Below are 48560 nucleotides of genomic sequence, written 5' to 3'. Positions count from 1 at the left end.
CCCTGCTCAACCATCGTGTGGGGTGCGACGATGCGTGTCGAAACCTCCGGCGGCTGATGTCGGGTGGTGACCCGCTTCTGAGGTGGGTACGTTCCGGCGTGATTTTGCTGAGGTTTCGACGACGGTCGGCCTCGCTAGCGCGAGGACGTCCTGCTCAACCATCGTGGGGAACGTCTTGCTCAACCATCGTTTGGGGTGTGAGGACGTCCTGGTCCGTCGGATTGAGCTTGTCGAAATCAACCATCGTGTGGGGTGCGAGGACGACCGGCTCAACCATCGTGTGGGGTTCGTCCTGCTCGACCATCGGCTGTCTACGCCGGGCACAACCAGATCGCGGAGTTGGCCGGGAGCATGACCTCCGCCGACACCGGCCGACCGTGCCACGGCTTCGCCTCGGTCACCACCTGCCCCAGGTTGCCCCGACCGGCGCCGGAGTAGGCCGTGGAGTCGGTGTTGAGCACCTCGGTCCACGTGCCGGCGACCGGCAGCCCGACCCGGTAGTCGTCGCGATCGGAGCCGGAGAAGTTGAACAGACAGGCCAGCACCGAGCCGTCGGCCCCGTAGCGCAGGAAGCTGATCACGTTGTTCGCGGTGTCGTTGGCGTCGATCCACTCGTAGCCGGCGGGCTCGGTGTCCTGACTGAACAGGGCCGGGGTGGCCCGGTAGATGCGGTTCAGGTCGGTGGTCAACGCCGAGATGCCCGAATGCAACTCGCCCTCCCAGCCCGACAACTGCTGCCAGTCCAGGCTGCGGTCGTCGGCCCATTCACCGGTCTGGCCGAACTCCTGACCCATGAACAGCAACTGCTTACCCGGATGCGACCACTGGTAGGCCAGGAACACCCGCACGCCCGCGGCCTTGGTGAACGAGTCGCCGGGCATCCGGCTCCACAGCGTTCCCTTGCCGTGCACCACCTCGTCGTGCGAGAGCGGCAGCACGAAGTTCTCGCTCCACGCGTACATCATCGAGAACGTGATCTCGTGGTGGTGGAAGCTGCGGTGCACCTGATCGCGGCCGAGGTAGCCCAGCGAGTCGTGCATCCAGCCCATGTTCCACTTGAACGAGAAACCCAGACCGCCGAGATCGGTCATCCGGGTCACGCCCGGCCAGGCGGTGGACTCCTCGGCGATCGTCACCACACCGGGGAAGTGTTTGTGGACGGTGGCGTTGGTCTCCTGCAGGAACTGCACCGCCTCCAGGTTCTCGCGGCCGCCGTGAACGTTGGGCCGCCACCCGCCGGCCGGGCGGGAGTAGTCGAGGTAGAGCATCGACGCCACCGCGTCGACCCGCAGACCGTCGACGTGGAACTCGGCGAACCAGTACAGCGCGTTGGCCACCAGGAAGTTGCGGACCTCGAACCGGCCGAAATCGAAGATGTAGGTGCCCCAGTCGAGTTGCTCACCGCGGGTGGGATCGGCGTGCTCGTAGAGCGGGGTCCCGTCGAAACGTGCGAGGGCCCAGTCGTCCTTCGGGAAGTGTGCGGGCACCCAGTCGACGATCACGCCGATACCCAGCGCGTGCAGATGGTCGACGAGGAACCGGAAGTCGTCGGGGCTGCCGAACCGGCTGGTCGGGGCGTAGTACGAGGTCACCTGATAGCCCCACGAGCCGCCGAAGGGATGCTCGGCGACCGGCAGGAACTCGACGTGGGTGAACCCCTTCTCCACCAGATACGTGCCGAGCTGGTCGGCGAGTTCCCGGTAGTCCAGACCCTGCCGCCACGACGCGAGGTGCACTTCGTAGATGCTCATCGGCTCGGCCGCCGGGGTCGACGCCGCGCGTCGGGCGATCCAGTCGTCGTCGGTCCAGGTGTAGGCGGACTCGGTGACCACCGACGCCGTCGCCGGCGGCACATTGGTGTGCTGCGCCATCGGATCGGCCTTCTCCCGGATCACGCCGTCGGCACCATGCACCCGGAACTTGTACTGCGTACCGACGGTGACGTCGGGTACGAACAGCTCCCAGATGCCGCTGCTGCCCAGCGACCGCATCGGCGTGGCACGGCCGGTCCAGCCGAAATCGCCGATCACGCTGACGCCGTGGGCATTCGGCGCCCACACCGTGAACGCCACCCCCGACACCTCGCCGTCGGGGGTGGTGTAGCCGACGCGGCGCGCGCCGAGCATCGTCCACAACTGCTCGTGGCGGCCCTCACCGAACAGGTACAGGTCGGTCTCACCCACGCTCGGCAGGAACCGGTAGCCGTCGGCGACGACGAACTCGCTCGTCGGACCGTCATAGGTGCCGAGATCGTCGACCGGACCATCCGGATAGGTCACCCGATAGCGGTAGTCGATCAGCCCCTCGAACGGCAGGGCCAGCACGAACAGGTCGTCGGTCTGCCGCGTCATCGGATGATCGACGCCGCCCACCACCGCCGACACCGCGAGCGCATCGGGCCGCAGCGTCCGCAGGATGGTGAACCCGGCACCGGTCTCGTGCGCGCCGAGGAAGGCATGCGGATCCGGGTGGGTCAGCGCATCCAGCCGCCGCAGATCGTGCTCGGAGGCGAACGGATCGGCCATACCGCAGGTCGGCGAGGCCGACTCGCCGATCGATTCGTCGTGGCTGGGGTGCTCGGGGGTGTTGGTCACAGGCGTCCTCATCGAATCCGGTAGGAGAGTTCCTCGGCGGTGGCGGGATCCAGGGGCGGCAACGCGAGGATGTGCGCCACCGCCCGCCACGGTTCGAGTCTGATGAAATTGGCCTGACCCCAGGAATACTCCTCACCGGTCACCTCGTCGTGCACCCCGAACCGGTCCTGCCAGTCGAAGCCGAGGGCCGGCATGTCCAGCCACAACGTCGAGGTCTCCGTGCCGTACGGATTGAGGTTGATCACCACGATCACACGGTCGCCGGAGACCGGGTCGATCTTGGAGTAGGCGATCAGCGCGGGATTGTCGAGGTGATGGAAGGTGAGGTTGCGCAGCTGCTGCAACGCCGGATGGCGTCGTCGGATGTGGTTGAGCGCGGTGATCCACGGCTCCAACGACTCCCCGCGACTGGCCGCGGCCTTGTAGTCACGCGGACGCAGCTGGTACTTCTCCGAGTCCAGGTACTCCTCGGTGCCCGCACGCACCGCGCGGTGCTCGTACAACTCGTACCCGCTGTAGACCCCCCACGACGGCGCGAGGGTCGCGGCCAGCGCCGCCCGCAAGGCGAACATGCCCGGACCGCCGTGCTGCAGGCTCTCGTGCAGGATGTCGGGGGTGTTGACGAACAGGTTGGGGCGCGCCTCGTCGGCATGCGCGGCGATCTCGCGACCGAACTCCTCGAGCTCCCACTTCTCGGTCTTCCACGTGAAGTACGTGTACGACTGGGTGAAGCCGAGCCGGGCCAGACCGTAGAGCCGGGCCCGCCGGGTGAACGCCTCCGACAGGAACAGCACGTCCGGGTCGCGTTTCTTGACCTCCGAGATCACCCACATCCACATGTTCGGTGGCTTGGTGTGTGGATTGTCGACCCGAAAGATCTTGACGCCCAACCGAACCCAATGCAGCATCACCTGCAGGACGGCACCGTAGATGCCGTCGCGGTCGTTGTCGAAGTTCAGCGGATAGATGTCCTGGTACTTCTTCGGCGGGTTCTCCGCATATGCGATCGTGCCGTCGGGGAGGACGGTGAACCAGTCGGGATGTTCGACGGCCCACGGATGATCGGGCGCGCATTGCAACGCCAGGTCCAGGGCGATCTCCATGCCGAGTTCGCGGGCACGGCCGACGAAGTACGTGAAGTCCTCCTCGGAGCCGAGCCGGGGATGGATCGCGTCGTGGCCGCCCTGGGCCGAACCGATCGCCCACGGGGAGCCGACGTCGTCGGGTCCGGCGACGAGGGTGTTGTTGGGACCCTTGCGGTTGACCTCGCCGATCGGATGGATCGGTGGCAGATAGACGACGTCGAATCCCATGTCGGCGATGCGCGGCAGATCCTGTGCCGCGGTCAGGAAGGTGCCGTGCACCGGATGGCCGTCGTTGTCCCAGCCGCCGGTCGACCGCGGGAACATCTCGTACCAGGAGCCGTACAGGGCGCGCCGCCGATCCACCCACACGCGGTGATTGCGGCTCTTGGTGACCATCTCACGCACCGGCGACCCGTACAGGATCGTCGCGACGTGCTCGGAGATCGCCCCCGACACCCGCGACTGCAGGCCCAGGTGCTCCGACCGCAACAGTCCGATCGCATCGTCGAGTGCGGTGCGCTCGGCGTCGTCGAGGTGCTCACGTGCGGTGGTGAGCAGGCGGGCGCCGATCTCGAGATCGTTGGCGAGATCGGCGGTGGTCTGGCCGGCCTCGATCTTCTTGGTCACCCCCGAGCGCCAGGTGGTGTACGGATCACTCCACGCCTCGATCCGGAAGGTCCAGTACCCGATCGCGTCCGGCACGAATGCGGCGTCGAACTGGTCCGGCTCCGCCGCCGGGGTCATGCGGATGGTGGACCTGCGGTGTCGGGGGCCGTGCACCCGCAGTGTCACCCCGAGCGCGTCGTGACCTTCCCGCCAGGCGGTGACACTCACCGGAATCATTTCGCCCACAACGGCTTTGGCGGGATAGCTGCCTGCCGAGACCAGTGGTTGGATGTCGTCGATGCCCATCCGGCCGATCACGCACGGCCCCCTTTCTCCCCGACCGTGGCGGTCGGGTGTTCCCTTGGGTCAGGCTCAGCGTAAGGGTACTGCGGTGAGTCTGCTGAGCGCAGACTTCACGACGGATGAGTCGGTGGTCCGCCAGAACGGCGGCAGCGACGCCATCAGGTATCCGCCGTAGCCCGCGGTCGCCAGCCGCGAGTCGAGGATCGCCACCACACCACGGTCGTCGACCGACCGGAGCAACCGGCCGGTGCCCTGCGCGAGCAGCAGGGCGGCGTGATTGGCCGACACCGACAGGAACCCGTTGCCGCCGCGCGCGTCGATCGCCCGCTGCCGGGCGGTGGCCAGCGGATCGTCCGGCCGCGGGAACGGGATGCGGTCGATCAGGACCAGCGACAGCGACGGCCCGGGGACGTCGACGCCCTGCCACAGCGACAGCGTGCCGAACAGGCAGGTGGCCGGATCGTCGGCGAACCGCTTGACCAACGACGACGTGGTGTCGTCCCCCTGGCAGAGGATCGGCACGTTCAGGCGGGGTGTGAGTGCGTCGGTGGCCTCCCGGGCGGCCCGCATCGACGAGAACAATCCCAGGGTGCGTCCGCCCGCCGCGGTGATCAGGCCGGCGATCTCGTCGAGGGTGACCGGCGCCAGTCCGTCCCGGCCGGGGCGGGGGAGATGGCGCGCCACGTACAGGATCGCCGACTTCGGGTAGTCGAAGGGTGATCCCGCATCCAGGCCGGTCCAGCGCACCCGGCCCGAATCCGACGGCGCGATCTGCCCCGTCGCGGTCAGGTCGCGCAGCGGGACCGGGTCGTCGTCGGCGGCCGGGGTGTCGGCGCCCTTGCCGGGGGAGGGGCCGTCGGTGCGGGCGTCGGCGGGCAGTCCCCACGTCGCGGCCAGTGCATCGAAGTTGCCGCCGATGGTCAGCGTGGCGGAGGTCAGGATCACCGTGGCGCCGCTGAACAGGGTGGAGCGCAGCAGCCCGCCCACCGACAGCGGTGCAACGTGCAGCACCGGTCGCGTGGAGGCGGCCGGGCCCCGGCCGATCCGCTCCAGACCGACCCACACCACATCGCGGCGTTTGGACGCATCCGGCTCGTCGAAGGTGCCGAGCAGCCGCACGATCATGTCGTGGGCGTCGTCGATGCCGGTCAGTGCCGCCGAGCGCGCGGCCGCGGTGGACTCGTCGGCGCCGGCCCCGCGCGCCGGTCCGATCGCGGTGCGGGTCTGCCACAGCCGGTCACGCAGCATCGCCAGGATGGCCGCGGCGCCCGACGGCAACGACGTCCACTCGCCGGGCGGCATCGATTCGAGCAGTTCGCCGAGCTGTTCGCCGGCACCGAGCAGTGCGTCGACGGTCTCCTCGTCGACGAGCTTGCCGCAGCGTCGGGACAGGTTGGCCACCGACGCCGCCGACACCTCGTCGGTGGTCACCGCGGTGATCCGGTCGACCAGTTCGTGGGCCTCGTCGATGATCACCACGTCGTGCTCGGGCAGCACGTTGGCCGGGCTCATCGCGTCGATCGCCAGCATCGCGTGGTTGGTCACGATCACGTCCACCTGGGCACTCGCCCGGCGCGACCGTTCGGCGAAGCAGTCATCGGCATAGGTGCAGTGGGCCGCGCCGAGGCATTCCCGCGCCGAGACGCTCACCTGCCGCCACGCGCGGTCGGTGACGCCCGGGGAGAGGTCGTCACGGTCGCCGGTCTCGGTGTCGGACAACCATTCCCGCAGGCGGGTGACCTCACGGCCGGTGCGCGAGAGCTCGAAGGCGTCGAACAACTCGTTGTCGGGTTCTTCGACGGTGCCGGCATGGATCTTGTGCAGGCACAGATAGTTGGCGCGACCCTTGAGGATCGCGAAGGTCGGCTTGCGTCCCAGCGGGCCGGTCAGGGCATCGGCCAGTCGCGGCAGGTCCCGCTCGACGAGCTGACGCTGCAGCGCGATGGTGGCCGTCGACACCACCACGGTGTCGCCGGAGTCGACGGCGTGGCGGATCGCCGGCACCAGATAGGCCAGCGACTTGCCGGTGCCGGTACCGGCCTGGACGGCCAGATGCTCGCCGACGTCGATCGCGTGCGCCACCGCACTCGCCATGCGGACCTGCCCGTCGCGGCGCCGGCCGGACAGGGCGGTGACCGCCCCGTCGAGCAGTTCGGTGACCGGGGGAAGTTGTGACATGGCGGTGGGTCTCAGTCCTCGGGGCCGTCGTGGTGGGGTGCCGGGGCGTCGTGCGAGGAACCGCCGTACGCCAGATCGCCGACGAGATCGATTCCGGCCGAACGCATCTCGTCGAGCGCAGCGGCGGCGGTGGCCGGTGCGACGGCGGCGGTGTGCTCCAGCAGCACCCGGGTGTGGAATCCGGCGCGTGCGGCGTCGAGCGCGGTGGCACGGACACAGTGATCGGTGGCGATACCCACCACGTCGACCCGCTTCACCCCACGCTCGTGCAACCAGTCGGCCAGCACCGTCCCGGTCTCGTGGGCGCCCTCGAATCCCGAGTAGGCCGCCGCGTACTCACCCTTGTCGAACACCGCCGCGACCGTCGAGGTGTCGAGGGCCGGGGCGAATGCGGCGCCGTCGGTGCCGGCGCGGCAGTGCGGTGGCCACGTGTCGACGAAGTCCGGGGTGTCGGAGAAATGCGCACCCGGATCGATGTGGTGATCGCGGGTGGCCACCACCGTCGGGTACTCGGCGAGCAGGGCGTTGACCGACTCCGACACCGCGTGCCCACCACGCACCCCGAGTGCGCCACCCTCACAGAAATCGTTCTGGACGTCGACGATGATCAACGCATCACCGCGCGCGGTCTCGCTCATGGTCTCTCCTGATGGTGACGGGGCCGGGTACGGGCCGGGCGCGCCGTCGGGGCCGGCCGGGCTCGTGCAGCTCCGGGCTCGTGCTGGGCTGGTGTCGGTACGGGGCTGGTGTCGGTACGGGGCTGGTGTCGGTACGGGGCTGATATCGGTACTGGGCTGGTGTCGGGATGTGGGTGGGCTCGGGCGGGCAGGGTGTGGTGCGGGTCGGGGCCGGTGTCGGATGGATCGGCCGGGTCCCGCGCCGGGGTCAGCCGACGACGTGGCGGGTCGGGACCGCCGGGTCGCCGTGCGACAGGCCCAGCCCCTCCCACGGCAGACTCACCAGTCCGCGTGCGAGGTGTTCACGGGCGTCGGTCAGCGTCGGCAGTCCGTCGAGCACATCGCCGCCACGTACCAGCGGGATCTGCAGTTCGCGGGTGATCAATCCATTCGTCTCGGGGACCTTACCGCCACCCTGTGACACGATCTCCTCGACGATGGTGCCGCTGGGCCGGGCGGCCCGGAACGCGGTCTTGCGGCCGCCCCGGGATTCCTTGTGGCTGGAGCGTTTGGACACCGGGATGCCGTCCACCTCGACGAGTTTGTAGACCATCCCCGCGGTCGGTGCGCCGCTGCCGGTGACCAGCGAGGTGCCCACCCCGTAGATGTCGACCGGTTCGGCCCGCAGCGAGGCGATCGCGTACTCGTCGAGGTCGCCGGAGACCACGATCTTGGTCTCGGTGGCACCCAACGAGTCGAGCTGGTCGCGCACCTGCCGGGCCAGCACCCCGAGATCACCGGAGTCGATGCGCACCGCACCGAGTCCGGGGCCGGCCACCTCGATCGCATTGCGGACACCCTGGGTGATGTCGTAGGTGTCCACCAGCAGCGTCGTGTCCACCCCGAGCGCCTCGATCTGGGTGGCGAAGGCCGCCTTCTCGTCGGTGCCGTCCGGGCCGGTGAACCCGAGGGTGAAGGCGTGCGCGGCGGTGCCGGCGCTGGGCACGCCGTAGAGACGTGCGGCCTCCAGATTCGACGTCGAGCCGACCCCGGCGATGTGGGCGGCCCGGGCCGCGGCGACCGCCGCACGCTCGTGGGTGCGGCGCGACCCCATCTCGATCAGGGGGCGACGGCCGGCGGCGGAGACCATCCGGGCGGCGGCCGAGGCGATCGCGCTGTCGTGATTGAGGATCGACAGGATCAGCGTCTCGAGCAGGACCGCCTCGGCGAAGGTCCCGCGGACGGTGAGGATCGGCGATCCCGGGAAGTACAGCTCACCCTCGCGATAGCCGTCGATGTCGCCGGAGAACCGGTAATCCCGCAGCCAGGCGACGGTGTCGGGGTCGAGGAAACGCTCCACCACCGCGATCTCGGCGTCGCCGAACCGGAACCGTGCCAGCTCGTCGAGCACCCGGCCGGTACCGGCGACGACGCCGTACCGGCGGCCGTCGGGCAGCCTCCTCGCGAACACCTCGAAGACGCACTCGCGGTGCGCGATCGGTGCCCGGAGCGCCGCCGCGACCATCGTCAGCTCGTAGTGATCGGTCAGTAGCGCGGTGTTGTACACGTTTGAGATCCCTTACCCTTGGACGTATGGCGCCTGACGTGATTCGTGCGCATGAGGCTACTCCCGGTGGTGCGGCGGTTGCCGAGCCCTCCGTCGCCGACAGTGCGTCGGATCTCGACCGTCCCTGGATGACGATCGTGTGGGACGACCCGGTCAACCTGATGCGCTATGTGACCTTCGTGTTCCAGAAGATCTTCGGTTACTCCGAGGCCAAGGCCAACGAGCTGATGATGCAGGTCCACACCGAGGGCAAGGCCGTGGTGTCCTCCGGCGACCGCGACAAGGTCGAGTCCGATGTCCGAAAACTGCATGCCGCGGGGCTGTGGGCGACAATGCAGCGCGACTGCTGATCGAAGACGAGTGACACGTGCGTACCTGGAAACGACATGGACGGGGATCTCGCCTGCGGATCTGTTCGAGCCTCGACCGCAACGAGGTGGAACTGCTCCTCTCGATGGTGGGGTCGCTGACCGAACTGCTGTCCGAGCGTGCGGCGAGCGCCCCGACCGACGAACTCGCCGAACTGACCGGCATCACCACCGGCCACAGCACCGCCCCGGCCGACCTCACCCTGGGTCGGCTGCTGCCCGACTTCCACCGGCCCGACCAGGAACGCGAACTCGGCGCCGACGTCGTCAACGGTGATCTCAACTCCGCGCTGCGCAGCATCAACGAGCCACGCATCATCGACGCGAAGCTGTCGGCGGCACAGATCCTGGTGGAGTCACTGCCCGACGGCGGCGGCGAGATAGCCCTGACCGAGGAGCAGGCGCTCGCGTGGCTGACCGCCCTCAACGACGTGCGGCTGGCGCTCGGTGCGATGCTCGGGATCTCCGAGGACACGCCCGACCGCTATCCCGACGACCATCCCCATGCCGCACACCTCGACGTCTATCACTGGCTGACGGTGATGCAGGAACTGCTGGTCGAGGCCCTGATGTGACCGATCCGGGAAGCGTGATCGGCCACCCCACACGAGAGGCGCCGCTGTGACCGGACACCCCGACCACCACCGTGCAGCTCCGGGCAACCGGATCACCGACGTCGCCGGGATCACCGTCGGACATCACCATCGGCTCGACGCGGAGGTCGGTGTCGGCGGGGACGGCCCCGACGATCCGCCCGGTTTCGGCTGGGCCACCGGCACCACGGTGGTACGGATCGCCGCACCCACTCCCGACGGTCCGGCACCGACGGTCGCCGTCGACGTCCGCGGCGGAGGTCCGGGCACGCGTGAGACCGATCTGCTCGACCCGTCCAACACGGTGACCACCGCGCACGCGATCGTGCTGTCGGGTGGCAGCGCGTACGGGCTGGCCACCGCCGACGGGGTGATGACCGAACTCGAGGCGCAGGGTGTGGGACTGCCGATGGATCGCCACGGTCATGTGGTGCCGATCGTCCCGGCCGCGGTGATCTTCGATCTGCCGGTGGGGCAGTGGACCCGCCGGCCCGACGCCGACTTCGGGGTGCACGCGGTGCGCTCGGCGTCGGCCGACTTCGAGATCGGCTCGGTGGGTGCCGGTACCGGTGCCCGGGCCGCCGGGCTCAAGGGAGGTCTGGGTACCGCGGGCCGTCTGATCGACTCCGGCCCCGCGGCCGGGATCCGGGTCGGCGCGGTGATCGCGGCCAATCCGGTGGGCGCGGTGATCGATCCCGACACCGGGTTGCCCTGGGGTGCGACGGCCGCGGATCTGCGCCGGTTCGGTCTGGTCCACCCGAATGCCGACGACCTGCGCGACCTGTCGACGATCGCGGCCAAACAGACCGTGCTCAACACCACCATCGGGGTGGTGGCGACCGACGCGGTGCTGGCGCCGGCCTCGGTGAAGCGGGTCGCGATGGCCGCCCACGACGGTCTGGCCCGTGCGATCCATCCGGTGCACTCACCGCTCGACGGCGACACGATCTTCGCCGTCGCCACCGGTGCCCGCGCGGTGGAGCCGAGTCCGCAGATCCCGCCCGGGATGAATCCGGAGGCCGTGGTGCTCGCCGAGATCTGCCGGGTGGCCGCCGAGGTCGCCCGCGAGGCGATCGTCTCGGCCGTCGTGCACGCCCGAGCGGTGGCCGACATCCCCGCATACACCGAGGTGGCGCCGTCGGTGCTGGGCTGAGAGCCGGCTCCGACGACGCCACCGCGGTGTATGGGTGAGGTCGTGTGGGTGAGGACGGTCAGGAGTGACCGCTGGTGCACACCCAGGTGTAGATGTAGCCGCCACCGGCCGCCGACAGCGCATTGGACTGCGCGCGGTAGAGGCTCGGGGCGCGGCCGTAACCCCAGTAGTTCGTCGACGAGGCGACGGCGCCGCAGCCGTTGACGAAGTCGGTGACCACCCGGCAGCCGTAGCCGCACGAGCCAAGCGCGGCCGAACGCGCCTGACCGTAGGACCCGTAGTCCCATGAGCGTCCGTACGCACCGGTGGAGGTGTTGAGCGCGATCGCGCCGTAGTAGTTGGTGTAGGCGTTCGCCGGGGCCGGCTCGATGGCGGCCGGCAGGACCAGTGCGGTCCCCAGCGCGCCCACGGTGGCGGCAGCCGCGGTCAGGCGTGTGCGAAAACTCATGGTGGCTCCTCGGTGATGAGTGGCGGGCGGGTGGTGAGTGGTGGGGCGATCAGGGGATCGGCGGCCGGGGTGAGGGTTCGGGCGAGCGCTCAGGCCGGGTCGCGGGAGACGTCGCCGGACGGCGGCGGGGTGGCGGGGGTCGGGGTGGTGATGTCCGACGGCCTGGTGACCTCGACGGTCTCGTTCCACTTCGAGAGGGAGATGGTCATCGAGGCGTTGGGTGCGGGGGTGAGGACCACCCGGGCGAGCTGGTTGTCGGGGGTGATCCACATCGTCACCGGGACCGGGGTGTTCTGGTCGGCTGCGATGTTCACGCCGGTCAGCGGCGCCAGGTCGGAGGCGGGAACGGTGCCGGCGACCTTGGTGGTGGTGACGCCGTCGATGTTCTCGGTCCCGGCCGCGGTCGGTGCGGTGACCGAGCGCAGCAGATGCGCCAGGCCCTTGTCCGGATTCAGCACCACCGACACGTCGTAGATCGACGACCCGTTGCCGTAGTCGAGGTAGCCGTGATCGTCGATGTTCGCGTACAGGTGGTCGTCGACGTAGACGAACGGTGCGGTGGCCTCCGTGGTGCCGAGCAGGACCGTCGCGGTGCCCTCGGCGGCGGTCTTCGGCTGCGCGACCAGATCGGCGTCGACGGACTTGGCGGTGAGATTCGGGATCTTGCCCTGGACCGCCAGGTTCAGGTGGGCGCCTGTGAGGGCTGCGGTGTTGTCGGCGGCGGCCGACACCAGTGCGGCCGGATCGGTGATGGTCGATGTGGCGGTCGTGGTGGGATCGCCGGACCCGCCGCCGGAGCCGGACGAGCATCCGGTCAGGACGATGGCGGCGGCGATGCCGGCCGAGACCGCCGCGGCGGCAACTCGCTGGGCACGGTGCATCAAAGGACTCCTCATGGTGTGTTTCCCCCGGGCCGGCACTCCCCGTCCGGCTCGATCCCCGGGTTGCTCGGCGAACTGTCGTCGGCGAAACCCGGTGTGGCGAAACACTATCGCGAGATCGTCGGGATTCGCGGAACTGTCTGTCGCATGGATGACGGGCCGTGTCCGGAATATCGGCGGGTCCTGCGGCGTTGGTCGCAGACGATGTCCGACGTCTGCGAGGCGGCCGAACACCGAGGCCGGCGGCCGTGGTGACGGGGCAGTGTGAGAGGCGCGGCGGTGAGAGGCACGGCGGCGAGCGGGGCAGCGGTGAGAGGTGCAGAGGTGAGAGGGCAGGAGCGAGGGTGCTGAGAATCGGTCAGGAGCTGGTGGACGCGATGATTGCGCACGCGCGCGCCGATCACCCCGACGAGGCATGCGGGGTGATCGCCGGGGCCGAGGGTGCCGACGATCCGCAGCGGTTCATCCCGATGGTCAACGCCGAGCGCTCACCGACGTTCTACCGCTTCGATTCCGTCGAACAGCTCAAGGTGTGGCGCGAGATGGACCGTCGCGACGAGGAACCGGTGGTGGTCTACCACTCGCACACCGCCACCGAGGCGTATCCGAGCCGCACCGACATCTCCTACGCCGGCGAACCGAACGCACACTATGTGCTGGTGTCCACCCGTGATCCCGAGGTTGCCGAGGTACGCAGCTACCGGATCGTCGACGGCGTGGTCACCGAAGAACCGATCGAGATCAGGAGCTGAGAATCCATGGCGGTAACCGTGTCCATCCCGACCATCCTGCGCACCCACACCGGTGGTGAGAAGCGGGTCGACGCAACGGGTTCCACGTTGGCCGAACTGATCGACAACCTCGAGTCCGGTGCTCCGGGCATCCGGGATCGGCTCGTGGCCGACGGCAAACTGCACCGGTTCGTCAACATCTACGTCAACGACGAGGACGTCCGGTTCTCCGGCGGTCTCGAGACCACGATCGACGACGGCGACGAGGTGACCATCCTGCCCGCGGTCGCCGGCGGCGCCCCGGATGTCTGCTCCCCGGATGTCCCCGTCCTGGATGTGATCGCGGGTTTCTGAGCGGTGGCACGGTATGAGTCGCTGATCGCCTCGGTCGGCAACACACCCTTGATCGGTCTGCGCCGGCTCTCCCCGCGCTGGGACGACACCGCCGAGGGACCGCATGTCCGGCTGTGGGCCAAACTCGAGGACCGCAACCCCACCGGGTCGATCAAGGACCGTCCGGCGCTGCGGATGATCGAACAGGCCGAACGCGACGGGCTGCTGAGTCCCGGGTCGACGATCCTCGAACCGACCAGCGGCAACACCGGGATCTCGCTGGCGATGGCGGCCAAGCTCAAGGGCTATCACCTGATCTGCGTGATGCCGGAGAACACCTCGGAGGAGCGCCGCTCGCTGCTGCGCATGTACGGCGCCGAGGTCATCTCGTCGCCGGCGGCCGGCGGGTCCAACACCGCGGTGCGGGTGGCCAAGGAACTCGCGGCCGAACATCCCGACTGGGTGATGCTCTACCAGTACGGCAACGAGGCCAACATCGCCGCGCACTACGAGGGCACCGGTCCGGAACTGTTCGCCGACCTGCCCGAGATCACCCACTTCATCGCCGGACTCGGCACCACCGGCACCCTGATGGGGGTGGGCCGCTACCTGCGTGAACGCAACCCCGACATCGAGGTCGTCGCCGCCGAGCCGCGCTACGGCGACGAGGTCTACGGGCTCCGCAACATCGACGAGGGGTTCGTCCCGGAGCTCTACGACCCGTCGGTGCTGACCCGCCGGTTCTCGGTGACCGGCGTCGACGCGATCGCCCGGGTCCGTGAGCTCATCGACGCCGAGGGCATCTTCGCCGGGGTGTCGACCGGGGCCATCCTGCAGGCCGCGCGCGGAGTCGGACGCGGCGCCCTCAAGGCAGGCCGACGCGCCGACATCGGCCTGGTGGTACCCGACGCGGGCTGGAAGTATCTGTCGACCGGGGCGTACGACGGTAGCCTGGAGGATGCCGAGCAGGCCCTCGAAGGTCAGCTCTGGGCCTGACCCACGCGCCCGCGAATACACCGCCGAGCACGAGACCGGGTCGTGGAGATCCGCGGACGACCCGCGAGCCCACCGAGAACCGAGCCCACCGAGAACGAAGAGGACATGACCGTCACGCCGCCGCCCACGACCCTACCGGCCCCGCGGCCGTTGTGGCAGCGGTCGATCATCGTGATGGCGTGCATCGTCGTGCTGCTGGTGGTGATCGAGGCGATCGACGCCGCGACCAGTTTCCGGCTCGACGACAACGGCATCGAACCCCGCCAGGTCGACGGCCTCGACGGCATCGTCTGGGCGCCGCTGCTGCACGCCGACTGGGAACATCTGTGGGCCAACCTGGTCCCCGGGGTGGTGCTGGGCTTCCTGCTGTTGCTCACCCGCCGGTTCCTGATCGTCACCGCGATCGTATGGGTGGTGTCGGGGCTGGGGGTGTGGCTGTTCGCGCCGCCCTACACCGTCACCGTCGGCGCCTCCGGCATCATCTTCGGATGGCTGGCATACCTGCTGGTCCGTGGCCTGTTCAACCGTGACTTCTGGCAGGTCCTCGGCGGTATCGTCCTGTTCCTGATCTACGGCTCGATCCTGTGGGGTGTGTTCCCCGGGGCGGTCGAGGTCTCGTGGCAGGCGCATCTGTTCGGCGCGATCGGAGGTGTGCTGGCCGCCTGGTCCCTGGCCGGCCGCGACCGTAAACGCAAGTCCGCACCCGCTGTCGGCGGGCCCACCCCGGGAGTTCCGTCATAACCGCATCCATCCGCCCCGACGCCCCGATCGGCATCTTCGACTCCGGCGTCGGTGGACTCACCGTGGCCCGCGCCGTCATCGATCTCCTGCCGGACGAGGACATCATCTACATCGGCGACACCGGCAACGGTCCGTACGGTCCGCTGACGATCCCCGAGATCCGCAAACACGCCCTGGCCATCGGCGACGAACTCGCCGAGCGTGAGGTCAAGGCGATCGTCATCGCCTGCAACACCGCGTCGGCGGCCTGCCTGCGTGACGCACGGGAACGGTACGCGCCGATCCCGGTGGTCGAGGTGGTGTTGCCGGCGGTGCGTCGGGCGGTGGTCGCGACCAAGACCGGCCGGATCGGGGTGCTGGGCACCGAGGCCACCGTCTCCTCACGGGCCTACCAGGATTCGTTCGCCGCAGCACGCGACGCCGAGATCACCGCGGTGGCCTGTCCCCGGTTCGTCGACTTCGTCGAGCGCGGCATCACCAGCGGCCGGCAGATCCTCGGACTGGCCCAGGGCTACCTCGAACCCCTCCAGGAGGCCGACGTCGACACGGTGGTGCTCGGCTGCACGCACTACCCGTTGCTGTCGGGGGTGATCCAGCTCGCGATGGGCGATCAGGTGACGTTGGTGTCGAGCGCGGAGGAGACCGCCAAGGATCTGTTCCGGGTGCTCACCGAGGCGGATCTGCTGCATCCGCACTCCAATCGCGACGCCCACCGCGTCTTCCAGGCGACCGGTGACCCGGAGATGTTCGCCAAGCTCTCGCACCGGTTCCTCGGCCCGACGATCGGTGCGGTCGGGCATCTCTGAGCATCGGTCATCGCGGAGTGTCGGTCATCTCTGGGTGTCGGACGCATGGCGTCGCCCGGCGGCGGGCATGGCTGCGTACGACGGTCCCGGCGCCGCGCGCCTGAGACGTCCTTGCTCGGAACCCATGACATCTCCGCACCTGGTGTGTCAGACGACGTTTCACCCGGCGTCAAAGACACAGTGAATGACTTGTGACCCATACGTGGTCGGCGGGAAGCACGCGCATGGCAAGGTAGGGCTTATGCGTGTCACCGTCCTGGGTTGTTCGGGAAGCGTCGGCGGGCCGGGGGTCGCCTGCTCCGGCTACCTGTTCACCGTTCCCGGCGAACAGCCGGTGCTGGTGGACTGCGGCCCCGGTGTGTTCGGTGAACTCCAGCGGGTGGCCGACCCCGATTCGGTGGCGGTGGTACTCAGTCATCTCCACGCCGATCACTGCCTGGACCTGGCCGCGATGCTGGTGTGGCGGCGCTATGCCCCGCCCGGGCGGGCACCGGTGGCCGCCCCGCTCTACGGGCCGTCGGGGGTGGCGGCCCGGATCGGTGCCGCATCGTCGGAGTTCCCCGGCGAGATCGACGACATCGGCGACACCTTCGACGTGCGCGAGTGGAGTGACGGCATCGAGGTGACGCTCGGGGGGATGAGCATCCGGGCGTTCCAGGTGGATCATCCGCCGGAGACCTACGGTCTGCGCATCACCTCCCCGGAGGGCAAGGTGGTGGCCTACTCCGGTGACACAGCGCTGTGCGACGAACTGATCGACCTCGCCGCCGGCGCCGACGTGTTCCTCTGCGAGGCGTCATGGTCGCACGACCCGGCCGCACGGCCCGAGCATCTGCACCTGTCCGGGATCGACGCGGGGGAGGCCGCCACCAAGGCCGACGTCAAGTCGCTCGCGATCACCCATGTGGCGCCGTGGAGTGACGCGGAACTGATCCTTGCCGAGGCGCGCTCACGGTTCCACGGGCCGGTGGAGCTGGTGCGACAGGGTCAGGTGTTCGAACTCTGAACCCGGCTGACTACAGTTGGCACGGTGACCACACGCGCTGACGGCAGGGCCGACGACGAACTGCGACCGATCTCCTTCACCCGCGGATTCACCTCACATCCCGCGGGCTCGGTGCTCGTGGAATTCGGTCAGACCAGGGTGATGTGCACGGCCAGCGTCACCGAGGGTGTGCCGCCGTGGCGCCGCGGCTCCGGTCTGGGCTGGCTGACCGCGGAGTACTCGATGCTCCCCGCCGCCACCCACGAACGGTCCCGGCGCGAGTCGGTCAAGGGCAAGATCGGTGGCCGCACCCATGAGATCAGCCGCCTGATCGGCCGTTCGCTGCGGGCATGCATCGATCTCGGCGCGCTCGGCGAGAACACCATCGCCCTCGACTGCGATGTGCTGCAGGCCGACGGCGGCACCCGCACCGCCGCCATCACCGGCGCCTACGTCGCCCTCGCCGACGCCGTCACCTGGATGGGTGCGGCCGGCAAGCTCAACGACCCGCAGCCGCTGTCGTGCATGATCGCCGCGGTCAGCGTCGGCGTCGTCGACGGCCGGGTGCGGCTGGACCTGCCGTACGAGGAGGACTCGCGTGCCGAGGTCGACATGAACGTCGTCGCCACCGACGCCGGCACCCTGGTGGAGGTGCAGGGCACCGGTGAGGGCGCCACCTTCCCGCGCGCCACCCTCGACAAACTCCTCGACATCGCCGAGGTGGGCACCGCCAAGCTCTTCGAGGCGCAGCGTGCGGTGCTGGCCGACCCGTACCCCGGCGTGCTGCCGACCGCGAACTGAGCGTCGGCACCGATGACGACACAACGCATCCTGGTCGCCAGCCGCAACGCCAAGAAACTCGCCGAGCTGCGGCGGGTGCTCGACGCCGCGGGGATCGTCGGACTCGACGTGGTGGGTCTCGACGCCGTGCCGGAATACCCGGAGGAACCCGAGACCGGGGCGACCTTCGAGGAGAATGCGCTGATCAAGGCGCGCTCCGGTGCCGCCGCGACCGGACTGGTGTGCCTGGCCGACGATTCCGGGCTCGCCGTGGACGCGCTCAACGGCATGCCCGGCGTGCTGTCGGCGCGGTGGAGCGGTGGTCACGGTGACGATGCGGCCAACAACGAGTTGCTGCTCAACCAGATCTCGGATGTGCCCGACGAGCGTCGCGGTGCGGCGTTCGTCTCGGCGTGCGCGCTGGTCGGTCCGAACGGCGACGAGACCGTGGTGCGTGGGGAGTGGCGCGGCGTGATGCTGCGGGCACCGCGCGGCGACAACGGCTTCGGCTACGACCCGCTGTTCGTGCCGGACGACGCCGTGGCTTCCGGCCGGGCTTCGGCGGAGCTGTCGGCGTCGGAGAAGGATGCGCTCAGCCACCGCGGAAAGGCGCTGGCCCAGCTGGTTCCGGCGCTGCGGTCGCTCGCGGGACAGTGATCCCCACCCGCTGATCCACCCACTCGGGAACACCCTCGATACGAGAACACCGCCCTTCGGTCATGCCGGAGGGCGGTGTTCTCGGTTTCGGTCGGACGACCGGTGCGCTCAGAGGCTGCCGCCGGTCAGGCCGAACTGCTCCTTGACCTCCTTGGTCCGGATGTGTTCGACATAGAACGACAGGAACGGGATGGTTCCGGCGATCGCGGTGAGGATGATCTTGCCGACCGGCCAGCGCACCTTGATGGCGAGGTCGACGGTCAGGATCAGGTAGATGAAGTACACCCAGCCGTGTGCGATCGGCACGAAGTCCAGCGAGTTGATGTCGAAGCCGTACTTCAGGATCAGCTCGACGACGAGCAGCAGCAGCCACAGACCGGTGATCCACGCGAGGATGCGGTAGCGCAGCAGCGCCCCCTTCACCTTCTCGACGGGCACGGTGGCGGGCTGGGCGGTCTCGGTCACTGAGAATCCTCACTGGTCAGGGAATCGGGGCGGGTCGTTCCGACACGCGCCGTGCGATCGGGGTTCTGGTCGTCGGCCTCGGCATGATCGGCGGCGTCGAGGTCGGCGAGAAAGCGGTTGTACTCACGCAGCGAGACGTCGTCGGGGGAGGAAGCATCGGCCGCCGACGAGGCACTCGGGGTGGACGGCCGTTCCGGGAGCAGGCCGGCGGGGATCTCGGTGACGCCCTTGTCGGCCATCTTGGCGGCCTCGTCCGGATCGCTCTCGAGGACCACGAAGCGCCGATAGGCCCAGATCACGGCGAAACCGAATGCGGGCCACTGCAGCGCGTAGCCGAGATTCTGGGCGGTGCCGGCCGAGGATTCGTAGGTGTCCCACTGCCACCAGGCCAGTCCGAGGCAGGCGACGGCGGCGATCGCCACCAGCACCAGGAGCGCGGGTCGGTGCCGACGACGTGCAGACTGCGGGGACATACCCTCGACGGTACCCAATCGGGGTCATCCGGCCGCCGCCCGGGCCGGTGATCTGCGGTAACGGTCACATCGCCGGCGGCAGATCCGAGGGCATACCCGGTGGCGAGACCACGGCGGTCGGGCGGCAGGCCGGTGAAGGGCGGGTCGGTGGTGTCGACCGGTGCGCGGTAGGGTTGTGCACGCACGCGCGAGTGGCGGAATTGGCAGACGCGCTGGATTTAGGTTCCAGTGTCCGGAGGACGTGGGGGTTCAAGTCCCCCCTCGCGCACCATGAAACCTTTGCCGACCTCCGGTCGGTGTGTGCCCACTGGGTTCGAACGACATGATCGCGGGCGCACGGTGACATCCCTGCCGACCTCCGGTCGGTGTGCGCCCGCCGAGTTCGAGGGCATGACGGAGGGCGCACCGGAACGGATGGCGGTCACGGCCGACGCGCCGACCGAGCGAGTCGGCGCCTCAGTGTTTCCGGGCGTGCGCCTCAGTGTCCGGCGAACGCCTCCGCCAGCCACCAGGAACCGCCGTCGGTGGCGATCTTCGCGTCGATCACCAGCGGGCCGACGTCGGCACCGGTGGTGGTCCCGGCGACCCACTCGGAGACCGCGGACAGGTCCGACACCGACCGCACGGTGATGCCGGTGGCGCCGTAACCCCGTGCGATGGAGGCGATGTCGACCTCGGGGAAGGTCACCGTCGTCATGTCGGCGTCACCGAAGTGGTGCACCTCGGCGCCGTAGGCGGAGTCGTTGTAGACCACGACCACCAACGGAAGCCGCAGGCGAACCGCGGTCTCCAGTTCCGAGATGGCCATCAGGAAGCCGCCGTCGCCGGTTCCGAGCACCGGTATCCGGTCGGGGCGTGCGGTGGCCGCGCCGATCGCCGTGCCCAGGCCCAGCCCGATCGACTGGAAGGCCTGGGTGAAGCAGAAGCCGTTCTCGTCGGGCACGCCCAGATGCGTCGACGGGTACCCCATGAAGTTGCCCGAGTCGATGGACACGATGCGCTCGGCGGGCAGCAGATCGTCGAGCGCGATGGTCAGCGCCCGCGGATCGATCCGGTCGGCGGTGGAGATGTCGTCCACCGGCACGTCGCGCCAGCGCGACGACGCAGCGATCCGGGCGGCGACATCGGGGGTGCGGTAGCCGACGGTGGTCGGGGTCCGGTCGGCCTGGCGTGCCGCGAGGGCGTCGGCGGCGGTGAGCGCACAGTCACCGATCACGCCCAGCTCGACCGCACGATGCGCGCCTACCGCATCGACGTCCACATCCACTTGTGCGACAACGGTATCCGCGCCGATCAGCTTGCCGTGACGCATCGTCCACATGTTCAGGGCGCAGCCCCAGCCGACGATCAGGTCGGCGCCGGCGACGAGTTCGGCGGTGGTCGCCGACGAGAATCCGCCCGAGATGCCCAACGCGAACGGGTCCCCGGTGAACAGGCCGTTGGCCACCGCCGAGGTGGCCACGAGCGCGCCGGTCGCCTCGGCCAGCGCCGCGATCTGCGGCCCGGCCTCGCGCCCACCGCGACCGGCGACGAACACCGGCCGCCGCGCTTCGGCCAGCAACCGCAGCAACCGCGCCACCGAGTCCTGGTCGGGCCGGACCCGCGGACGCACGATATCGGCGGTCACCGGACCCGGCACCGAGGCGGGGGCGGCGGCCACGTCGATCGCGACGTTGACCACCACCGTCCGGCGTTGGGTGATCGCCGTGCGGACCGCACGGATCACATCGGCGACGACGGTCGATGCACCGTAGACGCGCTCGCTGACCGCCCCGACGCCGGTGACCAGGGCGTCCTGATCGATGCGGAAGTTGGAGCGCAGGTCGGCGGCCGGGGCGTCGGCGGTCAGGACCACCATCGGTGTCCGGCTCTTGGCGGCCTCACCGATCCCGGTCATGGCATTGGTCAGTCCACACCCCTGGTGCAGCGACACCACGCCGACCTTCCCCGACATCCGGGTGTACGCGTCGGCCATGGTGGCCGCACCACCCTCGTGCCGGGCGGCGGTGTAGCCCACACCACCGGCGCGCAAGGCGTTGGTCATCGTGAAGTTGCCGCTGCCCACCACGCCGAAGGCATGGCCGACGCCGAGATCGGCCAGCACCCGGCCGACGACGTCGCCGACGGTCGGCCCGTAGGTGAGCGGGGTGCCCGCAGAGCCTGGTTGTGCTCCCGAGGTGGATGTGGCGGATGCGGTGGGGGTGGTCATCAGAAGAACCTTGCGATCGGGTTGCGGGAGGCCGGGGCAGCGACGGGTGGAGCCGGCCACGTCATCGCTGCGAGAAGTCCGAGGCGAACTCAGGCGTCCGTCTCGACCAGCGCGAGCACGCGGGACGGGCTGCCGGTACCGCCGACGATCGGCAGCGGCGCGACCACCAGCATGGCACCGGTCGCCGGGAGCCGCCCGAGGTTGCGCAGCGAGGTGATGCCGTACTTGTCGTTGCCGAGGAAGTGGTAGTGGACCGGGAAGGCGGGTTCGAAACCGCCGGCCATCCCGGCGTCCACGCCGACGGTCTCCACGCCCAGGCCTGCGAGGGGGCGGCGGGTGGCCAGCCATTCGGCACACTCGACCGCGACTCCCGGTGTGTGCGAGCCGGTCTCGTCGGCGTTGAGGAACTCCTCCTGCGATCCGCCTCGCGACTCCCAGCCGGTGCGCAGCAGCAGCCACGCACCGTCGGCGAGGGTGCCGTGCTCGGCTTCCCATTCCTCGACGTCGGCCACGGTCAGCAGGTAGTCGGGGTCGGCGGCGACCTTGTCGGTGAGGTCGATCACCGCGGCCGGCCCGATCAGCCGGCGTGCGGGGATCTGCGAGACGTCGTGTCCGTCGCGCCCGCTGATCCAGTGGATCGGTGCGTCGAGGTGGGTGCCGATGTGCTCACCGGTGTGAATGTTGTTGTGCCGCCAGAACGGTCCCGGCTCGTTGTAGGCACTGACCTCTTCGAGGCTGAAGTCGATCAGGTTGACGAACGGGTCGGGCAGCACGAGGGCAGGCGTCGCACTGCTCAGGGGAGTGGTCAGGTCGATCACGGCCACCGAGCCGTCGGTGAGAGCGGCGAGAAACGATGCGACGGCACCGGACGAGGTGGTGAGCGGCTCGGTCATCAAGGGGGCCTTTCGTCGGGGTGGGGCGGGGCGGATGCAGCGGTCTCCGGCCTGGATCGAGTCTAGGTGCGGCTCCGGCGGTTCCGGTCACCCGATGGTCGTCGAGATCGCCATTGCCGAACGGGATTCCCCCTCATCGCGCGTGGCGATGAGGGGGGCGGGACGGGTGTGATGGCGATCATCGCCGTCCAGAATGCGCAGTTCATCGTCGAGGAAATGCGGTGAAAACACCACGATAGGTGGTCTCGGAATGGTCACGAATCGTAATCGTTAGCCCCGCTAATACACCAACGCACCGCAGCCGAAATGTCGGCTGCGGTGCGTTGGAATATCAGGTCACACCGTCGAGAATCAGGCCTCGGCCTCGTAGGCCTCGATGATCTCCTTGGGCAGACGCCCGCGCGGGGAGATCTCGTAGCCCGCCTCGGTCGCCCACTGGCGGATGGCGGCGGTGTCGCGACGCGCGCGGTCACCGGAATCCTGCGGGGTGGTGGAACGGACCCGGGGAGCCGTCGACTGCCGCCGACCGCCGATCCGGGTGGACACCTCGAGCAGCTTCGACACCGGAACCTTGCCGTTCTCGATCTTCTCGAGGTTGGCGCTGGAGACGTCGAGCTGATAGTCGACGCCGACCCACGACCACGAAATGGTGTGCGCATCGTCCAGATCGAGCTCTTTGCCGTCGAGGTCGTCGACGAACGAGATCACTTCAACTTTGGCCACGTGTTTGACGATAGCTTATGTGGCGCAAAGTTTCGTGAAACGGGTCTCGCTATCGTTTCTCCGGATGTGATTCTGTCCGAACCACGGTAACTCCGGATCGGCGGGAACGGCTCGGGAATGAGCCGTCGACCTCGATTAATTCACCCCCGGAATGCGGATCGGAAGTCCGGGAACCAGCGGGGCAGGCGTCGAGGAACTCGTCGACGGCGTGCTGCTGGCCCCGGCGCGTCGGGTCGGCGAGGCCGGGTTGTTCGATCCCTGACGGGTCGAGCCGGGCCGGGCCGCGGTGGGCGTCGTGGTGCTCGCCGACGGCAGCGTCGCCCGATCACGATTGTTCTGGGCGCCACGACCGTTGCCGTTGGTGTCGTCCTCGACGAAGCACATCGACCGGACCACGTTGTGGTAGTTGACCAGTCCGTAGGTGAGCGGGATGTTCGCGAGAGTGGTGAGCGCCCGGATCGGGGAGAGGTAGCCCACCTCCTGGCCGTTGGTGAGGACCTGCCCCTCGAGGAGGCCTCCGATGGTGGTGAACAGATGCAGCGACAGGTAGTACGTGAAGTACGCGGCAGTCAGCGACTTGGTGACGGTCAGATCCGACAACGGGACCATCTCGAACATGTCGTCGCCCTGGCCGAGGTTGTGGCTCAGGCCCAGGATGATGTCGATAGGTGCACCACCGATGACTGGGATGATGCCACCGAAGGTGGAGATGAGCGACTCGGCCTGGGTGAAGTCGGACGGATCGGCCGGGATCAGGTTGTGCGGCACCTGGGCGCCGCGCAGACTCGCCAGGATCTTCTTGGTCTCGGCGGCGATCGCCTTCTTCTCCTGCGGGGTCTGCGCCAGGTTCTGTGCGTAATCCCCGGTACGGGTGACGATCCGGCTCAGCGGCACGTTGCCGACGGCCGAGCAGTCGTCGTTGTCGGCGAGGGCGAGCTGGTTGGCGGTCTCGCGGACGATGGCCGGGATGTTCACGGGGTAGGTGACGGTGTCACTGGGCCGGCCCGCCTCGGCGCGCTGTTCCTCGGTGACCCGCGCGATGCACTGGCTGACGATCGCATTCGAGATCGACTGGTACAGAGACTGCCCGGCCATCGTGGAGCCCTGCACCATCAGCTGCAGGATCAGGTTGTAGGTCACCGAGTTCAGGGCGTCGGTGCCCTCGAACGGGCGGCCGAGATAGGGGGTGAGGCCCACGCCGATCTTCGCCGGGGTGAAGATGGTCGCGAAGAAGTAGAGCCAGACCGTCTCGACCGCCTGGGCCAGGGTGATGTTGCCCAGCGGGATCGCCTCGGCCTCTTTGCCGTCGCGGATCTTGAGCAACTGCACGACCATCCACTGAGAGATGGCGCCGCGGTAGGTCAACGACGGATCGTCGCGGTCGGCGCCCAGTGCCATGGGATGGTCGGAGATCGCGAGCGTCGAGACGTTCAGCCGGTCCATGTCCCGGTGCGCGGCCGCCCGCGCGGCGTAGGCGTTCTGGTGCAGCTGTTTGGGCAGCGACGGCAGCACCGACTCGAACAGCGAGTCGTAGACGACGCGAAGGGTGGTGAACTCACCGCTGACGCAGACGGTCGGTTGGCCCTCGTTCTCTTCGAGGGTCGGCAGCATGGAGCGCGGGCTCTGCGCGATCCGGTCGATCCGCTCCTGATAGGTCTCGGCAGGCTTGCGGGTCTGGGGCTTGGGCTTGGTCTTCTCGGCGACCGGAATGGGTGCGGGGACGAGGGCGGGGTTCAGGACCGCCGCGGAACCGTTGGCGCTCATCACACTGGCCGAGAACGCCGTGAGCGTGGCGACCGCCGTGGCCCGGACGAACCAGATCTTGCCCTTCGACTGCCTCGGACCCATCGACGACCCCACACTCTTCACACGTACTCCTTGACCCCGGACGGACGGCGACGGGACGTGGGTGATCAGACGCCGCCGGTGCGATCCGCCCGAGGCCACGTTTCGTCAGCCGAAAACCTGAGGGAAACTTAGCATACCCTTTGAAGAGTACGGGGATCATGACAGGGCTCACGCATCCGGTGCGTAACGGAGTGGCGTAACCGCAGGTCGGGGCGGGTCTGTCCGTCCGGCGCGACGGTCAACCACGGTTGACCGATCATCGGGCTCCCGTGCAGCATGAGCGCATGCAGACATCGGTGGGAGGCCGCGGCGGCGGCCCAGACGATCCCGTGGACGAACTCGCACAGGTCGCCGCACGACGCCGGCAGCTGGCGCGCGACGAGGAGGTGGCCGTGCGCCGAGCTCGCATCGCCGGATTGTCCTGGGCCGAGATCGGCGTGGTACTCGGCGTCACCAAACAGGCGATGCACAAGAAGTATCGGCAGGTCGGCTGATGAGCGACATGCCGCTGCGGGACGAGGCGGTCGTCGCTGCACTCGGTGCCGATCTCCGCGGTGCGGACTACACCTCCGACGGGGTCGCAGCGCTACTCGGTGACCAGGCGAACGATGCTCTGGGGCAAGGGATCTGGTGGCCTGCACTGCGGGCCACCCGAGCTGTCGACCGGCCCGCGCTGGGTACCCTGGTCCGCCTGTTCCTCCTCGGTTCGGACGAGACGGATACGGCCGTTGCCGCCGCATTCCCGACGGCGGGGGTGCCCGCGCTGCTGGATCAGGGCGTGTTGGCGCGGACCGCCGACGGCGCGCTGCGGGCGAACCTCGACATCCGGCCGCACGCCGACGACGTGCGCGACCACCTGGTGGTCTCCGACCAGGACGCCGCGATGCGCAGCGGTGCCGTCGCCCACGACCACGTCCTGGGCATCGGTGGCGCATCGGTGTCGCTGGCCCGTGCGGTGATCCGTGACAAGGTCGGTGCCGCACTCGATCTCGGCACCGGATGTGGGATTCAGGCGTTGCACATGAACGCGCACTGCGAGTCGATCGTCGCCACCGACACCAACCCCCGCGCCCTCGCCCTGGCGGCCGCCACCGCCCGGCTCAACGGGATGTCGTGGGATCTGCGCGAGGGCAGCCTGTTCGATCCGGTCGCCGGCGAACGGTTCGACCTGATCGTGTCCAACCCGCCGTTCGTCGTCGGGTCGGGCGGCCAGGACTACATCTACCGCGACTCCGGGATGGTCGGCGACACGATCTGTGCCGACCTGATCCGGCAACTGCCCGACCATCTCACCGATGGTGGTACCGCACAGCTACTGGCCAACTGGATCGTCCGGGAGGGGGAGGACTGGCGCGACCGGGTGGGCGGCTGGCTGGCCGGTACCGACCTCGATGCCTGGGTCGTCCAGCGGGAGCTCGCCGATCCGGTCGGCTACATCTCGCTGTGGCTCTCCGACGCCGGCGAGGAACCCGAGGAGATCGCCGCCCGCGGAGCCGCGTGGCTGGACTGGTTCACCCAGGAGAACATCGTCGGCATCGGGATGGGATCGCTGACCCTGCGCCGGCGCCGCACCGGCACCCCCGACCGTGTCCTCGAGGAGATCACCGGAGCCGGCGAGGAGGTCACCGGCTACGAGGCCCGGGCCTTCCTCGACCGCCGCGCCTATCTCCGCGACACCACCGACGAGCACCTGCTCGCCGCCCGGTTCAAGACCGCGCCGGTGTTCCTGGAATCGCAGTCGCTGCCCGGCGACGACGGGTGGCAGGAGGTCGGCGCCTCGGTACGCCGGCCCGGGGGCCCCGGTGCGGTGCTCGGCGTCGACGAGGTCTCGCGCGCCCTGCTGGCCGGATGCCGTGGAACCGTGTCGCTCGGTGTGCTGATCGACCTGCTCGCCGACTTCCACGGCGTCGACGCCGACGCCCTCGCCCAGGCCGCATTGCCGGTGGTGCGCGAGGCGATCGGTCGCGGAATCCTGTTCGAGGTCAGGTGAACTCGCGTCGTCGACGCTGACAGGCATGTGCGCGCCGGAAGTCGCGGCGGCGGAGGTCTGCCGGGGGAGGACGGTCGCCGGTCAGGCGAATGTGGCGTCGAGCGCCTGACGCAGATCCGCGGCGAGGTCGTCGGCATCCTCCAGCCCCACCGAGAACCGCAGATGCCCGTAGGTGCGGAACGGCTCGGGGTAGGCGGCCACCCGCGGGCCGTCGGTGCCGACGTGCACGATCAGCGTCTCGTCGTGGCCCAGCGACACCGCCGAGGTGATCACCTTCAGATGCGACACGAAGCGGTTCTGTGTCCCGGGATCCCCGTCGACGGCGAAGGCCATCATCCCGCCGAATCCGCGGCCACCGAACTGCCGGCGGGCGAGGTGGTGCTGCGGATGATCGGGGAGGCCCGGATAGGTCACGTAGGCGATGCGCTCGTCGTCGGCGAGCATGTGCGCCAGCGTCTCCGCGGTCGCCTGGTGCTGGGCCAGACGCAGCGGCAAGGTGATCGACCCGCGTGCGATCAGCCAGGCGTTGAACGGTGAGATCACCCCGCCGACGTCGACCATCGCCTGCCGCTTGATCTGCCCGATCAGCTCCCCGGCGCCGATCACCGCACCGCCCATCGCGTCACCGTGGCCGTTGATGTACTTGGTCAGCGAGTGCACCACCAGGTCGGCGCCGTCGGCCAGCGGCCGGTACAGCGGCGGCGGGGTGAACGTGGAATCCACCATCAGCAGCAGACCGGCGTCGTGGGCGATCACGGCCAGCGCGGCGATGTCGGCGACCTTGGTCGTCGGATTGGCGATCGCCTCGGTCACCACCATCTTCGTCGTCGGGCGGATCGCCGCACGCACCGAGTCGGGGTCGGTGACGTCGACGAAGGTCGCCTCGATCCCGTACTTCGTCGGCATCAGGTCCGACCACAGTTTCCAGGTGGCCTCGTAGGTGACATCGGAGACCACGACGTGGTCGCCGGTGGACAGGAACGTGAAGAACACCGCATGCAGGGCGGCCACGCCGGACGCCAGGACGACGGCGTCCTCGCCGCCCTCCAGCACCGCGAGCTTGTCCTGCAGCGCGACCTGATTGGCGCCGGTGTTGCGGGTGTAGAACAGCTGCTCGGTACCCGACCAGTCGGCGGTCTCCGGCTCCGGCGGCAGGTGATACGAGTTCGCCATGGTGATCGGTGTGCGCACCGACGGACCGCTCGAGTCGTTGCCGGCATGCACGCTGACCGTCATGTCCCCGGCCGAACGCAGGATCTCGGACAGGTCGGCGTCACTCATCGGGGCACTCCTACGGGAAGGTCGTCGGCAGACGGGGATTCAGCGGGACGGGACTCGAGGCAAGGGTGCCCGCGATGCTCGCCGGCGGGATCGGCGGCCGGGTCCGCCGCCGCGATCGTGACGGTGGCCGCGATGTCGGCGGTGCTTCGGGGATCAGGGGCGCTCGGGGAATCGGGGGTACTCGGGGAATCGCGGGTGGCAGCGGTATCGGCGGGGGAGTGACGTCTGCCCGGCAACGCCGCGTCGACGACGATCACCGGCAGGCGATGCAGCTTGTCGATCTCGCAGGCCCGCCGGAACTCCGCCCACGCCCAGCAGCACGCGAACACCGTCACCGCGACCGCCGACATCGTCAGCGGGCTCCACGGTCGATGGGCGACGTGGATCGGCACGACGATCAACGCGATGGCCTGGATGACGTAGGAGTCGAGACTGCGGGTCCCCGTCATCACCAGCGGTCGCAGCCAGTCGTGATGGCAGAACCTGAGCACCAGCCGGAAGACGCCGTACACCACCGGCACCAGCACCCACGCCCCGAGCGCGCGGGCCGGACCGAACTCGAGCTTGTCGGCCAGCGTCACCAGATGCGGTGTCAGCGGGCCGTCCTCGATCAGCAGATGGAACGAGAGCGCCACCCCCAGGGCCAGCGCCACCAGCAGCGGCAGCAGCGGCAGCAGCCGATCGATCCGCGCGGCCACATCCCAGCGGCGCCAGTTCCAGCCGATCACCACGGCCGGGACGAACATGATCTGCCACCCCGCCCAGTTCTGGATGCGCGGACCGGCCATGTCGGCGGTCAGGTAGAACCAGTCCGGTGCCGCGGTCTGCGACACGACGTACAGGGCGAGGGAGGCCACCAGGATCAGCCACCACCCGCCCCGCATCAGCACCGGGAACAGCACGAATGCCGACGCCATGAACACCATGTACATCAGCAGGATGTTCCCGCCGCTGGGCAGGTAGGTCAGGGTCAGCGACCGGAGCAGCCCGTCACCCCAGCCGTCGACGGGCAGCAGCAGGGTCAGCCACCGGTGCCCGGCGAGGGCGGCGGCCACCGCGACCACCGCGAGCAACACCTGGCACAGGTAGAGCACGACGAGCCGTCTGGTCAGCCGACGGTAGGCGAAACGCAGACCGTGGCGGTCGATCCAGCGGTGATACACCAGGCCGAGCACGAATCCGGACAGCAGGACGAACGCGCTCATCCCGTCCACATACGGGAAGGCGTGTGTCGGTGAGGCGATGGCCGCGCCGGTGGCGAAGTGGGCGGTGATCATGCTCCAGATCGCCAGGCCGCGCGTGGCGTCGATCGCGAGGTCCCGGTTCATCGACACCGAGCCTAGGACCTCGCCCCTGCATCGGGCACACCGACTCACTGCCGAGTCCCAATCGTCACATAAGAAACACCCGTCACAGGCCGTGGTCGGTGACGGGTGCTTCTCGAGGCGGTCGGGTGGGTACCGAGGTACCGGTCCGATCAGGTGTAGAGGTCGGCGATGGCCTGCTTGTAGGCGTCGTTGACGACGTTGCGCTTGAGCTTCAGCGTCGGGGTCAGCTCACCGGACTCGATGGTGAAGTCGGTGGCCAGGACCGTGAACTTCTTGATCGCCTCGGCCTTGGACACCTTGCCGTTGGCCTCGTCCACCGCGTCGCTGATCTCGCTCCGCAGGGCGGCGTTGTCGACGAGGTCGGCGATCGGGGTGGTGGCGGGCAGGTCGTGACGCTCCAGCCAGCCGGGGACGGCTTCCGGGTCGATGGTGATCAGCGCGCCGATGAACGGCTTGTTGTCGCCGACCACCATGCACTGGCTGATCATCGGATGCGCGCGGATCGCATCCTCCAGCGGCGCCGGGGACACGTTCTTGCCGCCGGCGGTGACGATGATCTCCTTCTTGCGGCCGGTGATGAACAGGAAGCCGTCGTCGAGGCGACCGATGTCGCCGGTGTGGAACCAGCCGTCGCGGATCGCATCGGCCGAGGCCTCCGGGTTGTGCCAGTAACCGTTGAAGACCACCGGCCCCTTGAGCAGCACCTCGCCGTCCTCGGCGATCGCCGCCGACACCCCGGGCACCGGGCGGCCCACCGAGCCGACCTTCTGGCAGCCCTCGTAGTTCGCGGTCACCGCGGCGGTGGTCTCCGACAGCCCGTAGCCCTCGTAGACCGGGATGCCGACACCGCGGAAGAAGTGACCCAGGCGGGCGCCGAGCGGGGCGCCGCCGGAGATCGCACCCTCGCAGTTGCCGCCGAGCGCCGCGCGCAGCTTCTTGTAGACCAGCGCGTCGAACAGCATGTGCTTGAGCTTCAGTCCCAGTCCCGGGCCGCCGTTCTCGAGCGCGGTGCTGTAGGCGATCGCGGTCTCGGTGGCCTTGTCGAAGATCGAACCCTTGCCGCCGTCGTAGGCCTTCTGCTTGGCCGAGTTGAACACCTTCTCGAACACGCGCGGCACCGACAGCACGTAGTTCGGCTGGAACACGGCGAGGTCGTTGATCAGGTTCGGGATGTCGTTGGTGTGTCCGAGGATCACGCCGTTCTCGACACAGCCGACCGCCACGACGCGCGCGAAGACATGCGCCAGCGGCAGGAACAGCAGCGTCGACTTGCCCTCCTCGAGGCCTGCGCCCACCGCGTCGCGGGTGGCGGCACATTCGGCGAGGAAGTTCGCGTGGGTCAGGACCACGCCCTTCGGGCGTCCGGTGGTGCCCGAGGTGTAGATCAGGGTGGCGGCGTCGGTGGCCAGCTGGTCGGCGTGGCGGGCGTCGAGCTGGTCGTCGCCGAGATCGGCACCCCGCTTGGTCAGCTCGTTGATCGCGCCCTCGCCCGGGCCGCCCTCGATCACCAGGGTCTCGCGCAGCGCCGGCGCCGCGTCGAGCACCTCGCGGTGGTGGGCGTGGTGGGTGTCGTTCTCCACGAACAGCAGCGTGGCCCCGGAGTTCTCCACGATGTAGCCGACCTGGTCGGGGGCCGAGGTCTCGTAGATCGCGACCGTGACCGCGCCGGCCCGCCAGATCGCGTAGTCCAGCACGGTCCACTCGTAGCGCGTGGAGGAGAGCAGGCCGACGCGGTCACCGGCCTGGACGCCGGCGGCGATCAGGCCCTTGGCCACGGCGTCGACCTCATCGGCGAAATGCTTGGCGGTGACGGTGACCCATACGCCGTTGGAGCGTTTCTTGAACAGCGGCATGGTCGGCCGCTCGGCCCGGTATCGCAGGATCGCGTCGACCGTCGTGGCCTTGTCGTCGATGTTCAGGTCGGACGGGGTGGTGTATTGCTGCAATGTCGCTCCTGATCCGAAAAGCGGGCAAATCGGGCGGACGCCGCCGTGCTGCGACGCCCCGGGTTTTTGCTGCGACCGAGAGTAGCAGTAATCAAGTGGTTTTGATCACACCATGGGGAAGGCGTGATTCCGGAGGCGATCGGCGGGGGTGCGGGTTGTGCCACATCGAGGGCTCGCCGTGACCGGCCGGAGCTCGGATGCGGCTTTCACGCGGTCCGAGCATTACAGTTGTCCTCGATGAATGGGAGACACAACGCATGACCGGACCCACAGACGCGGGTGATCCGTCGGCGATCACCTTCGACGATCTCGACATCGCACCCAAGGTGCGCAGTGCGATCACCGAAGTCGGATACGAGAAGCCGTCACCGATCCAGGCGGCCACGATTCCGCCCCTGATGGCCGGCCGTGACGTCGTCGGTCTCGCCCAGACAGGCACCGGCAAGACCGCTGCCTTCGCGATCCCGATCCTGTCTCGGATCGACCCCTCGGTGCGACGCCCGCAGGCCCTGGTGCTCGCACCCACCCGCGAGCTCGCCCTACAGGTGTCGGAGGCCTTCGAGAAGTACTCCGCACACATGCCCGACGTGCGGATCCTGCCGATCTACGGTGGCCAGAGCTACGGCGTGCAGCTCGCCGGACTGCGCCGCGGTGCGCAGGTCATCGTCGGAACGCCCGGCCGTGTGATCGATCACCTCGACAAGGGCACCCTCGACATCTCGCAGCTGGAGTACCTCGTGCTCGACGAGGCCGACGAGATGCTCACCATGGGCTTCGCCGAGGACGTCGAACGCATCCTCTCCGACACCCCGGAGAGCAAGCAGGTCGCCCTGTTCTCGGCCACCATGCCGTCGGCGATCCGCCGGCTCGCGCAGCGCTATCTGCACGACGCCGAGGAGATCACGGTCAAGGCCAAGACCGCGACCGCGCAGAACATCTCCCAGCGCTACCTGCAGGTGTCCCACCAGCGCAAACTCGACGCGCTGACCCGGTTCCTCGAGGTCGAGACGTTCGACGCGATGATCGTGTTCGTCCGCACCAAGCAGGCCACCGAGGAGCTCGCCGAACGGCTGCGCGCCCGCGGTTTCTCCGCGGTCGCGATCAACGGCGACATGGCGCAGGCCCAGCGTGAGCGGACGATCAACCAGCTCAAGGACGGCACCATCGACATCCTGGTCGCCACCGACGTCGCCGCACGCGGCCTCGACGTCGACCGGATCTCACACGTGGTCAACTACGACATCCCGCACGACACCGAGTCCTACGTCCACCGGATCGGCCGTACCGGCCGTGCCGGACGGTCGGGCAATGCGCTGCTGTTCGTGTCCCCGCGTGAGCGTCACCTGCTGCGTGCGATCGAGCGGGCCACCCGCCAGCCGCTCGCCGAGATCGGGCTGCCGTCGGCCGAGGACGTCAACGCCCAGCGCGTGGCACGGTTCGCCGACTCGATCACCGAGAACCTCGCCTCCGAGCATCTCGACACCTTCCGCAAGCTGGTCGAGGACTACGCCCAGGACAAGGACGTGGCGATGGCCGACATCGCCGCCGCCCTGGCCCTGGAGACCCGCGACGGCGGCTTCCTGATGGCACCGGATCCGCCCGAGGGGCACCGTGCCGAACGCCGCGACCGCGATCGTGATCGTGATCGTGACCGCGGGCCGCGCAAGTCCGGCGGCAGCTTCGCCACGTACCGGATCGCCGTCGGCCGCAAACACAAGGTGTCGCCGGGTGCCATCGTCGGTGCGATCGCCAACGAGGGCGGCCTGACCCGCGGTGATTTCGGCAACATCAGCATCCGCGACGACTTCTCGCTGGTGGAACTGCCGGAGAATCTCGACCGCAACACCCTCGACCTGCTACGCGACACCAAGATCGGCAAGAACCCGATCGACCTGCGTCGCGACATGGGGGCGCCGCGCACTCGCGGTGGTGCCAAGCGATCCGGTGGTCGCGACGGTGGCCATCAGCGTGGTGGCGGCGACTGGGGCAAGCGGGGGACCCGCCGGGTCGCCGGTCGCGGACGCGGCTGACACCTACCCCGCAGGCCCGGTCCTCCGCCGGCCTGCTGATCGATCGGTTCCACTCGACGGCCGACGTGCTCCGCGCACGTCGGCCGTCGTGTTTCTCGGGGCGGGGGCGAACATCGGCCGATACCGGGCGTTGTCGCTGGTGACACCGGTTTGTCTCACTCTGAGAATCACTGTTGGGCGTTTCGAGATTCTTCCGTAACCTTTGTGGAGGGTGTCAACGACATACCCAACGGGACCCGCCGACAGTCGGTCCCGACCTGCGAACGATCGACCAGCAACTTCAGGAGCGTCACCAGTGTCAGTGGTGGATCCCATCTCGGCAACCGAAGCCCTCGCCCACACCAGCGCCGTCGTCGTCGACGCCCGACCGCAGGTGGTCCGCCACCAGGGCAGCTTGCCCGGTGCGGTCGTCGTCGACCCCGCCGACATCTCCGCACGATTCGCGCCGACCCCCTCGGGTACCTTCCCGGTGATCGACGACCTCGACACCGAGATCAACGTGGTGTCCGTGTCGTCGGAGGCGCCGCGGATCGCCGAACAGATCGCCGAACTGGGTTACACCAACGTGCATTACGTGGACGGCGGTTTCCGCGCCCTCCGCAGCCGTACCCGCTGACCGCCCGACCGAGGCGTATTCGGCCCTCGCCATCCCGACTTGGTAGCGTGAGACATCAAGCTCGACCATAGGTCGAGCCCATCACCGCTGGTCGGACACAGGAGGGCGGCCCCATGGACGAGGGGGAGATTCGCGACGAGCGTCGCGATCAGGTCTTCCGTCTCCTCGGCTATCTCCGTGACCTGGTGCGATTACGGTCGGTCACCGTCCGCGACCTCGACGAGCACCCCGCGTACGTCCCGGTGGGGTCGGGCACCCGGATACCCATCCGGACCGGCGCGGTCGGCGGGCAGGTGCTGATCACCGCAGACGCCGACGCCGACGGTCACGCAGAGTTGTCGGCGCTGATCGACGAACTGCACGCCCGTCCCGAATCCCGACAACTCGTGCTCGCCGCCGGGCTGGTCACGGTGGCCGGCGCCGGCTCCGAGGCCGCTCCGCTCGTCCGCGATCATCTGCTCACCCAGGAGGTCGTCGGCGAGCGCGACGACGAGACCGGTGCCATCCGGATCACACTCGGCACCGGGTCGGTCCCGGTGCTGCAGGACTCCCACCTCCTCGCCGCGATCGACGGCATCGACCTCGAACCGGTGGTCCGGTTGCGTGCCAAGATCGACGCCCTGCCCAACGCCGCACACGCCAAGGCAGCCGAACTGGTCGACGAGTGGGCCGAGCGAGTCGAGGTCGACACCGCTGTGGTCGATCTGACCACCTCGCCATCCACCGCGCTCGTCGTCCGCGAACGAACCGCCTCGGCCGTACTCGACTTCTACGACGCGATGCTCGCGGCGCTCCGCGACTCCGACGACGTGCCGATCGGACTCGCCCAGCTGATCGCCCCGGTCGAATCCGACGACCGCATCACCGCGCTGGCCGACGCCGGCGCGATGCCCGCCGACGAACTCGTCGCCGACGCCCTGTATCCGCTGCCCGCCAATGTCGAACAGCGCGACGTCTTCGCGCGGCTCGGCGTCGACAGCGGTGTGGTGGTGGAGGGCCCGCCCGGCACCGGCAAGACCCAGACCATCGCCAACATCGTCGCCGCACTGCTCGCCAAGGGCCAGCGCGTCCTGGTCACCAGCGAGAAGGCGCACGCCCTCGACGTCGTCCGCGACATGCTGCCGCCGGAGCTCCAGGCGCTCACCGTGTCCACCGCCGATGTGTCCCGCGACCGGTTCTCCGCCCTGGTCTCCGGGGTGGAGGCGATCGCCGAGCGCAAGGCGACGTACACCGAGAGCGTGGCCACCGCCGAGATCGCCGACCTCGCCGACCGCCGGGAACAGGCGGTCCAGCGGCGCGAGCGTGCCCTGCGCGGCCTGTGGGAGCTGCGTCGCGACGAGACCGAGGTCCACGACTGGGTGGCCGGTGACTACCGGGGTACCGCAGCCGAGATCGTCCGCCAGACCACCGCCGACGCCGGTGAGTACGACTGGCTCCCCGGGCCGATCGACGGCGCGGTGCCGCCGCTGGACACCGCCGAGTTCGTTCGGCTGCTGGATCTGCTGCGGCGCACCGAGGGCCAGCCCGACCGGCTGGCACAGCGATTCGTCGACCTCGACGCGCTGCTGCCCGACGCGGCCACCACCGATCAGATCTGCGCGCGCATCGCGCGTCGCCCGGCCGAACCGGTGAGTCCCGGCGGGTCGCTGCTGTCGATCCTCGCCGGTGTCGACAGCGCCCGGCTGGTGCGGCTCAAGGAGATCTGCGATCACCTGGCGATCGCCGCGGGGGAGGTCCAGACGTATCCGCCGACGATGGTGGACATGGCAGACCGGTTGCTCGCCGGTCAGGCCGCACACCTGTGGTCGCGGGTCGCCACGCTCTCACCGGTGATCGCCGACGCCGCCGGCCGTGACCGGGAACTCGGTGCGCACGCGGTGAGCGTGGACGGCGCCCAGCCCGGCGACGGCGCGATCTTCGCCGCCGCGGCCGGCTACCTTCGGTCCGGCGGGAAGTGGCGCGGCCGTCTTCGCCGGTCCGAACAGCAACGCGCGGTGGAGGAGTCGGCCGTCACCGCCACCGTGGACGGGCGGACGCCCACCGATGCCGCGGGCCTGCAGCTGGTCGCCGATCACCTGGCGGTGGTCGACGCCATCCATCAGGTCCATCGCGTCCTCGCCGATCTGCACGTACCGATCGACACCTCGGGATCGCGATCGTCGCAGCTGAACCGGCTGGTGCAGCTCGACGGCCAGCTGGGATGGATCTCCACCCTGCTCACCGAACGCGACGCGCTCGTCCGCGAGCTCGAGGCGATCAGTCCGGCCGGTCCACGGCCCCGCAGCGTCGACGAGGTGGCCGCCGTCGCCCACGAGGCCGGTGCCGTCGCGGCTGCCAACGACGGCCTGCTCGCCGAGGCCGAGCTCGCCGACCACATCCACGCACTGGCCGCCGAATTCGAGAAGGGTCCCTCACCCGAGGGTGACGACCTGCTCGCGGCGCTGTCGGAGGGCGACGCCGTCGCGATCCGTGCCGCCCGTCGTGCGGCCGTCACCGCGCATGCCCAATGGCACGACCAGACCACACTCGACCTGCTCCGACTCCGGTTGCACGCCAAGGCTCCAGCGCTGATGGCCTTGCTCGCCGACACCGCCGGCGATCCCGCATGGGACACCCGGATGCGATCGGTGAGCGGTGCGTGGGCATGGCGCCGCGCACGCGCCTGGATCGCCGAACGCAGCGACCCGCGCGGCGAGGTGGTGCTCCAGGCGGCACTCGACGAGGCCGAGGCCGACATCGCGCAGCTCACCACCCAGCTCGCCGCGGCGCGGGCCTGGCGGGCCTGCCTGTCGCGGGTGACCGTCGGCCAGGTGCAGGCCCTGCAGGCCTACCGCGACCACATGATCAGCCTGGGCAAGGGCTCGGGCAAACATGCGCCCCGATTCCGCGCCGCGGCCCGCGAGGCGATGGCGCAGGCGCAGGACGCCGTCGCGGCGTGGGTGATGCCGCTGTCGCAGGTCGTGGAAACCGTTCCGGCCCACCAGAACAGCTTCGACGTGGTGATCGTCGACGAGGCCAGTCAGGCCGACGTCACCGGCATCCTCCTGCTGTGGCTGGCGCCCCGGGTGATCGTCGTCGGCGACGACAAGCAGTGTGCACCCAACGGATTGACCGCCACCACCCTCGACGAGGCATTCGCCACCCTCGACTCGCATCTGCCGGACCTGCCGCACTACCTGCGTGACGGCCTGACGCCGCGATCGAGTCTGTTCTCGTTGCTGCGCAGTCGATTCGGGCACCTCATCCGGCTGCGTGAGCACTTCCGGTCGATGCCGGAGATCATCGGTTTCTCCTCCGCTCAGTTCTACGGTGACGCCCCGCTGATCCCGGTGCGCCAGTACGGTGCCGATCGACTCGACCCGCTCCGGACGGTGGCGGTGGACGGTACCGCGACCGGATCGGGAGCATCGATCGCCAACGAGGCCGAGGCCGAGGCCATCGTGGATGCGCTGTGCGCCTGTCTCGCCGACCCCGCGTACGACGGCCGGGATTTCGGTGTCGTGGTGTTGCAGGGCAACAAACAGGTGGACGTGATCGAGCGGATCCTGGCCGAGCGGATCGACGAGACCACGCGCCGTGCACGGCGGATCCGGGTGGGTAGCCCGCCGGACTTCCAGGGCGACGAGCGTCGTGTGATGTTCCTGTCCATGGTGGTGTCCGATCCCAGCGCCATCGCCGCGTTGACCCGCGCCGAATCCCAGCGCCGGTTCAACGTCGCCGCGTCACGGGCGATGGACCAGATGTGGCTGTTCCACTCGATCGGGCTCGACGATCTCGGTGCCGGTGACCTGCGGAGGTCACTGCTCGGCTACATGGTGGCCAATGCGGGCCCGGCGCTGCCGCCGATGCCGACCGATGTGCCGACCGACGTTCGCGTGGAACCGTTCTCGAGTCTGTTCGAGCAGCAGGTGTTCGATCATCTGGCCGCCCGCGGCTATCACGTGACCCCCAAGATGGTGGTCAACAACCGCACCATCGACCTGGTGGTGACCGGCGCCGACGGCCGTGTGGCGGTCGAGTGTGAGGGCGACGAGTTCACCTCGACGGGCGCCCAGGCGCGCTCGGACATGGAACGCGAGCGCGAGCTACGACGCTGCGGGTGGGAGTTCTGGCGGATTCGCGAGTCGGAGTTCGAGCTCGACCCCGAGGCCGCGCTGGAAGGTCTGTGGATCGCCCTGCAGGCTCGTGGCGTCGAACCGACGTCGGTCGTCGTCCCCGATGCTGCTGAGCAGATCCCCTGGGCGCCTGTCGACCTGGGGCCGGGGGAGTAGCCGGCAGCCGGGCTCGGCACGTGGCCACCGCCGGAGGTGGTCGCCGACATCGTCGTGTCACCGGGTTTCGACACGGGTCCTCGCCCTTCGGGCTCGGTCCCGGCTCAACCATCAAAATATGTTGTGGCGGTTGGCAGTTGGCGGTTGATGGTTGAGCCGGTGAGGAGCGGAGCGACGAGGCGTGTCGAAACCTCTGTCGGCCGAGTGTCGGAGGTGACCACCTCGGAGTCGAGCCGGCTGGTCACCCCCGACGACGGATCGCGTCGACGAGTGCGGGTAGGGCGGTGGCCGCGCCGGCTCGGATGCTGTGGGTCGCGACCTCGGTCAGGGCCGACGGCTCGGGATTGATCTCGATCACGGGGACCCCGGACGCCGCGGCTCGTTCGGGCAGTGATGCGGCCGGGTAGACGATGCCGCTGGTACCGACCACGAGGACGACGTCGGCGCCACGGAAGGCGTTCTCCGCCCGCTCCCAGGCGTCGGCGGGCAGATGCTCGCCGAACCACACGATCCCGGGCCGGACGGCCCCGCCGCAGACCGCACACGTCGGCGGGGTGAGCCGCGGGTCGTGTTTCGAACCCTCGGGCTCGACCGCCGAATCGGCGTCCGGCCCGTCGTAGGGGGTGTCGCACACCGAGCAGCGGGGTGCGAACAGGCTGCCGTGTAGATGACTGAGTACCGGAGTTCCGGCACGTTCGTGCAGGTCGTCGACGTTCTGAGTCACCACCATCAGCGCACGCTCGTCGTCGCCGGCGCCCACCGACGACAGCTCGGCCAGGGCCAGATGCCCGGCGTTGGGGCGGGCATCCCGGACCAGATGCGCACGCCAGTGGTACCAACCCCAGACCAGCGCCGGATCGGCGTCCCATGCCTCGGGGGAGGCGATCGTTGCCGGATCGAAGTTCTCCCACAGTCCGGTCTGTGCGTCCCGGAAGGTGGGGACGCCGCTGTCGGCAGACATTCCTGCACCGCTGAAGACCGTGATCCAGCCGGCGTCGGCGACTGTCGCGACCACCTCGTCGGGGATGGTCGGGGTGCCGGTGGTCATGAATGGTCCTCTGCGGTCAGGGCATCCCGCAGGATGCGTGCGGTGGTGTCCGGGTCGGGATCACGCCGGACCACCAGGCCGCGGACGAATCGGACCCGATCGCCGTCGGTGCGCGGCACGACGTGCAGGTGCGTGTGGAAGACCGTCTGGAATGCGGCGCGGCCGTCGTTGATCGCCAGGTTGATCCCGTCGGCCGACAACTCCGACGAGCGCATCGCGGCGGCGACCTTCTGGCCCGCCCAGAGCACACGGGCTCCGGCGTCGGGGTCGAGATCGGCAAGCCCGGCGGAATGTCGCCGGGGGACGATCAGGGTGTGTCCCCGCACGATGGGCCGGATGTCGAGGAAGCCGACGACGTGATCGTCGGAGTAGACGATCCGGGCCGGCGACGTCCCCGACACGATGTCGCAGAAGACACAGTCGGTCATGTTCGATGACCTTACGTGGGAGTAGCCCACGGTGTGCGCGGTGGCCCGCCACCAGCACATTCATTTAGTGTCACACGTCACATAACGATTAAATAACGAACCATCTCTGACCTGCGGAGCGATCGCTCGGTGGCTGAAAATATGCCGTGAACTGCCGTGATTGTCGGCGGGTGAAAAAGGGGATCGGAAAAGGCCTTTGTTACCCGTCGGAATACTCGTGAGTATACCGAGGGGTCAGGTCTGAACATGAGGAATCCCTCACTTTTGTGTGCCATGATGGTGCTCACGAACACGTCGATGGTGTCTCGAAGCCGAGACATGATCCCTGAAGTGATTGTCCAACAGGCGCGTTCGCAAAACAGTGCAACCAGAGGGCCAGGCCGGCGAACACCCGGGTGAGGTCGCGATACCGCATGTCCGGGGTCGGCTCGGGTTGCCATACATCACGAAGCCATCAGGAGGCCATGTGACCGTCGATCACCACCGCACCGGAGCCGGCGCCGCCCACAGTGGGCGCGCCACGCAGACACTGATCGACCGCCTCACCGGCGGCGAACCGTACGCAATCAGCTTCGGCGGTCAGGGCGCGGCATGGCTGCCGACCCTCGCGGAACTGGTGATCGACGCCGACCTCGAGCATCGCATCGCGGCGATCGTCGATGCCGCCGAGCGTCTCGTCGAGCCGGTCGCCGAGCAGGTCACCATGGCCCGCCCCGACGGCTTCCACCCGCTGACCTGGGTCCACGCACTCGACGCCGAAGAGACCGTGCCGGCCGAGGCCGAGCTCGCCGACTTCACCCTGTCCGGGCCTGGCGTCCTGCTGACCCAGCTCGCCGCGATCGAGTCCCTCAAGAAGCAGGGCCTCGACACCGCGCAGATCACCCCGGCCGCCGTGATCGGCCACTCCCAGGGCACCCTCGCGACCGGTGCGGTCGGCGTCAACGGCGAGATCGCCGAATCCGGTCAGGGCGGTCTCCTGGCGATCGCGCACCTGATCGGCGCCGCGGGCACCATCGTCGCCCGTCGTCGCGGTCTGGCCACCGCCGGCGACGGCACCCCGATGCTGGCGGTCACCGGCATCCGTCCCGAGCGCATCGACGCCCTCCTCGCCGACTACCGCGCCGGTCTCACCGGCGCCGAGCTCGAGACCGCTCCGGTCGTGGCGATCCGCAACAGCCGCACCTCGGTGGTCCTGTCCGGCGCCCCCCGTCACCTCAAGGGCTTCGCCGCCCACTGCGAGAAGGTTGCCGCCGAGGAGGCCGACGAGCGCAAGCGCAAGGTCACCGGCGGTGCGCCGTTCGACCCGACCTTCGACCACCTGAGCGTCAGCGTCGCCTTCCACCACCCGGCGATGGCCGCCGCGGTGGACCTGGTCTCCGAGTGGGCCCGGGTCTGCGGCATCGACGTCGAACTCGCCGCCCGCTTCGCTCGCGAGATCCTGGTGGAGACCGTCGACTGGGTCGGCACCGTCGATTCGGCCGTCGCCGCCGGCGCCTCCTGGATCCTCGACCTCGGTCCCGGCGACCTCGCCACCCGTCTGGCCTCGCCGCTGGTCCGTGGCCAGGGCGTCGGCCTGGTGGCCGCTGCGACCCGTGGCGGACAGCGAAACCTGTTCAGCCCCGGCGGAATCCCCGAGGTGGCCCGACGCTGGAACGAGTTCGCGCCCAGCCTCGTCGAGCTGCCCGACGGACGCCAGGTGGTCGAGACCGCCTTCACGCGTCTGACCGGCCGTTCGCCGATGCTGCTGGCCGGCATGACCCCGACCACCGTCGACCCGGCGATCGTCGCCGCCGCGGCCAACGCCGGCCACTGGGCCGAGCTCGCCGGCGGTGGCCAGGTCACCGAGGCGATCCTCGCCGACAACGTCGCCAAGCTCACCGAGCTGCTCGAACCCGGCCGTCAGGCACAGTTCAACTCGCTGTTCCTCGACCCCTACCTGTGGAAGCTGCAGCTCGGCGGCAAGCGCCTCGTGCAGAAGCACCGCGCCCAGGGCGCCCCGCTGGACGGCGTGATCGTCACCGCCGGTATCCCCGAACTCGACGAGGCCGTCGCGCTGGTCGACGAGCTCGTCGAGGCCGGCCTGCGCTACGTCGCCTTCAAGCCCGGCACCGTCGAGCAGATCCGCTCGGTCATCCGGATCGCCGCGGAGGTCCCGCACCACCCGGTGATCGTGCAGATCGAGGGTGGTCGCGCCGGTGGTCACCACTCCTGGGAAGACCTCGACGACCTGCTGCTGTCGACCTACGGTGAGCTGCGCGCCCGCCCGAACGTCGTGATCTGCGTCGGCGGCGGCATCGGTACCCCCGAGCGCGCCAGCAGCTACCTCACCGGCGCCTGGGCCACCGAGCACGGATTCCCGGCCATGCCGCTCGACGGCATCCTGGTGGGCACCGCCGCGATGGCCACCAAGGAGGCCACCACCGCTCCCGAGGTCAAGCAGTTGCTGGTCGACACCGTCGGTTGTGACGAGTGGATCGGTGCCGGTCGCGCCACCGCCGGAATGGCCTCGGGCCGAAGCCAGCTCGGCGCCGACATCCACGAGGTCGACAACGCCGCCTCGCGCTGCGGTCGCCTGCTCGACGACGTCGCCGGTGACGCCGACGCCGTCGCCGAACGCCGCGACGAGATCATCGCCGCGATGGCACCGACCGCCAAGCCCTACTTCGGCGACGTCGCCGACATGACCTACCACGCCTGGCTCGACCGCTACGCCACCCTCGCGGTGGGCGACGCCAACGACGACCAGCTCCCGTGGGCCGACATCACCTGGCAGCAGCGCTTCGTCGACATGCTGCGCCGCACCGAGGCCCGGATGAACCCGCAGGACTCGGGCGAGATCCCCACCATGTTCGCCGAGGCCACCGCCGTCGCCGATCCGCATGCCGCGATCGACGCCCTCGTCGGTGTCTACCCGTCGGTCGAGGTGGATCTGCTGCATCCGGCCGACGTCGCGTTCTTCCTCGAGCTGTGCCGCACCCCCGGCAAGCCGGTCAACTTCGTCCCGGTGATCGACAAGGACGTCCGCCGCTGGTGGCGCAGCGACTCGCTGTGGCAGGCCCACGACGCCCGCTACCCGGCCGACGCCGTGTGCATCATCCCCGGCCCGGTGGCCGTCGCCGGTATCACCCGGGTCGATGAGCCGGTCGGTGACCTGCTCGACCGCTTCGAGGCCCGCGTCGTGTCCGATCTGTCGGCGGCGGGGGAGACCCCGGTGCCGGTGGAGTCGCGCAAGCAGGCCGGACTGGTCGAGGCCGACGGCGCGCTGACCACCGTGCTCGAGGCCGACGACGTCAACTGGGCCGGCCGTATGGTGCCGAGCCCGATCGCACGACTCGGCGACCGCGATCGCTGGACCGTGATCTCCGGCGAGCGCGCCGAGCACGAGCCGTCCGGCGCGGTGCTCGAGCACATCACCGAGGACCGTTTCGACCTGGTCGTGCCGATCTCCGGTACGTCCGTGCGTATCCCGCTGCTGGTCGACATCTCCCTGCGTGACGGCGGCGCCCCGCGGGTGCTCGCCGACGACGCCTCGACCGCGATGCGCGAGATCCTCACCGTCGCCGCGGGCGGGTCCCTCGCCCCGGTCACCGGGGGAGTGTCCACCACCACCGTCGCCTGGCAGCCCGACTCGGTCGCCGACCACGCCGCGGTGACCGGCTACACCCTGCCGGCGCATCTGCACCCGACCACCCCGGCGCAGCCCTACGGCTTCGCCGTCCCCGACACCCTGGTCCGCTCCTGCTGGCCGAGCGTCTTCAGCGTCATCGGTGCGGCCACCACCGACGCCGGACTGTCGGTGGTCGAGGGCCTGCTCGACCTGGTGCACCTCGACCACGCCGTCGAGGTCACCGGTCAGATCCCGGCTGCGGCAACCGAACTCGTCGTCACCGCCACCCTCGGTGCGGTCGCCGACACCGAGGTCGGCCGCGTCGTGGAGGTGTCGGTCGACATCCGTGACGGTGACACCCCGGTCGCGGTGATGGCCGAGCGCTTCGCCATCCGCGGCCGCCTGGGCGAGGCCGAACTGGCCGACCCGGCACGTGCCGGTGGCGCCCTCGACGACGAGCGGTCGGCCACCCGCAAGCCGCTGCGCATCGCCACCATCACCGCCCCCGCGCGGATGCACGGCTTCGCCGCGGTCTCCGGTGACCGCAACCCGATCCACACCGATGCCTCGGCCGCCAAGCTGGCCGGTCTCGGTGACCCGATCGTCCACGGTATGTGGCTGTCGGCGGCCGCGCAGCAGGTGGTGACCGCCACCGACGCGAAGAACCCGCTGCCGTCGCCGCGTCCGCTGCTCGGCTGGACCGCCCGCTACCTGGGCATGGTGCGCACCGGTGACGAGATCACCGTGCGCGCCGACCGCGTCGGTCTCGACGCCGGCCGCGAGGTCGTCGAGGTCACCTGCAAGGTGGGCGACGACCTGGTGATGAGCGCGACCGGTCTGCTCGCCGCCCCGCGTACCGTCTATGCCTTCCCCGGACAGGGCATCCAGCACAAGGGCATGGGCCTCGACGCCCGGTCGCGGTCCAAGGCCGCCCGCGAGATCTGGGACCGTGCCGACAAGCACACCCGCGCCGCACTCGGCTTCTCGATCCTGGCCGTCGTCCGCGACAACCCGACCACCCTGGTCGCCGGTGGCACCACCTACCACCATCCCGACGGGGTGCTGTTCCTGACGCAGTTCACCCAGGTCGCCATGGCCACCCTGGGTGTCGCGCAGATCGCCGAGCTCAAGGAGGCCGGGGGCTTCGTCGAGGGTGCCATCACCTGTGGCCACTCGGTCGGTGAGTACAACGCCCTGGCCGCCTGCGCCGGTGTGCTGCCGCTCGAGGCCGTCCTCGAGGTGGTCTTCCAGCGTGGCGAGGCGATGCACCACCTCGTCCCGCGAGATGCCAAGGGGCGCAGCGACTACCGTATGGCCGCCATCCGTCCGAGCCAGTTCGGCCTGGACGACGCGCAGGTCACCGACTTCGTCGCCGGGGTCGGCGCCGAGGTGGGCGAGTTCCTCGAGGTGGTCAACCTCAACCTGCTCGGTTCGCAGTACGCGATCGCCGGCACCGTCAAGGGCCTGGAGGCCCTCGAGGCCGAGATCGAGCGTCGCCGTCTGGAATTCGGTGGCCGCCGTTCGTTCATCGTGGTGCCCGGCATCGACGTGCCGTTCCACTCCACCGTGCTGCGCGCCGGTGTGCCGGAGTTCCGCGGCAAGCTCGACGCCCTGCTGCCCGAGCAGATCGACCCGGAGATCCTGGTCGGCCGCTACATCCCGAACCTGGTGCCGCGCCTGTTCAACCTGGGCCGCGACTTCGTCGCCGAGATCGCCGCGCTGGTCCCCTCGGACCCGCTGGATGCCGTTCTCGCCGATTGGGATTCGTGGGCCGCACGCCCCAGCGATCTGCTGCGCGTGGTGCTGATCGAGCTGCTGGCCTGGCAGTTCGCCAGCCCGGTCCGCTGGATCGAGACCCAGGAACTGCTGTTCGCCGGCTCCGAGCGTGACGGGCTGGGTGTGCAGCGCTTCGTCGAGATCGGTGTGAAGGGTGCCCCGACCCTGGCGGGTCTGGCCACCAACACCCTCAAGCTCGACCAGTACGGCTCGGCGACCACCGAGGTGGTCAACGTCGAACGCGACAGCGCGGTCATCCTGGCCCAGGACTCCGCTCCGGAGCCCGAGGCCGACGAGCCCGCCGACGCCGCACCCGCGGCCGAGACAGCCACCGCCGCACCGGTTCCGGCCGCAGCGCCGGCCGTCGTTCCCGCCGCGGCCGCAGGCCCGCGTCCCGACGACATCGCCTTCGGCCCCGCCGATGCGGTCAAGTCCGTGATCGCGCTGTGGACCAAGATGCGGACCGACCAGATCGGTACCGCCGACACCATCGAGGCACTCTGTGACGGTGTGTCCTCGCGGCGCAACCAGCTGCTGCTCGACATCGGCGGCGAGCTCGGGCTCGGCGCCATCGACGGTGCCGCCGAGGCCGACATGGCCGCACTGGCATCCACCGTCAGCAGCCTGGCCCGCGGCTACCGTCCGCTCGGCTCGGTGCTGACCGACGCCGTCGGCGACCAGATCCGCAAGGTGATCGGCCCCACCGGCAAGCGCCAGGGCTACATCACCGACCGTGTCACCGGCGTGTGGCAGCTCGGCCCCGGCTGGGGTCTGCACACCACCGTCGCCCTGGCCCTGGGTACCCGTGAGGGCGCAAGCGTCCGTGGCGGCGACCTCGGTGACCTGCTCGACGGCGCGGTCGCCAACACCGACGCCCTCGACGCACTGATCGACCGTGCGGTCACCGCCGCCGGTGCCGCCCGCGGGATCGCGGTGGCCAAGCCGGCCGCCGAATCCGGTGGCGGGGCCACCGTCGACGCCGCTGCGCTGGGTGAGTTCACCGAGCAGATCACCGGTCGCGACGGGGCCCTGGCCTCGGCCGCCTACACCGTGCTGTCCAAGCTCGGCCTGGCCGAGGAACTCTCCACCCCGGAGAACGTCGAGGACCCGAACGCGGTGATCGCCGCACTGGTCAGCGACGAGCTCGGTTCGGACTGGGCCCGCACCGTCGCCCCGGCCTTCGACGAGGCCAAGGTGGTGCTGGTGGACGACCGCTGGGCCAGCGCCCGCGAGGATCTCGCCCGCATCTGGCTGACCGAGGCCACCGAACTGGAGGCCGGTCTCGACGCCCGTGTGGCCGGATTCACCGGCACCGGCGCCACCGTCGCCGAGCACGCCGGCTGGTGGCAGGCCAAGGCCGCCGCTGCCGGGAACCCGGTGCACGAGCGCGCCTTCGGCGAGATCGTGTCCGCCGCACAGGCACCCGGGACCGGTCGCTGGAGCAACGAGGTCGCCGTGGTGACCGGCGCCAGCAAGGGCTCGATCGCCGCATCGGTGGTCGGTGGCCTGCTCGCCGGTGGTGCGACCGTCGTCGCCACCACCTCGCGTCTGGACTCCGGTCGCCTGGCCTTCTACAAGGAGCTCTACCGCACCCATGCCCGCCACGACGCCGCCCTGTGGGTGGCCCCGGCGAACATGGCCTCCTACACCGACATCGACGACCTCGTCGCCTGGCTGGGCGGCGAGCAGACCGAGAACCTCGGCGGCACCACCGCGGTGGTCAAGCCGGCGCTGAAGCCGACGCTGCTGTTCCCGTTCGCCGCCCCGCGCGTCGCCGGTGATCTCACCGACGCCGGCGGTCGCGCCGAGCTGGAGATGAAGGTGCTGTTGTGGTCGGTGGAGCGGCTGATCGCCGGTCTGTCCGACATCGGCGCCGACCACGATCTCGCGGCCCGTCTGCACGTCGTGCTGCCCGGATCGCCCAACCGCGGTCTGTTCGGCGGTGACGGTGCCTACGGCGAGTCCAAGGCCGCCCTCGACGCGCTCACCAACCGGTGGGCCGCCGAGGACTGGGGTTCACGGACCACGCTGGCCCACGCCCTGATCGGCTGGGTCAAGGGCACCGGTCTGATGGGCCACAACGACGGGCTCGTCGACGCCGTCGAGGCCGCCGGGGTCCGCACCTGGACCACCGAGGAGATGGCCACCAACCTGCTGGGGCTGTGCGAGGCCAACACCCGCGCCACCGCCCGGGAGACCGCGGTCACCGCCGACTTCACCGGTGGGCTCGACCCGTCGATCGACCTGAAGGCGCTGGCCTCGCAGGCCGCCGACGCCGCCGGCCCCGACACCGATGAGGCCGTCGACGCCGACGAGCAGATCACCGTCGCGGCGCTGCCGGCACCGGCCCGCGCCAAGCAGGGACTGCGTCCGGAGTGGGCGCCGATCGACGCCCGCCCCGAGGACCTCGTGGTGATCGTCGGCGCCGGTGAGCTCGGGCCGTACGGCTCGGCGCGCACCCGCTTCGAGATGGAGGTCGACGAGAAGCTCAGCGCCGCAGGTGTTCTGGAACTCGCCTGGAACACCGGCATGATCAACTGGGACACCGCGCCCAAGCCGGGCTGGTACGACACCGAGTCCGGTGACCCGGTCGCGGAGTCGGAGATCGCCGAGCGGTACCACGATGCGGTGGTCGAGCGCTGCGGTATCCGCCGCTACGCCGACGACGGTGCGATGATCGACAACACCTCGCCGCTGATGACCTCGGTCTTCCTCGACGAGGACCTCACCTTCACCGTCGCCTCGGAGGCAGAGGCCCGGGCCTTCGCCTCGGCCGAGCCGGGCAAGACCCGCGTCGTCGCCGACGAGGAGACCGGCGAGTGGAAGGTGACGCGCCTGGCCGGCACCGAGATCCGCGTGCCGCGCAAGTTCGCCCTCACCCGCACCGTCGGCGGTCAGATCCCCACCGGCTTCGACCCCACCCGCTGGGGCGTGTCGGCCGACATGGTCGAGTCCATCGACCGGGTCGCGCTGTGGAACCTGGTCGCCACCGTCGACGCCTTCCTCTCCTCGGGCTTCACCCCGAGCGAGCTGATGCGCTGGGTGCACCCGGGTCTGGTCGCCAACACCCAGGGCACCGGCATGGGCGGCATGACCTCGATGCGCGAGCTGTACATCAACACGCTGCTCGGCGAGGCCAAGGCCAACGACATCCTGCAGGAGGCGCTGCCGAACATCGTCGCCGCGCACGTCGTGCAGTCCTACAT

The 48560-nt window shown here is 69.4% G+C and carries 36 protein-coding genes and 1 tRNA gene (1 of these 37 only partly in view); 18 read left to right on the top strand and 19 right to left on the bottom strand.

Going from position 1 to position 48560, the window contains the following annotated elements; genetic code table 11:
* Nucleotides 1-311: 311 nt before the first annotated feature.
* The 5 genes from glgB to GD1_RS01740 form a co-directional block, all read right to left on the bottom strand.
* The gene (glgB, locus tag GD1_RS01760; RefSeq protein WP_238404296.1) at nucleotides 312-2525 is read right to left on the bottom strand and encodes a 1,4-alpha-glucan branching protein GlgB; all 2214 of its coding nucleotides are present in this window, start codon (nucleotides 2523-2525) and stop codon (nucleotides 312-314) included.
* A gap of 77 nt (nucleotides 2526-2602) precedes the next feature.
* On the bottom strand, nucleotides 2603-4603 hold the full coding sequence (locus GD1_RS01755; RefSeq protein WP_059035257.1) for a maltotransferase domain-containing protein: 2001 nt from the start codon (nucleotides 4601-4603) through the stop codon (nucleotides 2603-2605).
* A 54-nt stretch (nucleotides 4604-4657) separates the two neighbouring features.
* On the bottom strand, nucleotides 4658-6766 hold the full coding sequence (locus GD1_RS01750; protein WP_059035255.1) for an ATP-dependent DNA helicase: 2109 nt from the start codon (nucleotides 6764-6766) through the stop codon (nucleotides 4658-4660).
* Nucleotides 6767-6777: 11 nt separating this feature from the next.
* Nucleotides 6778-7404, bottom strand: a complete 627-nt coding sequence (locus GD1_RS01745) for an isochorismatase family protein (RefSeq protein ID WP_059035252.1) — start codon at nucleotides 7402-7404, stop codon at nucleotides 6778-6780.
* 247 nt (nucleotides 7405-7651) lie between these two features.
* Entirely contained in the window at nucleotides 7652-8908 is a 1257-nt protein-coding gene (locus tag GD1_RS01740; protein ID WP_202927389.1) for a nicotinate phosphoribosyltransferase, read from the bottom strand.
* Nucleotides 8909-8976: 68 nt separating this feature from the next.
* Here GD1_RS01740 and clpS point away from each other — a divergent pair, with 68 nt between their 5' ends.
* Genes clpS through GD1_RS01725 form a run of 3 tightly spaced genes read left to right on the top strand, consistent with a single transcriptional unit; the run spans nucleotide 8977 to nucleotide 11064 of the window.
* On the top strand, nucleotides 8977-9300 hold the full coding sequence (gene clpS, locus GD1_RS01735; protein WP_053776105.1) for an ATP-dependent Clp protease adapter ClpS: 324 nt from the start codon (nucleotides 8977-8979) through the stop codon (nucleotides 9298-9300).
* A 17-nt stretch (nucleotides 9301-9317) separates the two neighbouring features.
* A complete protein-coding gene (aosR, locus tag GD1_RS01730) occupies nucleotides 9318-9893 on the top strand; it encodes an oxidative stress transcriptional regulator AosR (RefSeq protein WP_059035248.1) in 576 nt (191 codons plus the stop codon).
* A gap of 46 nt (nucleotides 9894-9939) precedes the next feature.
* Entirely contained in the window at nucleotides 9940-11064 is a 1125-nt protein-coding gene (locus GD1_RS01725; RefSeq protein WP_059035246.1) for a P1 family peptidase, read from the top strand.
* Between the two features lie 58 nt (nucleotides 11065-11122).
* On the opposite strand, the gene GD1_RS01720 is transcribed toward GD1_RS01725, so the two are convergent.
* The gene (locus tag GD1_RS01720; protein ID WP_059035245.1) at nucleotides 11123-11512 is read right to left on the bottom strand and encodes a DUF4189 domain-containing protein; all 390 of its coding nucleotides are present in this window, start codon (nucleotides 11510-11512) and stop codon (nucleotides 11123-11125) included.
* Nucleotides 11513-11601: 89 nt separating this feature from the next.
* Nucleotides 11602-12393: an LppX_LprAFG lipoprotein gene (locus GD1_RS01715; RefSeq protein ID WP_059035243.1), complete on the bottom strand. Its 792-nt coding sequence runs from the start codon at nucleotides 12391-12393 to the stop codon at nucleotides 11602-11604.
* Between the two features lie 344 nt (nucleotides 12394-12737).
* Here GD1_RS01715 and GD1_RS01705 point away from each other — a divergent pair, with 344 nt between their 5' ends.
* The 8 genes from GD1_RS01705 (at nucleotide 12738) to rdgB (ending at nucleotide 18422) form a co-directional block, all read left to right on the top strand.
* A complete protein-coding gene (locus GD1_RS01705; RefSeq protein WP_053776152.1) occupies nucleotides 12738-13145 on the top strand; it encodes a M67 family metallopeptidase in 408 nt (135 codons plus the stop codon).
* Between the two features lie 6 nt (nucleotides 13146-13151).
* Complete coding sequence (locus GD1_RS01700) at nucleotides 13152-13478, top strand: MoaD/ThiS family protein (RefSeq protein WP_059035239.1); 327 nt, start codon at nucleotides 13152-13154, stop codon at nucleotides 13476-13478.
* 3 nt (nucleotides 13479-13481) lie between these two features.
* Entirely contained in the window at nucleotides 13482-14453 is a 972-nt protein-coding gene (locus GD1_RS01695) for a PLP-dependent cysteine synthase family protein (protein WP_020792888.1), read from the top strand.
* 105 nt (nucleotides 14454-14558) lie between these two features.
* Nucleotides 14559-15194, top strand: coding sequence for a rhomboid family intramembrane serine protease (locus GD1_RS01690; protein ID WP_059035237.1), 636 nt, complete (start codon nucleotides 14559-14561; stop codon nucleotides 15192-15194).
* A complete protein-coding gene (murI, locus tag GD1_RS01685; protein ID WP_174518993.1) occupies nucleotides 15191-16000 on the top strand; it encodes a glutamate racemase in 810 nt (269 codons plus the stop codon). The genes GD1_RS01690 and murI overlap by 4 nt, the downstream gene beginning before the upstream one ends.
* Before the next feature lie 241 nt (nucleotides 16001-16241).
* Nucleotides 16242-17006: a cyclic nucleotide-degrading phosphodiesterase gene (locus GD1_RS01680; RefSeq protein ID WP_059035232.1), complete on the top strand. Its 765-nt coding sequence runs from the start codon at nucleotides 16242-16244 to the stop codon at nucleotides 17004-17006.
* A 24-nt stretch (nucleotides 17007-17030) separates the two neighbouring features.
* Nucleotides 17031-17786: a ribonuclease PH gene (rph, locus tag GD1_RS01675; protein ID WP_059035231.1), complete on the top strand. Its 756-nt coding sequence runs from the start codon at nucleotides 17031-17033 to the stop codon at nucleotides 17784-17786.
* A gap of 12 nt (nucleotides 17787-17798) precedes the next feature.
* Nucleotides 17799-18422, top strand: coding sequence for an RdgB/HAM1 family non-canonical purine NTP pyrophosphatase (rdgB, locus tag GD1_RS01670; protein WP_020793031.1), 624 nt, complete (start codon nucleotides 17799-17801; stop codon nucleotides 18420-18422).
* 108 nt (nucleotides 18423-18530) lie between these two features.
* On the opposite strand, the gene GD1_RS01665 is transcribed toward rdgB, so the two are convergent.
* Together GD1_RS01665 and GD1_RS01660 are read right to left on the bottom strand one after the other, a co-directional pair.
* Entirely contained in the window at nucleotides 18531-18887 is a 357-nt protein-coding gene (locus GD1_RS01665; protein WP_059035229.1) for a DUF3817 domain-containing protein, read from the bottom strand.
* Nucleotides 18884-19360 carry a hypothetical protein gene (locus GD1_RS01660; RefSeq protein ID WP_059035227.1) on the bottom strand — a complete coding sequence of 159 codons (477 nt, stop codon included), beginning with the start codon at nucleotides 19358-19360 and terminating at the stop codon, nucleotides 18884-18886. Before GD1_RS01660 ends, GD1_RS01665 begins: the two co-directional genes overlap by 4 nt.
* A gap of 185 nt (nucleotides 19361-19545) precedes the next feature.
* Between GD1_RS01660 and GD1_RS01655 the strand changes: the two genes are divergently transcribed.
* Nucleotides 19546-19631 (top strand) — tRNA-Leu (locus GD1_RS01655).
* 207 nt (nucleotides 19632-19838) lie between these two features.
* Here the strand turns inward: GD1_RS01655 and GD1_RS01650 are convergent.
* From GD1_RS01650 to GD1_RS01635, 5 genes are all read right to left on the bottom strand, one after another.
* Nucleotides 19839-21569 (bottom strand): thiamine pyrophosphate-binding protein, encoded by a 1731-nt coding sequence (locus tag GD1_RS01650; RefSeq protein WP_059035225.1) that lies wholly within the window; start codon nucleotides 21567-21569, stop codon nucleotides 19839-19841.
* An 89-nt stretch (nucleotides 21570-21658) separates the two neighbouring features.
* Entirely contained in the window at nucleotides 21659-22462 is an 804-nt protein-coding gene (locus GD1_RS01645) for a cyclase family protein (protein WP_059035223.1), read from the bottom strand.
* A gap of 87 nt (nucleotides 22463-22549) precedes the next feature.
* On the bottom strand, nucleotides 22550-22720 hold the full coding sequence (locus GD1_RS24585) for a hypothetical protein (RefSeq protein ID WP_157079343.1): 171 nt from the start codon (nucleotides 22718-22720) through the stop codon (nucleotides 22550-22552).
* 93 nt (nucleotides 22721-22813) lie between these two features.
* Nucleotides 22814-23185, bottom strand: coding sequence for a histone-like nucleoid-structuring protein Lsr2 (locus tag GD1_RS01640; protein WP_174518990.1), 372 nt, complete (start codon nucleotides 23183-23185; stop codon nucleotides 22814-22816).
* Nucleotides 23186-23320: 135 nt separating this feature from the next.
* Entirely contained in the window at nucleotides 23321-25054 is a 1734-nt protein-coding gene (locus GD1_RS01635) for a hypothetical protein (RefSeq protein WP_244882447.1), read from the bottom strand.
* Between the two features lie 263 nt (nucleotides 25055-25317).
* On the opposite strand from GD1_RS01635, the gene GD1_RS01630 reads away from it, so the two are divergent.
* Together GD1_RS01630 and GD1_RS01625 are read left to right on the top strand one after the other, a co-directional pair.
* Nucleotides 25318-25527, top strand: a complete 210-nt coding sequence (locus tag GD1_RS01630) for a hypothetical protein (protein WP_059035221.1) — start codon at nucleotides 25318-25320, stop codon at nucleotides 25525-25527.
* A complete protein-coding gene (locus GD1_RS01625) occupies nucleotides 25527-27023 on the top strand; it encodes a DUF7782 domain-containing protein (protein WP_059035219.1) in 1497 nt (498 codons plus the stop codon). Before GD1_RS01630 ends, GD1_RS01625 begins: the two co-directional genes overlap by 1 nt.
* Nucleotides 27024-27104: 81 nt before the next feature.
* Here GD1_RS01625 and GD1_RS01620 read toward each other — a convergent pair whose 3' ends face one another.
* The 3 genes from GD1_RS01620 to GD1_RS01610 form a co-directional block, all read right to left on the bottom strand.
* Nucleotides 27105-28304, bottom strand: coding sequence for a trans-sulfuration enzyme family protein (locus GD1_RS01620; RefSeq protein WP_059035217.1), 1200 nt, complete (start codon nucleotides 28302-28304; stop codon nucleotides 27105-27107).
* Nucleotides 28301-29632, bottom strand: a complete 1332-nt coding sequence (opgC, locus tag GD1_RS01615; RefSeq protein WP_083533785.1) for an OpgC domain-containing protein — start codon at nucleotides 29630-29632, stop codon at nucleotides 28301-28303. Before opgC ends, GD1_RS01620 begins: the two co-directional genes overlap by 4 nt.
* Nucleotides 29633-29781: 149 nt before the next feature.
* Nucleotides 29782-31578, bottom strand: a complete 1797-nt coding sequence (locus GD1_RS01610; protein WP_059035215.1) for an AMP-dependent synthetase/ligase — start codon at nucleotides 31576-31578, stop codon at nucleotides 29782-29784.
* Between the two features lie 257 nt (nucleotides 31579-31835).
* Between GD1_RS01610 and GD1_RS01605 the strand changes: the two genes are divergently transcribed.
* The 3 genes from GD1_RS01605 to GD1_RS01595 all read left to right on the top strand — a co-directional run bounded on the left by GD1_RS01605 (nucleotide 31836) and on the right by GD1_RS01595 (nucleotide 38495).
* Nucleotides 31836-33608: a DEAD/DEAH box helicase gene (locus tag GD1_RS01605; RefSeq protein ID WP_059035213.1), complete on the top strand. Its 1773-nt coding sequence runs from the start codon at nucleotides 31836-31838 to the stop codon at nucleotides 33606-33608.
* 295 nt (nucleotides 33609-33903) lie between these two features.
* On the top strand, nucleotides 33904-34224 hold the full coding sequence (locus GD1_RS01600) for a rhodanese-like domain-containing protein (RefSeq protein WP_059035211.1): 321 nt from the start codon (nucleotides 33904-33906) through the stop codon (nucleotides 34222-34224).
* A 113-nt stretch (nucleotides 34225-34337) separates the two neighbouring features.
* Nucleotides 34338-38495, top strand: a complete 4158-nt coding sequence (locus GD1_RS01595) for a PDDEXK-like endonuclease domain-containing protein (RefSeq protein WP_059035209.1) — start codon at nucleotides 34338-34340, stop codon at nucleotides 38493-38495.
* A 241-nt stretch (nucleotides 38496-38736) separates the two neighbouring features.
* On the opposite strand, the gene GD1_RS01590 is transcribed toward GD1_RS01595, so the two are convergent.
* Nucleotides 38737-39543: an SIR2 family NAD-dependent protein deacylase gene (locus tag GD1_RS01590; protein ID WP_020791972.1), complete on the bottom strand. Its 807-nt coding sequence runs from the start codon at nucleotides 39541-39543 to the stop codon at nucleotides 38737-38739.
* Nucleotides 39540-39971, bottom strand: a complete 432-nt coding sequence (locus tag GD1_RS01585; RefSeq protein WP_053776118.1) for an HIT family protein — start codon at nucleotides 39969-39971, stop codon at nucleotides 39540-39542. Before GD1_RS01585 ends, GD1_RS01590 begins: the two co-directional genes overlap by 4 nt.
* Nucleotides 39972-40437: 466 nt before the next feature.
* Here GD1_RS01585 and GD1_RS01580 point away from each other — a divergent pair, with 466 nt between their 5' ends.
* A protein-coding gene (locus GD1_RS01580; protein WP_059035207.1) for a type I polyketide synthase crosses the window boundary here: on the top strand, nucleotides 40438-48560 show its 5' portion. It continues 1105 nt past the right edge of the window; 8123 of the gene's 9228 nt are visible here — the first part of the coding sequence; its start codon is at nucleotides 40438-40440; its stop codon lies off the right edge, out of view.

Source organism: Gordonia desulfuricans NBRC 100010 (assembly GCF_001485495.1).
Lineage (GTDB): Bacteria > Actinomycetota > Actinomycetes > Mycobacteriales > Mycobacteriaceae > Gordonia > Gordonia desulfuricans.
Note: the sequence above shows the minus strand (reverse complement) of the source record. Positions and strands in the feature narration are given on the sequence as shown.

Coding starts and splice junctions, on each gene's coding strand:
- glgB (WP_238404296.1), bottom strand. CDS start 2,525: ATGGCCGATCCGTTCGCCTCCGAGCACGATCTGCGGCGGCTGGATGCG.
- GD1_RS01750 (WP_059035255.1), bottom strand. CDS start 6,766: ATGTCACAACTTCCCCCGGTCACCGAACTGCTCGACGGGGCGGTCACC.
- GD1_RS01745 (WP_059035252.1), bottom strand. CDS start 7,404: ATGAGCGAGACCGCGCGCGGTGATGCGTTGATCATCGTCGACGTCCAG.
- GD1_RS01740 (WP_202927389.1), bottom strand. CDS start 8,908: ATGGTCGCGGCGGCGCTCCGGGCACCGATCGCGCACCGCGAGTGCGTC.
- clpS (WP_053776105.1), top strand. CDS start 8,977: ATGGCGCCTGACGTGATTCGTGCGCATGAGGCTACTCCCGGTGGTGCG.
- GD1_RS01720 (WP_059035245.1), bottom strand. CDS start 11,512: ATGAGTTTTCGCACACGCCTGACCGCGGCTGCCGCCACCGTGGGCGCG.
- GD1_RS01715 (WP_059035243.1), bottom strand. CDS start 12,393: ATGCACCGTGCCCAGCGAGTTGCCGCCGCGGCGGTCTCGGCCGGCATC.
- GD1_RS01700 (WP_059035239.1), top strand. CDS start 13,152: ATGGCGGTAACCGTGTCCATCCCGACCATCCTGCGCACCCACACCGGT.
- GD1_RS01690 (WP_059035237.1), top strand. CDS start 14,559: ATGACCGTCACGCCGCCGCCCACGACCCTACCGGCCCCGCGGCCGTTG.
- GD1_RS01680 (WP_059035232.1), top strand. CDS start 16,242: ATGCGTGTCACCGTCCTGGGTTGTTCGGGAAGCGTCGGCGGGCCGGGG.
- rdgB (WP_020793031.1), top strand. CDS start 17,799: ATGACGACACAACGCATCCTGGTCGCCAGCCGCAACGCCAAGAAACTC.
- GD1_RS01660 (WP_059035227.1), bottom strand. CDS start 19,360: ATGTCCCCGCAGTCTGCACGTCGTCGGCACCGACCCGCGCTCCTGGTG.
- GD1_RS01650 (WP_059035225.1), bottom strand. CDS start 21,569: ATGACCACCCCCACCGCATCCGCCACATCCACCTCGGGAGCACAACCA.
- GD1_RS01645 (WP_059035223.1), bottom strand. CDS start 22,462: ATGACCGAGCCGCTCACCACCTCGTCCGGTGCCGTCGCATCGTTTCTC.
- GD1_RS01630 (WP_059035221.1), top strand. CDS start 25,318: ATGCAGACATCGGTGGGAGGCCGCGGCGGCGGCCCAGACGATCCCGTG.
- GD1_RS01625 (WP_059035219.1), top strand. CDS start 25,527: ATGAGCGACATGCCGCTGCGGGACGAGGCGGTCGTCGCTGCACTCGGT.
- GD1_RS01620 (WP_059035217.1), bottom strand. CDS start 28,304: ATGAGTGACGCCGACCTGTCCGAGATCCTGCGTTCGGCCGGGGACATG.
- opgC (WP_083533785.1), bottom strand. CDS start 29,632: ATGAACCGGGACCTCGCGATCGACGCCACGCGCGGCCTGGCGATCTGG.
- GD1_RS01605 (WP_059035213.1), top strand. CDS start 31,836: ATGACCGGACCCACAGACGCGGGTGATCCGTCGGCGATCACCTTCGAC.
- GD1_RS01595 (WP_059035209.1), top strand. CDS start 34,338: ATGGACGAGGGGGAGATTCGCGACGAGCGTCGCGATCAGGTCTTCCGT.
- GD1_RS01590 (WP_020791972.1), bottom strand. CDS start 39,543: ATGACCACCGGCACCCCGACCATCCCCGACGAGGTGGTCGCGACAGTC.
- GD1_RS01585 (WP_053776118.1), bottom strand. CDS start 39,971: ATGACCGACTGTGTCTTCTGCGACATCGTGTCGGGGACGTCGCCGGCC.